This is a genomic window from Streptosporangium sp. NPDC000563, from assembly GCF_040299985.1.
Taxonomy (GTDB): Bacteria; Actinomycetota; Actinomycetes; order Streptosporangiales; family Streptosporangiaceae; genus Streptosporangium.
On sequence record NZ_JBEPDA010000008.1, the window covers coordinates 230686 to 288356 of the forward strand.

49 protein-coding genes (2 of these 49 only partly in view) are annotated in these 57671 nt (G+C 71.2%); 22 read left to right on the plus strand and 27 right to left on the minus strand.

The annotated features are described in order from the left end of the window. The 4 genes from pgfA to ABT352_RS21050 form a co-directional block, all read left to right on the plus strand. Positions 1–189, plus strand: the end of a protein-coding gene (pgfA, locus tag ABT352_RS21035; RefSeq protein WP_350946546.1) for a cell envelope lipid trafficking protein PgfA. 726 nt of this gene lie to the left of the window's left edge; 189 of the gene's 915 nt are visible here — the last part of the coding sequence; the start codon falls outside the window, past its left edge; the stop codon is at positions 187–189. 243 nt (positions 190–432) lie between these two features. Then, complete coding sequence (locus ABT352_RS21040; protein ID WP_350946547.1) at positions 433–1548, plus strand: NAD(P)H-dependent flavin oxidoreductase; 1116 nt, start codon at positions 433–435, stop codon at positions 1546–1548. Between the two features lie 60 nt (positions 1549–1608). After that, on the plus strand, positions 1609–3429 hold the full coding sequence (locus tag ABT352_RS21045) for a hypothetical protein (RefSeq protein WP_350946548.1): 1821 nt from the start codon (positions 1609–1611) through the stop codon (positions 3427–3429). A gap of 360 nt (positions 3430–3789) precedes the next feature. After that, entirely contained in the window at positions 3790–7056 is a 3267-nt protein-coding gene (locus ABT352_RS21050) for a 3-keto-alpha-glucoside-1,2-lyase-like domain-containing protein (protein ID WP_350946549.1), read from the plus strand. 148 nt (positions 7057–7204) lie between these two features. On the opposite strand, the gene ABT352_RS21055 is transcribed toward ABT352_RS21050, so the two are convergent. After that, complete coding sequence (locus ABT352_RS21055) at positions 7205–8431, minus strand: cysteine desulfurase-like protein (RefSeq protein WP_350946550.1); 1227 nt, start codon at positions 8429–8431, stop codon at positions 7205–7207. Positions 8432–8608: 177 nt separating this feature from the next. Next, positions 8609–9424, minus strand: a complete 816-nt coding sequence (locus tag ABT352_RS21060) for a crotonase/enoyl-CoA hydratase family protein (protein ID WP_350946551.1) — start codon at positions 9422–9424, stop codon at positions 8609–8611. 372 nt (positions 9425–9796) lie between these two features. On the opposite strand from ABT352_RS21060, the gene ABT352_RS21065 reads away from it, so the two are divergent. From ABT352_RS21065 to ABT352_RS21085, 5 genes are read left to right on the plus strand one after another with little or no spacing between them, the layout of a single operon-like run. Continuing rightward, a complete protein-coding gene (locus ABT352_RS21065) occupies positions 9797–11347 on the plus strand; it encodes an acyl-CoA synthetase (RefSeq protein ID WP_350946552.1) in 1551 nt (516 codons plus the stop codon). Then, positions 11337–12248 (plus strand): Zn-ribbon domain-containing OB-fold protein, encoded by a 912-nt coding sequence (locus ABT352_RS21070; RefSeq protein WP_350946553.1) that lies wholly within the window; start codon positions 11337–11339, stop codon positions 12246–12248. The genes ABT352_RS21065 and ABT352_RS21070 overlap by 11 nt, the downstream gene beginning before the upstream one ends. Next, positions 12249–13268: a thiolase family protein gene (locus tag ABT352_RS21075; protein WP_350946554.1), complete on the plus strand. Its 1020-nt coding sequence runs from the start codon at positions 12249–12251 to the stop codon at positions 13266–13268. 48 nt (positions 13269–13316) lie between these two features. Next, positions 13317–14468, plus strand: a complete 1152-nt coding sequence (locus ABT352_RS21080; protein WP_350946555.1) for a thiolase family protein — start codon at positions 13317–13319, stop codon at positions 14466–14468. 19 nt (positions 14469–14487) lie between these two features. After that, positions 14488–16074, plus strand: coding sequence for an acyl-CoA synthetase (locus ABT352_RS21085; protein ID WP_350946556.1), 1587 nt, complete (start codon positions 14488–14490; stop codon positions 16072–16074). A gap of 29 nt (positions 16075–16103) precedes the next feature. Here ABT352_RS21085 and ABT352_RS21090 read toward each other — a convergent pair whose 3' ends face one another. Continuing rightward, positions 16104–17219: a helix-turn-helix transcriptional regulator gene (locus ABT352_RS21090; protein WP_350946557.1), complete on the minus strand. Its 1116-nt coding sequence runs from the start codon at positions 17217–17219 to the stop codon at positions 16104–16106. Positions 17220–17400: 181 nt separating this feature from the next. Here ABT352_RS21090 and ABT352_RS21095 point away from each other — a divergent pair, with 181 nt between their 5' ends. From ABT352_RS21095 to ABT352_RS21105, 3 genes are all read left to right on the plus strand, one after another. Then, the gene (locus ABT352_RS21095; protein ID WP_350946558.1) at positions 17401–18345 is read left to right on the plus strand and encodes an alpha/beta fold hydrolase; all 945 of its coding nucleotides are present in this window, start codon (positions 17401–17403) and stop codon (positions 18343–18345) included. 201 nt (positions 18346–18546) lie between these two features. Further along, positions 18547–19269 carry a hypothetical protein gene (locus ABT352_RS21100; protein ID WP_350946559.1) on the plus strand — a complete coding sequence of 241 codons (723 nt, stop codon included), beginning with the start codon at positions 18547–18549 and terminating at the stop codon, positions 19267–19269. A gap of 67 nt (positions 19270–19336) precedes the next feature. Further along, positions 19337–20806, plus strand: a complete 1470-nt coding sequence (locus ABT352_RS21105) for an aldehyde dehydrogenase family protein (RefSeq protein WP_350946560.1) — start codon at positions 19337–19339, stop codon at positions 20804–20806. 177 nt (positions 20807–20983) lie between these two features. On the opposite strand, the gene ABT352_RS21110 is transcribed toward ABT352_RS21105, so the two are convergent. Both ABT352_RS21110 and ABT352_RS21115 read right to left on the minus strand, forming a co-directional pair. Beyond that, positions 20984–22321, minus strand: coding sequence for a pectate lyase family protein (locus ABT352_RS21110; protein WP_350946561.1), 1338 nt, complete (start codon positions 22319–22321; stop codon positions 20984–20986). Positions 22322–22423: 102 nt separating this feature from the next. Further along, positions 22424–23515, minus strand: a complete 1092-nt coding sequence (locus ABT352_RS21115) for a Gfo/Idh/MocA family protein (RefSeq protein WP_350946562.1) — start codon at positions 23513–23515, stop codon at positions 22424–22426. Between the two features lie 263 nt (positions 23516–23778). Between ABT352_RS21115 and ABT352_RS21120 the strand changes: the two genes are divergently transcribed. Continuing rightward, on the plus strand, positions 23779–24750 hold the full coding sequence (locus ABT352_RS21120; RefSeq protein WP_350946563.1) for a LacI family DNA-binding transcriptional regulator: 972 nt from the start codon (positions 23779–23781) through the stop codon (positions 24748–24750). Beyond that, positions 24747–25700, plus strand: a complete 954-nt coding sequence (locus ABT352_RS21125; protein WP_350946564.1) for an aldose epimerase family protein — start codon at positions 24747–24749, stop codon at positions 25698–25700. Before ABT352_RS21120 ends, ABT352_RS21125 begins: the two co-directional genes overlap by 4 nt. Positions 25701–25829: 129 nt before the next feature. Here the strand turns inward: ABT352_RS21125 and ABT352_RS21130 are convergent, their stop codons facing one another. From ABT352_RS21130 to ABT352_RS21150, 5 genes are all read right to left on the minus strand, one after another. Next, positions 25830–26474, minus strand: coding sequence for a LysE family translocator (locus ABT352_RS21130; protein WP_350946565.1), 645 nt, complete (start codon positions 26472–26474; stop codon positions 25830–25832). A 43-nt stretch (positions 26475–26517) separates the two neighbouring features. Next, on the minus strand, positions 26518–28104 hold the full coding sequence (locus ABT352_RS21135; protein ID WP_350946566.1) for a DUF6297 family protein: 1587 nt from the start codon (positions 28102–28104) through the stop codon (positions 26518–26520). Further along, positions 28095–28283 carry a hypothetical protein gene (locus ABT352_RS21140; protein WP_350946567.1) on the minus strand — a complete coding sequence of 63 codons (189 nt, stop codon included), beginning with the start codon at positions 28281–28283 and terminating at the stop codon, positions 28095–28097. Before ABT352_RS21140 ends, ABT352_RS21135 begins: the two co-directional genes overlap by 10 nt. Further along, positions 28280–28921 carry a heme ABC exporter ATP-binding protein CcmA gene (ccmA, locus tag ABT352_RS21145; RefSeq protein WP_350946568.1) on the minus strand — a complete coding sequence of 214 codons (642 nt, stop codon included), beginning with the start codon at positions 28919–28921 and terminating at the stop codon, positions 28280–28282. Before ccmA ends, ABT352_RS21140 begins: the two co-directional genes overlap by 4 nt. An 85-nt stretch (positions 28922–29006) precedes the next feature. After that, on the minus strand, positions 29007–29909 hold the full coding sequence (locus tag ABT352_RS21150) for a LysR family transcriptional regulator (protein WP_350946569.1): 903 nt from the start codon (positions 29907–29909) through the stop codon (positions 29007–29009). A 74-nt stretch (positions 29910–29983) separates the two neighbouring features. Between ABT352_RS21150 and ABT352_RS21155 the strand changes: the two genes are divergently transcribed. Next, positions 29984–30508: a cysteine dioxygenase family protein gene (locus tag ABT352_RS21155; RefSeq protein ID WP_350946570.1), complete on the plus strand. Its 525-nt coding sequence runs from the start codon at positions 29984–29986 to the stop codon at positions 30506–30508. Between the two features lie 154 nt (positions 30509–30662). Here the strand turns inward: ABT352_RS21155 and ABT352_RS21160 are convergent, their stop codons facing one another. From ABT352_RS21160 to ABT352_RS21175, 4 genes are all read right to left on the minus strand, one after another. Continuing rightward, positions 30663–31409 (minus strand): PspA/IM30 family protein, encoded by a 747-nt coding sequence (locus ABT352_RS21160; protein ID WP_350946571.1) that lies wholly within the window; start codon positions 31407–31409, stop codon positions 30663–30665. A 10-nt stretch (positions 31410–31419) separates the two neighbouring features. Then, a complete protein-coding gene (locus ABT352_RS21165; RefSeq protein WP_350946572.1) occupies positions 31420–32151 on the minus strand; it encodes a hypothetical protein in 732 nt (243 codons plus the stop codon). Beyond that, positions 32151–34001, minus strand: coding sequence for a substrate-binding and VWA domain-containing protein (locus tag ABT352_RS21170; protein WP_350946573.1), 1851 nt, complete (start codon positions 33999–34001; stop codon positions 32151–32153). Before ABT352_RS21170 ends, ABT352_RS21165 begins: the two co-directional genes overlap by 1 nt. A gap of 261 nt (positions 34002–34262) precedes the next feature. Beyond that, positions 34263–35609 (minus strand): M20/M25/M40 family metallo-hydrolase, encoded by a 1347-nt coding sequence (locus tag ABT352_RS21175; RefSeq protein ID WP_350946574.1) that lies wholly within the window; start codon positions 35607–35609, stop codon positions 34263–34265. Between the two features lie 281 nt (positions 35610–35890). On the opposite strand from ABT352_RS21175, the gene ABT352_RS21180 reads away from it, so the two are divergent. Both ABT352_RS21180 and ald read left to right on the plus strand, forming a co-directional pair. Then, positions 35891–37285, plus strand: coding sequence for an aspartate aminotransferase family protein (locus ABT352_RS21180; protein WP_350946575.1), 1395 nt, complete (start codon positions 35891–35893; stop codon positions 37283–37285). A 103-nt stretch (positions 37286–37388) separates the two neighbouring features. Further along, on the plus strand, positions 37389–38504 hold the full coding sequence (gene ald / locus ABT352_RS21185) for an alanine dehydrogenase (RefSeq protein WP_350946576.1): 1116 nt from the start codon (positions 37389–37391) through the stop codon (positions 38502–38504). A gap of 217 nt (positions 38505–38721) precedes the next feature. Here the strand turns inward: ald and ABT352_RS21190 are convergent, their stop codons facing one another. The 7 genes from ABT352_RS21190 to ABT352_RS21220 form a co-directional block, all read right to left on the minus strand. Next, positions 38722–40131 (minus strand): tetratricopeptide repeat protein, encoded by a 1410-nt coding sequence (locus ABT352_RS21190; protein ID WP_350946577.1) that lies wholly within the window; start codon positions 40129–40131, stop codon positions 38722–38724. A 295-nt stretch (positions 40132–40426) separates the two neighbouring features. Further along, positions 40427–41755: a sulfite exporter TauE/SafE family protein gene (locus tag ABT352_RS21195; RefSeq protein WP_350946578.1), complete on the minus strand. Its 1329-nt coding sequence runs from the start codon at positions 41753–41755 to the stop codon at positions 40427–40429. Between the two features lie 178 nt (positions 41756–41933). Next, positions 41934–43139 carry a hypothetical protein gene (locus ABT352_RS21200; RefSeq protein ID WP_350946579.1) on the minus strand — a complete coding sequence of 402 codons (1206 nt, stop codon included), beginning with the start codon at positions 43137–43139 and terminating at the stop codon, positions 41934–41936. Beyond that, positions 43136–43654, minus strand: a complete 519-nt coding sequence (locus ABT352_RS21205; RefSeq protein ID WP_350946580.1) for an RNA polymerase sigma factor — start codon at positions 43652–43654, stop codon at positions 43136–43138. The genes ABT352_RS21200 and ABT352_RS21205 overlap by 4 nt, the downstream gene beginning before the upstream one ends. A gap of 120 nt (positions 43655–43774) precedes the next feature. After that, positions 43775–44407: a Uma2 family endonuclease gene (locus ABT352_RS21210; RefSeq protein WP_350946581.1), complete on the minus strand. Its 633-nt coding sequence runs from the start codon at positions 44405–44407 to the stop codon at positions 43775–43777. An 80-nt stretch (positions 44408–44487) separates the two neighbouring features. After that, positions 44488–45135: a response regulator gene (locus ABT352_RS21215; RefSeq protein ID WP_350946582.1), complete on the minus strand. Its 648-nt coding sequence runs from the start codon at positions 45133–45135 to the stop codon at positions 44488–44490. Next, positions 45132–46259, minus strand: coding sequence for a sensor histidine kinase (locus ABT352_RS21220; RefSeq protein ID WP_350946583.1), 1128 nt, complete (start codon positions 46257–46259; stop codon positions 45132–45134). The genes ABT352_RS21215 and ABT352_RS21220 overlap by 4 nt, the downstream gene beginning before the upstream one ends. A 131-nt stretch (positions 46260–46390) precedes the next feature. Between ABT352_RS21220 and ABT352_RS21225 the strand changes: the two genes are divergently transcribed. Continuing rightward, complete coding sequence (locus tag ABT352_RS21225) at positions 46391–48157, plus strand: gamma-glutamyltransferase family protein (RefSeq protein ID WP_350946584.1); 1767 nt, start codon at positions 46391–46393, stop codon at positions 48155–48157. Positions 48158–48344: 187 nt separating this feature from the next. On the opposite strand, the gene ABT352_RS21230 is transcribed toward ABT352_RS21225, so the two are convergent. Beyond that, positions 48345–48521 (minus strand): hypothetical protein, encoded by a 177-nt coding sequence (locus ABT352_RS21230; RefSeq protein WP_350946585.1) that lies wholly within the window; start codon positions 48519–48521, stop codon positions 48345–48347. A gap of 130 nt (positions 48522–48651) precedes the next feature. Here ABT352_RS21230 and ABT352_RS21235 point away from each other — a divergent pair, with 130 nt between their 5' ends. Together ABT352_RS21235 and ABT352_RS21240 are read left to right on the plus strand one after the other, a co-directional pair. Next, on the plus strand, positions 48652–49569 hold the full coding sequence (locus ABT352_RS21235) for an SURF1 family protein (protein WP_350946586.1): 918 nt from the start codon (positions 48652–48654) through the stop codon (positions 49567–49569). A gap of 29 nt (positions 49570–49598) precedes the next feature. After that, positions 49599–49916: a DUF3817 domain-containing protein gene (locus tag ABT352_RS21240; RefSeq protein WP_350946587.1), complete on the plus strand. Its 318-nt coding sequence runs from the start codon at positions 49599–49601 to the stop codon at positions 49914–49916. Positions 49917–50207: 291 nt separating this feature from the next. On the opposite strand, the gene ABT352_RS21245 is transcribed toward ABT352_RS21240, so the two are convergent. Continuing rightward, positions 50208–50399, minus strand: coding sequence for a tail-anchor membrane protein (locus ABT352_RS21245; RefSeq protein ID WP_350946588.1), 192 nt, complete (start codon positions 50397–50399; stop codon positions 50208–50210). A gap of 239 nt (positions 50400–50638) precedes the next feature. Between ABT352_RS21245 and ABT352_RS21250 the strand changes: the two genes are divergently transcribed. Beyond that, positions 50639–50773 (plus strand): hypothetical protein, encoded by a 135-nt coding sequence (locus tag ABT352_RS21250; RefSeq protein WP_350946589.1) that lies wholly within the window; start codon positions 50639–50641, stop codon positions 50771–50773. Continuing rightward, positions 50760–51716 carry a winged helix-turn-helix transcriptional regulator gene (locus ABT352_RS21255; RefSeq protein WP_350946590.1) on the plus strand — a complete coding sequence of 319 codons (957 nt, stop codon included), beginning with the start codon at positions 50760–50762 and terminating at the stop codon, positions 51714–51716. The genes ABT352_RS21250 and ABT352_RS21255 overlap by 14 nt, the downstream gene beginning before the upstream one ends. 46 nt (positions 51717–51762) lie before the next feature. Here the strand turns inward: ABT352_RS21255 and ABT352_RS21260 are convergent, their stop codons facing one another. The 4 genes from ABT352_RS21260 to ABT352_RS21275 form a co-directional block, all read right to left on the minus strand. Further along, positions 51763–53100 carry a protein kinase family protein gene (locus ABT352_RS21260; protein WP_350946591.1) on the minus strand — a complete coding sequence of 446 codons (1338 nt, stop codon included), beginning with the start codon at positions 53098–53100 and terminating at the stop codon, positions 51763–51765. A 78-nt stretch (positions 53101–53178) separates the two neighbouring features. Beyond that, entirely contained in the window at positions 53179–54726 is a 1548-nt protein-coding gene (locus ABT352_RS21265) for a serine/threonine-protein kinase (protein ID WP_350946592.1), read from the minus strand. Next, on the minus strand, positions 54719–56593 hold the full coding sequence (locus ABT352_RS21270; RefSeq protein ID WP_350946593.1) for a protein kinase family protein: 1875 nt from the start codon (positions 56591–56593) through the stop codon (positions 54719–54721). The genes ABT352_RS21265 and ABT352_RS21270 overlap by 8 nt, the downstream gene beginning before the upstream one ends. Further along, positions 56590–57671, minus strand: partial view of a serine/threonine-protein kinase gene (locus ABT352_RS21275; protein WP_350946594.1) — the 3' portion only. The gene runs 490 nt beyond the window's last position; the window shows 1082 of its 1572 coding nt (coding positions 491–1572); its start codon lies beyond the right edge, outside the window — the gene reads right to left on this strand; the stop codon is at positions 56590–56592. Before ABT352_RS21275 ends, ABT352_RS21270 begins: the two co-directional genes overlap by 4 nt.

The window sequence follows — 57671 nt, forward strand, 5'->3', positions numbered from 1 at the left end:
CGCTCGCTCGCCTTCGCCGCCGACGTGAAGATGACCCAGAACACCGTGGACGACCTGGTCAAGAACGCGCTCGACAGCAGGAACAGCATCACGCTGCTCAAGACCATGATCCCGCTGGTGCTCCTGCTGATCGGCCTCGCCCTGGTCGTCACCGGCGCCCTGCTCGTGAGGCGCCGCAGGGACATGTGAGAGACCGGGGGCGCCGGGCCCCGGGCGGGGAAGGTGTGGAGGGAGGCCGTGGGCACGCGCCCGCGGCCTCCCTTTCCGTTCGCCGCGAACCTTGTGGACCGTCGTTCCCCGTACGTGTCACTGGAACATGTTCCATCGTTTTTCCTGCTTCATTACTCACGAGTAGCTTAGGTTTTCTGTCGAAAGAAAGGTTCTCTATTAGAACGCGTTGCAGTTAGTTTGACGCGGTCGTACAGTCGCAGCATGCGGACACGTGTTACCGACATGCTCGGGATCGAATTTCCGATCTTCGCGTTCAGCCACTGCCGTGACGTCGTCGCCGAGGTCAGTCGCGCGGGGGGGATGGGCGTGCTCGGCGCCCTCTACTTCACCCCCGAGGAGCTCGAGACGGAGCTCAAGTGGATCGACGACCACGTCGACGGCAAACCGTACGGCGTCGACGTGGTCATGCCCGCCTCGTACGCGGGCTCCGACCTCGGCGTCGACTCGCCAGAGGACCTCGTGGGACGGCTCCAGGGGATGATCCCCCAGGGCCACCGGGACTTCGTCGACGGCCTGCTCGCCTCCCACGGCGTGCCACCGCTCTCGGCCGACGCGGACGCGGGCAAGGTGCTGCTCGGCTGGACCGACGCCACCGCGCGCCCGCAGGTCGAGGTGGCCCTGCGGCACCCGATCGCACTGCTCGCCAACGCGCTGGGCCCGCCCCCCGCCGACGTGGTCGACCAGGCGCACGCCAAGGGGGTGAAGGTCGCCGCGCTCGCCTCCACCCCGAGGCACGCGATCAAGCAGGTCGAGGTCGGGGTGGACATCGTCGTCGCCCAGGGCACCGAGGCGGGCGGGCACACCGGGGAGATCTCCACGATGGTCCTCATCCCGCAGGTCGTGGACGCCGTCGACGTCCCCGTACTGGCCGCGGGCGGCATCGGCGACGGCCGCCAGATGGCGGCCGGGCTCGCGCTCGGCGCCGAGGGCGTGTGGACGGGATCGATCTGGCTCGCCGTGGAGGAGGCCGACACCTCCGAGGTGGTCAAGCGCCGCATCCTGGGGGCGACCTCGCGCGACACCGTGCGCTCGCGGTCGTGGACCGGCAAGCCCGCCCGGCTGCTCAGGAACGAGTGGACCGACGCCTGGGAGTCCCAGGAGTCGCCCGGCACGCTCCCCATGCCGCTGCAGTTCATGCTGATCTCCGACGCGCTCCGCAGGATCGGCCGTTCCGACGCGACCGAGCTGGCGACCTTCCCGGCCGGGCAGATCATCGGCGCGATGAACCAGGTCAGGTCCACCAGGGACGTCGTCTTCGGCATGATCGAGCAGTACGTCGAGGCAATGGAACGATTGGGTCGCATTACCGGTGAGTAGGTAGCTCATGTCCGAAGGAATGGGCTAAGAACTCATCAGAGCCGATGAGTTTGGAGAGTGATGACGTCCCCGCAGGTCACCGATGATGTCGCTGACGATGTCACCGATCCCCCGGCAGGGCCTTCGCGGTCCTTTCCCGGGGGTCGGCGGGTGCTCGGCGCCGCGCTCGTCCTCATCGTGGTCCAGCTCGCCTGGCGGGCCGTGATCCTGTACAGGGGCGGCTTCTTCGGCGACGACCTCAACATGGTGGGCAGGGCCGCGGCCGAACCCTTCGGGCTCGACTACCTCTTCGGCGTCTACTCCGCGCACGTGATGCCGGTCGGGATGATCGCCAACACGGTCGTCACCTCGCTCGGCGCGTACGACTGGACGGTGACCGCGGCGGCGCTGCTGCTCTTCCAGCTCGCCGCCTCGCTCGCCGTGTACCGCATGCTGCGCGTGCTGTTCGGTGCCCGCTGGATGATCCTGGTGCCGCTGTCCCTCTACCTGTTCACACCGCTCGCCCTGCCCGCCTTCTACTGGTGGGCGGCGGCGGTCCAGGCCCTGCCGCTGCAGATCGCGATCGCGATGGCGGTCGCCTCGCACGTGACGTTCCTGCGCTCCGGGCGCGGCGTGGACGCGGTCGTGACCGGGCTGTGGTTCCTGTTCGGGCTCGGCTCCTTCCACCTCAAGGCCGTCTTCGCCATCCCCCTGCTGCTCGTCCTGGTCACCGTCCTGTACTTCCCCGTCCGTGAGCGCCTGCGCTCCCTGGCGACGGTGTTCGGCGCGTACGCGGTCATGGCGGGCGCCTACTCGATCCTGTTCCTCCTGCAGCTCGACCGCCTGCACGGCCAGGAGATCGGGGCGCCCTCCTCCGAGGTGGCCGGCCGGGCCGTGGCGCGGATGCTGGGCGTCACCCTTCCGGTGCTCGCGGCCGGGGGACCCGGGCCCTGGTGGTACAAGTTCTACGCGGTGCCGCCGCAGGCGATGGTCGGCGCGGCCTGGGCGCTCATCGGGGTGGTCGTCGCCGTCACCCTGCTCCTCAGGCGGGGAGCGTGGAAGGCCTGGCTGATCCTCTGCCTCTATCCGCCCCTCCTCATGGTGCCGATCCTGGCCGGACGATCCCTGGACCGGGCCCTGGGCGAGGAGGCCCGCTACCTCGCGGACGTGACCCCGGTGATCGCCCTCTGTCTGGGGCTGGCGATGCTCCCGCTGCTGGGCGAGGCGCGCCCGTACCGCTGGCGGATCCCGGCCCGCGTCGCCGGGACCGGCTGCGCGTTGCTGGCGATGGCGGTCGCCGCCTTCTCCGTCTACTCCGCGCACAGATACGTGATGGGGACGGAGCCGGGGCGGGCCGAGATCCGCTCCTACCTCGCCTCGGTGCGGGCCACGCTCGCCTCCGCCCCGCCGGGCAGTGACATCTATCCCCAGCAGACGCCCTACGACCAGTTCGGCTTCGGGTACGGGGACGAAGGGCTCAGCCACCTCACCCTCAGCCCGCTCGCCCCGCCCGAACTCGCCGCCCTCATGCGCAACCCCCGGCCCGCCGTCGCCCCGCTCGTGCTCGACCCCACCGGGCGCCGCCTCGTCCCGGTCCGCCTCACCGGCCCCTACGTCGCCGCCCCCGGCGGCTGCTTCCCCCAGCTGGGCGGCACGATCTCGATCCCCCTCGCGCACAAGGGCGGCATGGTCGTCCTCGGCCTCGACTACCGCTCCACCGCCAGGACGGCGGCCTACGTGCAGGTGGGGGAGCAGGAGGTCGAGATCGTCCTCGAACAGGGAACCGGCAGGATCCACATCCCCTTCACCGCCCCCGGCGCCTCGGTGCGGATGGAGGTCCTGTCCGCCGACACCCGGGTCTGCGTCATCGGCGGCCTCTTCGGCGGCCCGGTCCCTGGCTAGAGGGGCGGCTCCGAAGCGCGGTCGGTGATCGGGTGATCGGTGGCGCGGTCGCGCCGGAGCGCGGCGTCCTCTTCTTTTGCCGTGAGAGGTATGACTTTTGCTGGTTTTCGGCATAAACGTATGGGCAAGTGGAAAATCTTGCTTTAGATTACGGCCAGAGCGGCATTAACTCCTCCCCGTCACAGCGAATCAGGTCCGGCGTCCGCCATCCGATCGGTCACACCGGCGGTGCCGCATCCCCCCACGCCGCGCCGAAAGCGGCCTCCTCACCGAGATGGAACGGTCATGCGGAAATCCCCCCTTTTATCCGTCTTACTGCTCACCGCGCTCTCATGGCTCGCCGTACCCGCTCAAGCACACGTGGCAGTGCCGCCACAGGTGCCGGGCGTCACCCTGCGCACCTACGACGTCCAGGTCGAACTGTCCAAGCTCTGCACGCTCAAGCCCGGTCAGACACCCAACGTGGACAAGCTGATGCCCACGATCGACTGGAGCTCCGACGCCGACTTCGGCCTGACCGACATGTTCGTCACCGAGGCGATCGGCAACATCTCCATCGCCACCGCGGGCACCTACGAGTTCCGGCTCACCAGCGACGACGGCTCTCGGCTGCGCATCGACGACACCGTCGTGATCACCAACGACGGGCGGCACGGGCCGATCGCCGTGGACGGCACGATCACCCTGACCACCGGCTACCACGCGTTGCGCGTCGACCACTTCGAGCACCTGTACGGCCAGCAGCTCAAGCTGGAGTGGAAACCACCCGGATCCTCGGGGTTCGCCCTCGTGCCGAACTCGGTGCTGAGCACGGACGCGGACGTGGTGCGGGTCACCGCCCCCGGGCGCAAGGAGTGCGAGAGCGGCGCCGACTCTCCGGGCGACGGGCTGCCGCTGGAGTCGGTACACCCCGACTTCACGCTCACCGACCTGCGACCGGAGGGTTTCCGGCCGCAGGTGACCGCGATGGACTGGCTGCCCGACGGCCGGTTGGCGGTCGCCACGTGGGGCGGCTCGGAAACCAAGCTCGGCGAGGTCTACCTGCTCGGCAACGTCACGGGCAAGACCTCACCCGCGCAGGTGACCACCAAGAAGATCGCCGGTGGGCTCCAGGAGCCCATGGGCATCAAGTACGTGGACGGCAAGCTCTACGTCTCGGAGAAGTCCCGGCTGGTGGAGCTGAACGACACCGACGGCGACGAGGTCGCCGACAACCTCAGGACCGTGGCGACCTGGCCGTTCGGCGGCAACTTCCACGAGTTCGCGTTCGGGCTGCTCTACCGTGACGGCCACTTCTACATCAACCTCTCCGTCGCCATCAACTACGGCGGCGCCACCACCGACCCGCAACCGGCGCCGGACAGGGGCACGACCATCAAGGTCGACAAGGCCACCGGCAAGGTCGAGTACGTCGCCGGCGGCCTGCGCACGCCCAACGGGCTCGGCTGGGGCCCGAACGACGACCTGTTCGTCATGGACAACCAGGGCGGCTGGCTGCCCGCCTCGAAACTGGTGCACGTCAAGAAGGACCGGTTCTTCAACCACTACACCAACCCCGACGGCCGGTTCGACGACAACGTGGTGAGCGCGCCCGTGCTCTGGCTGCCGCACAACGAGATCGCCAATTCCCCCAGCACGCCACTGCTCATGAAGCAGGGCAGGTACGCGGGTCAGATGCTGTTCGGCGACGTCACCTACGGCGGGATCCAGCGCGGCTACCTGGAGAAGGTCAACGGCGAGTACCAGGGCGCGGTCTTCCGCTTCACCCAGGGCCTTGAGGCGGGGGTCAACCGGATCAGCCTGGGACCCGACGGCGCCGTCTACGCCGGAGGTCTCGGCGCCGGCGGAAACTGGGGCCAGCCGGGCAAGCTCACCTACGGACTGCAGAAGCTGACCCCCGGCGACGACAAGGCCTTCGACATCCTGAAGATGCGCGCGATCGAGGGCGGCTTCGAGCTGCAGTACACCCAGCCGCTGTCGGCCGAGACCGCCGCGTCGCTGGCGGCGAGGTACCAGGCCACCCAGTGGCGGTACGCCGCGGCCTCCACCTACGGTGGCCCCAAGGTGGACGAGGAGCCGCTGACCGTCACCTCCGCGACCCTGAACCCCAGCGGGAAGAAGGTCACGCTGAAGATCGCCGGTCTCAAGCCGGGGCGCGTGGTGCACCTGCGGTCGCCGCGCCCGTTCGGTTCGGCGTCGGGGCAGCCGCTGTGGAGCACCGAGGCCTGGTACACGCTCAACTCGATGGTCGACGGTCCGGAGACGGACACCGTGTACGAGGCGGAGAGCGCCTCGCACAGCGGCGGCGCGAAGCTGAACACCGATCATCTGAGCTACTCGGGAAGCGGCTTCGTCGACGGTTACCAGGCCGTGGGAGCGGCCACGCAGTTCGCCGTGCACGCGGCCAGGGAGGGCACGTACCACGTCGGCCTGCGCTACTCCAACGGCCCGCACCCCGCGCCCGGCACCAAGTCCCTGAGCGTGTACGTCAACGGGACCAAGGTCAGGCAGGTGCCGCTGCCCACCACGGAGACCTGGGACCTGTGGGCCACCCGGGTCGAACCGCTCACGTTGAGGAAGGGCGCCAACCTCATCACCTACAGGTTCGACAGCGGTGACGTGGGCCACGTCAACCTGGACTCCATCACCGTGGCCGCGCAGCGGGTGTTCGAGGCCGAGAACGCCTCGCTGAGCGGTGGCGCGAAGGCGAACCAGAACCACCAGGGCTACACCTACAAGGGCTTCGTCGACGGCTACTGGAACCAGGGCGCGAGCACGTCGTTCTCCGTGTGGTCGGACTCGACCGGCACGCACAACGTGGGGCTCCGCTACGCGGCCGACGTCGGCAGGTCGTTGAGCGTGTACGTCAACGGAGAGAAGGTCAGGCAGGTGCGGCTGGCCGCCACCGGCGGCTGGGACGCCTGGGCCGTCCAGACGGAGCCGCTCAACCTGAACCGGGGCACGAACACGATCGCCTACAGGTACGACTCCGGCGACACGGGCAACGTCAACCTCGACCACATCACCGTGTCGAAGGCGCAGCGGATCACGCTGTTCGACGGGTCAAGTCTGGCGGCGTGGGAGAAACGGGCCGGCGGAGCGGCGACCTGGCCGATCGCGAACGGCTCCGTGGAGTCCTACGGCGGCGACATCCGTACCCGGCAGACGTTCGGCGACTTCAAGCTCCACGCCGAGTGGTACGAGCCGGACTACCCGCCGGACGTGACCGGACAGCAGCGGGGCAACAGCGGCGTCTTCCTCCAGGAACGCTACGAGATCCAGGTCCTGGAGTCGTACGGTGACACCACGCCGGCCGCCAACGAGGCGGGGGCGATCTACAACAAGCGCGCGCCCGACCGCAACATGGCCACCGCCTCGGGAACGTGGCAGACCTACGACATCACCTTCCGCGCGGCCCGGTACACCGGCGCGGGAGTGAAGGTCGACGACGCGCGGGTCACGGTCGTCTGGAACGGCGTGGTGGTGCACGACGACGTGGCCGTCGACGGCGGCACGGGCGACCACATCCCGGAGAGCGCGGCGTCGGGCGGGATCCGCCTTCAGGACCACGGCGACGCCGGCGAGAACCCCCGCTTCCGCAACATATGGATCGAACCCGTCTCCTGACCTCATCCGCTCAGCAGGCCGTCCCGCTCTCCGCGCGGGGCGGCCTGCCCTGTGCGCGAGGCCACCCGCCGGGCCGTGAGCGCACCGCGACGCCCCCGTCCTCCCAGCCGTTCGTCCGGGACCCGGGCCCCGCCCGTGGCGGTGCCGTTCACGCCGGTTCGGGCCGTGCCGCCTTCCCGGCCAGCTCCTGGACGCCCTTGAGGAGCCTGTCCACGTCGGACTCGTCGGTGTACGGCGCGATTCCGGCCCGGATGGCGCCGGTGTCGCCGAGGCCCAGGCGGCGGGAGCACTCCAGCGCGTAGAAGCTGCCCGCGGGGGCGTTGACGCCGCGTTCGGCCAGGAAGCGGTAGGCGTCGGCGGACCTGACGTGGTCGACGGAGAACAGGGTCGTGGGGGTGCGGGCGCGCGACGCCGCGCCGTAGAAGGTCACTCCGGCGATCTCGGCCAGCCCCGCGTCGAGCCGTTCGAGCAGGATCCTCTCGTGCTCCTCCAGCTCGGCCATCGAGCCTTCCAGGCGTTCGCGCCTGGTCCCCTCACCCGGTACGAGCCCGGCGAGGAAGTCGACCGCCGCCGTCGTGCCGGCGAGCAGCTCGTAGGGCAGCGTGCCCAGCTCGAAGCGTTCGGGCACCGCGTCGGTGGCGGGGAGCAGCTTGTCGGGGTGGACGCTCTCCAGCAGGCCGGGGTCGGCGGCGAGCACGCCCAGGTGCGGGCCGAGAAACTTGTACGGCGAGCAGGCGTAGAAGTCGGCGCCCAGCCGTCCGACGTCGACCAGGCTGTGCGGCGTCAGGTGCACGCCGTCGACGTAGAGCAGCGCCCCGGCCGCGTGCACCCGTTCGGCGATCGCCGGGATGTCCGGACGGCTGCCCAGCAGGTTCGACGCGGCCGTGACGGCCACCAGCCGGGTGCGCCCGCCGAGCAGGTGGGCGATCGTGTCGACGCTCAGCTCGCCGCTTTCCGGGTCGAAGTCGGCCCGGCGTACCGTGACCCCGCGCGCCTCGGCGGCATGCACCCAGGGCCGGATGTTCGCGTCGTGGTCCAGGGTGGTGACCACGACCTCGTCACCGGGGCTCCACTCCTTGGCGAGCGCGCGGGCCATGTCGTAGGTGAGCTGGGTCATGCTCCGGCCGAACACGACGCCGCCCGGGGTGGCGCCGAGCAGGTCGGCCATCGCCTGGCGCGCCTCGGTCACGATCCCGTCGGCGCGCCGCTCGGCGGCGGTCTCGGCCCCCCGGTTGGAGACGGCGGCCCGCAGCGCACCGGCCACGGCCTCCGCGACCGGCTCGGGCACCTGCGACCCCCCGGGCCCGTCGAAGTGCGCCGCTCCCTCGTCCAACGCGGGAAAGTGCGCCCGTACAGCCGCCACGTCGTATGCCACAAAACCTCCAGGACCGCTGCCGGCCATCGGTGTTCTTGTCAGGCGTCCCCATTGGAGCGGAACGTGGCCAGAGTACTTCGTCAGGTTGATTTGGGTAGGTGGTGTGCCGGCTGGGGCGGGCAGGGGGCGCGCTGGTCCACGCGTGGACGAGGGCTTGGAGCGTGGACGGCACCCGGGTCATTCGCCCCGGTAGGAGGGTGGGCGCTTCTCGCGGAAGGCGCGGGAGCCCTCCTTGGCGTCCGCCGAGCCGATGACCGGCCAGCCGACGGCGTCGGAGACCTTCAGCGCCTCGGCCTCGGGCAGGCCCAGGGTCTCGCGGTAGGTGCGGAGGATGGCCTGGACGGCGAGGGGGCCGCACTCGGCGATCCGGGCGGCGATCTCCAGGGCGGTCGTGAGTGCCTCCCCGTCGGGGACGACCCGGTTGACCAGGCCCATGGTCAGCGCCTCCCGCGCGGTGACGGCGCGGCCGGTGAGCAGGATGTCCATCGCGAAGGCGTACGGGATCTGGCGGGGCAGGCGGATCGCGGAGCCGCCCATGGGGAAGAGGGCGCGGCGGGCCTCGAACAGGCCGAGGGTGGCGGACTCGGCGACCACCCTCATGTCGGTGCCGACGAGCAGTTCGGTGCCCCCGGCGACGGCGTACCCCTCGACCGCGCAGACGATCGGCTTCGTCGGCAGCGCGCCGGAGTCGCGGAGCAGGCCCTTCCAGTGGAAGTCGGGGATGGCCGCGGCGCGCTCCCTGACCCGGGCGTCCTGCGAAGGGGTGCCCATCGCCTTCAGGTCGGCGCCCGCGCAGAACGTCCCGTGCGCGCCGGTGAGGACGGCGACGCGGACCTCGGGCTCCTCGGAGACGTACGCCCAGGCGTCGGCCAGGCCGACCAGCATGTCGGTGGAGAGCGCGTTCCTCGCCTCCGGCCGGTCCATGGTGACGACCACGACGTGACCGTCACGCTCGATCCGGCAGTGCGGTGTGCTGATCGGCAGGAGTTCCACGGGACGACCTCCGTTGGTTCAACCAGGTGCCTGGTGGGGGAAATTCTGGACGCGTGCCGGCTCCCGCGCGGTGTGGCCGCCCGGGGCCGTTCGCTCCCGCGCGGTGAGGGGGCGTTCGCTCCCGTGCGGGGTGTGGGAGCGGGGTCTCGGCGACGCCGGGAGGGACGTCTCCGAGGAGGGCCGATCCCACGCGGAAAGAGTGGGGCCTGTGCTGGGTCAAGCGCTTGCTAGGCGCACCTCCCGAGGTTAGTCTGCCCATGCGCACAAGAACAGATTCTTGTTCTATATACCCCGTTCCGCCAGGGCTTGTCGCGATAAAGAGAACGTGATGCACTTCGGTGTACCGGGGCCTTTCCAGCGAAAGGATGTCCGATGGGTACGCTCGGTTTCTGGAGACTGGCGCAGGCGGACCCCGACTGGGTGGCCGCCGTCGACCCGGACGGCGCGGAACATCGCGCCGGTGACCTCCTCGCCCGTGCCAACCGTCTCGTCCACGGCCTGAGAGAGCTCGGCCTCCAGGCGGGCGACGGCATCTGCGGCCTGGTGCCCAACGGCTCCGACGGGCTCGTCCTCTATCTCGCCGCCCTGCAGGCCGGCTGGTACTACACGCCGATCAACTGGCACCTCACCGGCCCCGAGATCGGCTACATCGTCGCCGACAGCGAGGCGCGGGCCTTCTTCGTCGACGAGCGGTACGCCGAGGAGGGCCTGCGCGGTGCCGCCGAGTCGGGCATCGCCCCCGAGCGGGTCTTCGCGTTCGGGCACCTGGAGGGCGCGCGGCCCGTCTCCGAGCTGACCGAGGGGCGCCCCGACACCGCACCCGCCGACCGTACGGCGGGCGCCACCATGCACTACACCTCCGGCACCACCGGCAGGCCCAAGGGGGTGCGGCGCCCGCTCAGCGGCATGGACCCGGACGACGCCGCCGAGCTGATGACGTTCCTGCTCACCCTGTTCGGCATCACCCCCGGCAAGGAGAACGTCCACCTCGTCACCTCGCCGAACTACCACACCGCCGTCACCCAGTTCGGGGGGACGGCCCTGCACATGGGGCACACGCTCGTCTACATGGACAAATGGGACGCCGAGGAGACCCTCCGGCTCTGCGCGAGGTACCGCGTCACCAACTCGCACCTGGTCCCGACCCACTTCAAGCGCCTGCTCGCCCTCCCCGCCGACGTGAGGTCGAAGTACGACCTCTCCTCCCTGCGGTGGATGATCCACGCCGCGGCCCCGTGCCCGGTCCCCGTCAAGTGGGCGATGCTGGAGTGGTGGGGTGACTGCGTCTACGAGTACTACGCGGCCACCGAGGGCGGCGGCACCATCGCCACCCCGCAGGACTGGAGGAGCCGTCCCGGCACCGTCGGCACCGCCTGGCCGATCAGCGAGCTGCTCATCGTGGACGAGAACCTGGAGCCCGTGCCGGCGGGGACCCCCGGAACCGTCTACATGAAGATGCGGGGCCTCAGCTTCGAGTACAAGGGCGACCCGGCGAAGACCGAGGCCAACCGGTTGCGCGACCACTTCACCGTCGGCGACATCGGCTACCTGGACGAGGACGGCTTCCTCTTCCTCTGCGACCGCAAGGCCGACATGATCATCTCCGGCGGGGCGAACATCTACCCCGCCGAGATCGAGAACGAGCTGATGGTCCACCCCAAGGTCGCGGACGTGGCCGTGTTCGGCATCCCCGACGAGGAGTGGGGCGAGCAGATCAAGGCCGTGGTCGAGCCCGCGCCCGGCGTCGCACCCTCGCCCGAGCTCGCCGCCGAGCTCGTCGAGTCGCTGAGGGGCCGCCTGTCGACGATGAAGTGGCCGAGATCCGTCGACTTCGTCACGGAGATGCCCCGCGAGCCCAACGGCAAGCTCCTCAAACGCAAGCTGCGTGACCCGTACTGGAAGGGACGCGAACGTGCCATCTAGCGAAGACCCCCCGGCGCCGCTGCGGGCACGGCACGTACTGGAGTTCCCCGGCGGATACACGCGCACGACGGGACCGGTGATCGGGCGCTTCCTCACCGAACTGCGCGACGGGCGGCTCTTCGGGGTCCGCACGGCGGCGGGACGCACGCTGGTGCCGCCGCTGGAGTACGACCCCGAGACCGGCGACGCGGTGACCGAGGAGTTCGTCGAGGTCGGCCCCGCGGGCACCGTGGAGAGCTGGGCCTGGGTGACCGTCCCCAGGAAGGGCCACCCGCTGGACCGGCCGTTCGCCTGGGCCCTCATCCGGCTGGACGGCGCCGACACCTCGCTGGTGCACGCGGTGGACGCCGGAGACGTCAGGGCGATGCGCCCGGGGCTGCGGGTGCGCCCCCGCTGGCGGGCCGAGCGCACCGGCCACATCACCGACATCGAGAGCTTCGTCCCCGAGGTCACCAGGATCGTCTCCGAGGTCCGCGCCGAGTACACGGTCACGCCGGGGCTCGCGCTGCGCCGCTTCCTGGAGGGGGTCGCAGAGGGCGTCCTCATCGGCTGCCGGTGCGGCACCTGCCACAAGGTCTACGTGCCCTACCGGCTCTCCTGCCCCGAGTGCGGGGTCTCGATCACCGAGGAGGTGGTCGTCCCGGACACCGGCACCATCACCACCTTCGCCATCAACAACCTGCCCGACCCACGGGCCCCCGAGGTGCCGTTCGTCTCGGCGTACATCCAGCTCGACGGCACCGACATCCCGATGATCGCCCTGGTCGGCGGGATCGCGGCCCACGAGGTGCGCCAGGGCATGCGGGTGCGGGCCGTCTGGGTGCCGCAGGAGGAGCGGACGATGTCCATGTCGAACATCAAGTGGTTCGCCCCCACCGGCGAGCCGGACGTGGAGCTGTAGATGCGGGAGATAGCGGTCGTCGCGTTCGCGCAGACCCGGCACAGCGCCGTCGACGAGGGACAGAGCGAGGCCGAGCTCATCCTGCCCCCGCTGGAGGAGGTGAGGGCCGCGACCGGGCTGCGCAGGTTCGGCTTCACCTGCTCGGGGTCGTGCGACTACCTGGCGGGCGCGCCGTTCTCGTTCGTCTCCGCGCTCGACGCGCTCGGCGCCTGGCCGCCGATCTCGGAGAGCCACGTCGAGATGGACGCCGCCTGGGCGCTGTACGAGGCGTGGGTCAGGCTCCAGCACGGCGACGTCGACTCGGCCCTGGTCTACGGCTTCGGCAAGTCCTCCCAGGGGGACCTTCGGGAGATCATGACGCTCCAGCTGGACCCGTACTACCTGGCTCCCCTCGGGCTGGACCAGGTCTCCTTCGCCGCGCTGCAGGCGTCGGCCACCGGGGCGGACCGGGCCGAACTCGACGAGATCGTGCGGCGCAGCCGGGCCGACGGCCACGCGAACCCCTACGCCCTCGACCTGCCGGACCCCTCGGGCGAGGACGCGGAGGTCGCGCCGCTGCGGCCGTACGACGTCGCCCCGATCACCGACGGCGCCGCCGCGGTGGTGCTGGCGGCCGGGGACCTGGCCAGGGAGCTGTGCGAGCGGCCCGCGTGGATAACGGGGATCGCCCACCGCATCGAGCCGCACTACCTGGGCATGAGGGATCTCGCCCGGTCGGCCTCCGCCGCCGACGCCGCACGCGCGGCGGGGGCGGGCAAGGGTGACGTCGACGTGGCCGAGCTGCACGTCCAGTTCAGCCACGAGGAGCTCATCCTGCGCGAGGCGCTGGAACTCGGTGAGGGCACGCGCGTCAACCCGAGCGGCGGCCCCCTCGCCGCGAACCCGGTCATGGCCACCGGCCTCATCAGGATCGGCGAGGCGGCCGCCCGGATCATGGACGGCACCGCGAGCCGCGTCCTCGGGCACGCCGCGAGCGGACCCTGTCTCCAGCACAACCTCGTCACCGTGATGGAGGCATGAAAGAGATGGGCACCCCCCCGCACGGCGAACGAGGAACGGTGAGCGACCATGGGTAACCCCTGCGCGGTCATCGGTGTCGGCCAGACCCACTACACGACCAAGCGACGCGACGTCTCCCTCGCCGGGCTGGTCCGCGAGGCGGCCCTGCGCGCGCTCCAGGACGCGGGCCTGACCTGGAAGGACATCGACGCGGTCGTCATCGGCAAGGCCCCCGACCTGTTCGAGGGCGTGATGATGCCCGAGGCGTACCTCGCCGACGCGCTGGGCGCCGCGGGCAAGCCGATGATGCGGGTCCACACGGCGGGCTCGGTCGGCGGGTCCACCGCGCTCGTCGGCGCCTCGCTCATCCAGGGCGGCGTGCACGACCGGGTGCTGGTGGTGGCGTTCGAGAAGCAGTCGGAGTCCAACGCGACCTGGGCCCTGTCCACCCACCTGCCGTTCAGCGCCTCGCTCGTCGTCGGTGCGGGAGGCTACTTCGCCCCGCACATCCGCGAGTACATCCGCCGCTCCGGCGCCCCCGAGCACATCGGCCACCTGGTGGCCGTCAAGGACCGGCGCAACGCGCTGAAGAACCCGTACGCCCACCTGAGGATCCCCGGCATCGACCGGAAGATGGTCGAGTCGACCCCGATGCTCTGGGAGCCGATCCGCTACCTCGACACCTGCCCGTCCTCCGACGGCGCCTGCGCGATGGTGCTGGCCGCGCAGGACAAGCTCACCGACAGCACCCCAGCCTGGGTGCTCGGCGCGGCGACCCGCTCCGAGCCGATCTTCCGCGCCGGTCGCGACACCGTGAACCCGCAGGGCGGCAAGGACTGCGCGGCCGACGTCTACCGGCAGGCCGGGATCACGGACCCGCGCAGGGAGATCGACGTGGCGGAGGTGTACGTGCCCTTCTCCTGGTACGAGCCGATGTGGCTGGAGAACCTCGGCTTCGCCGCCGAGGGGGAGGGCTGGAAGCTCACCGAGTCCGGAGCGACCGCCCTGGACGGCGACATCCCGTGGAACGCCTCGGGCGGTGTGCTGTCGAGCAACCCGATCGGCGCCTCGGGGCTGATCCGGTTCGCCGAGGCGGCGCTCCAGGTGCGAGGGATGGCGGGGGAGCACCAGGTGGACGGCGCCCGGCGGGCGCTCGGGCACGCCTACGGGGGCGGCGCGCAGTTCTTCGCGATGTGGATGGTCGGCAGCGACAAACCCTGATCCCCCAGGAGGGGTGCGAATGGAGTTCAACCACGCGGATCTGTTCGAAGGACTCGCCGACGCGATCGGGGACCGCACGGCCGTCGTCTGCGGCGACCGCCGCGTGACCTACGCCGAGCTGGACGCGCACGCCAACCGGCTCGCCCACTTCCTGGAGAGCAGGGGAGTGCGCGCCGGGCAGCACGTCGGAATACACCTCTACAACGGCATCGAGTACGTGGCGGGACTGCTCGCCACCCTCAAGATCCGCGCCGTGCCGGTCAACGTGAACTACCGCTACGTCGAGGCGGAGCTGCTCTATCTCTACCGGGACTCCGACATCGTCGCCCTGCTGTTCGACGTGGAGTTCGACGCCCGGGTGGCGGCCACGGCCCCCGACGCCCCCGCCCTGCGACATCTGATCGCCGTGGGAGGGCCGTCCCAGGTCGAGGGCGCGGTGCCGTACGAGGAGGCGCTGGCCGGGCAGCCGGAGACGCGCGGATTCCCCGAACGCTCAGGCGACGACCTCTACATCATCTACACCGGCGGCACGACCGGCATGCCCAAGGGCGTGATGTGGCGTACCGAGGATCTGTTCTTCGCCTTCGGCGGCGGCAACCCCTACGGCGAGCCGCGCGCCACCCCCGGCGAGGTGATCGAAGCGGCCTCGGCCGCGGGCGAGATGACCATGATGGCCGCGGCGCCGCTGATGCACGGCGCCGCCCAGATGGGCACCTTCATCACCTGGTGCATGGGCGGCACGATCGCCTACGTCCGCAGGTTCGACGCGGCCGAGGTGCTGCGGACGATCGAGCGGGAGAGGGTCCTCACGCTCAACATCACCGGGGACGCGATGGCCCGCCCGCTCGCCGACGAGATCGCCGGCGGCGGCTACGACCTGTCCTCGCTGTTCGCACTGAGCTCCACCGGCGCGATCCTCAGCGGTTCGGTACGCGAACGGCTGGAGGAGCTGCTGCCCGGCAAGATGATCATCGACAGCTTCGGCTCCACCGAGTCCGGCTACACCGCCTCGGCGGTTCCCGGATCCTCCCCCGAGTCCGGGCTGCGCTACCAGGCGAACCCGCACGCCGGCCTCGCCGTGCTCAACGAGTCGCTGGAACCGGTCAAGCCCGGCTCTGACGAGCTGGGCACCGTGGCCAGGAGCGGCCGGATCGCCTCCGGCTACTACAAGGACGAGGCCAAGACGGCCCGCACCTTCGTGACGGACAAGGACGGGGTCCGCTGGCTGCTCACCGGAGACATGGCCAAGGTCGAGGAGGACGGCACCATCGCGGTCTTCGGCAGGGGCTCCGCGTGCATCAACACCGGCGGGGAGAAGGTCTTCCCCGAGGAGGTCGAGGCGGTGCTCAAGGGCCACCCGGCGGTCTTCGACGCGGTCGTGACCGGCATCCCGGACGAGCGGTGGGGCACCCGCGTCGCGGCGGTGATCGAGCCGCGTCCCGGCACGGCGCCGACGGCCGAGGAACTCGACGCCCACTGCCGGGAGAAGATCTCCGGCTACAAGGTGCCCAGGACCTTCGCCTTCGTCGACGAGATGGTCCGCTCCCCGGCGGGCAAGGCCGACTACCGCTGGGCCAGGACGACCGCCGAGGCCGCCCGTTCCTGACGGTTTCACCGGGTCACCCCTCCCGCACGTCACCGGCTCTCCTGGCCGGAGGCCGTCAGGACGTCGCCCTGTTCGTCGCCGGGGGCCGCTGGACGGGCTGGGCTGTCGTACTGCCGGAGGCGAGGCGTGGACCGGCCGGACACGAGGTCACTGCGCGGCCGCGGTGAAAGATTCAGCAGGGGGGCGCTGGGGCTGTCTCGGCCGTATCGCTCGACGAGCGCGTTGCCGATCAAGGTGAGGTGGTCTCGCACGCCAGGCGGGCCGGTCACTTCGAGCCATTCGACCAGTCCGGCGAGCTCGCCCGCGAGCGCGTACTCGTTGTAGCCGCGGATCACGACCTCGATGCGGCCGTCGACCGTGGAACCTCCAACCTCAAGCCGGTCCCCGAGCGTCATCCGGAGCTTGCCGATCCCTTCGGGAGTGCACACGGCCTGGATTTCGAGAGGTGTTCGCCTTCGGTCGACTTCGTCGGCGATCTCCCTCCAGCTCTCGGCAAGGTCGAACCCCTCGGGTCGGCGCACGGGATCGTCGGTCGGCTCGACGGATGACACGCGATCGATCCGGAACGTCCGCCGACCGGCGTCGGTGTCGGTGACGAGGTACCACGTCGGCCCTTTGGCGACGATGCCCAGCGGGTGGACGGTTCTCTCGGTTTCGCTGCCTTCGCGGTCGACGTAGCCGAGCCGCACCTGGACGCCGCGGATCACCGCGTCCTGGAGTTCGTCGAGGAAGCGAGGTGGCCGGCGCTCGACCCGGCTCGACCCCCATCGTTGCGGGTCCATGACCAACGACGACGCCGCCGCCTCGGCCTGCCCCCGGAAGGGCTCCGGCAGGGCGTGGACGAGCTTGCGCAGAGCCGCTTTCACGGCCGGCGTCGCAGCCGAGACCGGGCTGGCGACCAGGAACAGGGCGCGGGCCTCACTCGCGGTCAACCCGGACAGGTCGGTGCGGGCGCCGCCCACGAGGCGCCAGCCGCCGCTTCGGCCCTGCATGGAGTACACCGGCACCCCGGCCATGGCCAGGGCGTCGAGGTCGCGGCGGGCGGTGCGCTCGGAGACCTCCAGCTCTCGGGCGACCTCTGCCGCCGTCACCTGCTCGCGCCGTTGCAGCAAGAGGAGGATGGCCACCAGCCGGTCGGTTCGCACGCCGACAACACTTTCACGTAAAACCGGTCATGGGGTGACCGGTTTCGGTTGGCAGGATGGCGACATCACCTCACCGACGAGGTCGACCACAGGCGAACACCCCCGGCCCGTCAGGGGTGCGCCGACGTCGTCTCCGGGAACCTTCGTCGCCCGATCACCCCGAAAAGACAGAGGAAACGCGATGCCCGATCCAACCGATTTTCCCAAGCCCACCCTTGTTCCGGTCAACGGTGTGGAACTCGAAGTCTTCGAGGCGGGCCGAGAAAATGCGGGAAAACCCATCGTGCTCTGCCACGGCTGGCCGGAGCACGCCTTCTCCTGGCGGCACCAGATGCCCGTCCTCGCCGCCGCCGGCTACCACGTCATCGCACCGAACCAGCGGGGTTACGGCAACTCGTCCCGCCCGGCCGAAGTGACGGACTACGACATCGAACACCTGTCGGGTGACCTCGTCGCACTCCTCGACCACTATGGATACGAAGACGCCGTCTTCGTCGGCCATGACTGGGGTGCGTTCGTCGTCTGGGGACTGACCCTGTTGCACCCCGACCGTGTGAACAAGGTGATCAACCTGAGCCTGCCCTACCCCGAGCGCGGAGAGAGGCCCTGGATCGAGTCCATGGAGGACATGCTCGGCGGCGACTTCTACTTCGTTCACTTCAATCGACAGCCGGGCGTCGCGGACGCCGTGTTCGAAGACAACACATTCCAGTTCCTCCGCAACATCTACCGGAAGAACGAGCCCCCCAGAGAGCCTCAGCAGGGCATGGCGCTGATCGATCTCGCCAGAGCGGAAACACCGCTCGGTGAGCCCATCATGAGCGACGGCGAACTGGCCGTCCTCGTCTCCGCCTTCGAATCATCGGGATTCACGGGCGGCATCAACTGGTACAGGAACCTCGACCGCAACTGGCACCTGCTGGCGGATGTGGACCCGATCATCCGACAGCCCGCACTCATGATCTATGGCGACAGGGATCTGGTCGCACGGGGTGAGAACCTGGCGGAGTTCGTGCCCAACGTGGAGGTGGTCAGCCTTGACTGCGGTCACTGGATCCAGCAGGAGAAGCCGGAAGAAACGAACCAGGCGATTGTGAAGTGGCTGGAACAGCAGGACGCCACCTGACCGCGATATGACAGGCCGACATCCGGGAGGTGGCCGGTCCGCTCGACACCGAAGACGTACGTGACCTCTGCGACCCCGGTAATCGGTCGTTGTCCGCGACAGCTATCGTGATCGTCTCCGTCGCCGATTTCCGCACCCGGACTCCTCGCGGGCCCGGTGGGGCGTGAACCGCTCCGGCCCGCGATCCGTTTCCTGAAGGTGATGCGTTTTCTGCGGACCGTCGTCCCGCTCCTCCTCGTGGTCGGCTGCTCGGGGACCACCGGCGTCGCCGTCGAGACCACCGCGCCGGCCGGGGAACGGCCGGGTGCCGTCGTCGTCCGGTACGTCAGCTGCGGTGGGATGACGTGCGAGGGCGGCGACAGCATGAGCGTCACCGCCGACGGGCGGGCCGGCTCGCTGCGTGACGGAGAGCTGGTCGTCGTCCCCCTCCCGGCGGCCGAGCTGCGCGACCTGCGGGCCGGGCTGGTCGAGTCCCTGGCCGGGAGGGAGGGCACGCTCGACCGTACCGGAGGGGCGACCGACCAGCCCTTCGCCGTCGTCACCGTGGTGGACTCCGGCGGCAGGACCCACGAGACCCGGCTGGAGGGGACGCCGACGGCGGAGGACGCCCCGGTCGTCGGCGCGACCGAGCGCCTCTCGAAACTGACCGCGCGGATCCGCGCCACCGGCACGCCCGATCCCACCGCGCCGGTCACGGTGACGATGTACGAGGACCCGAGCACCAGGCCGATCCGGCAGGCGACCTGGCCCGAGGGCATCACCACCCCGATCGAGGCCGCGTCCGGCGGCAACTTCGGCACCGAGACCTACCGGGGAGACGAGGCGAAAGCGCTACGCACCGCCCTGGGCAAGGCGGGGGACAACGTGACGGTGACCACCGGAGGCAAGACCCTGATCGCCCGCTGGGAGGCCGTGCTCCCTTGATCCGAGGGAAAGCGCTTACCGTTGGCGGGTAGCCTGGCGTGGCAGGCTCCGCTGAGGAAAGGCTTTCGTGGTGATCCACTCAATCGACCCCAGGACCGGTGAGTCCTTCGGAGATCCCTTCCCCCTCACCTCGGACGACGAGGTGGACGCGAGCGTTGCGGCGGCTCTCGCGGCCGGGCCCGCCTGGCGTTCCGCGGACCGGGCGGCGACGCTGGAGGCGGTGGCGGCGGCGCTGGAGGGAGGCGTCGAGGAGCTCTGGCGGGCCGCCGACGCGGAGACCGCGCTCGGGGAGACCAGGCTGCGCGGGGAGGTGGCGCGGGCCGCCGGTCAGTTCCGGCTCTTCGCCCAGGTGCTGCGGGACGGCGGGCACGTGGAGGCGGTGATCGACCACGCGACGGCCCAGCCGCCGGTCCCCGACCTGCGGCGGATGAACCACCCGCTGCCCGGCGTGGCCGGGGTCTTCGCGGCGAGCAACTTCCCCTTCGCCTTCTCGGTCGCGGGCGGCGACACGGCCTCCGCGCTGGCCGCCGGATGCCCGGTGGTGGTCAAGGCCCACGACGGGCACCCCGGCACGTCGGAGCTGTCCTGGCGGATCATCCGAGGCGCCCTGCCCGACCCGGCGCTGCTCGGTCTGGTCCGCGGGCTCGACGCGGGGAAGCGGCTCGCCCGGCACCCGTCCGTCGCGGCCGTCGGGTTCACCGGCTCCATCCCCGGTGGCAAGGCGATCCAGGCGCTCATCGCCGAGCGGCCCGACCCCATCCCGTTCTACGGCGAGCTGGGCAGCGTCAACCCCGTCGTCGTGCTGCCCTCGGCCGCCCGCGACGGCCTCGCCCAGGGGTTCGCCGCCTCGCTCACCCTCGGCACCGGGCAGTTCTGCACCAACCCCGGGCTGGTGTTCGTCCCCGACGACGCCGACCTCCTGGCGTCCATCTCCAAGGCGGTCTCCGAGACCGTGGGCGGGCCGATGCTCACCGAGCGGATGCAGGGGGGTTTCCAGCACGGGCTGGCCAGGCTCGGCAGGCTCACCCCGCTCGCCGAGGGGAAGCCGGGTGAGGGGGCGTTCGCGGTGACCCCGCAGGTGTTCGTCACCGACCTGGCGACGTTCGCCGCCGACCTGCCCGATCTCGTGGAGGAGTGCTTCGGTCCGGCCGCCGTCGTGGTCGTCTACGCCGATGTCGCCGACCTGCCACCCGTACTGGAGCGGCTGGACGGCTCGCTCACCGCGACGGTCCACGCGACCGACCCCGCCGAGGCGCGCGAGAGCGCCGAGGTGCTGCTCGGGAAGGCGGGACGGCTGATCTGGAACGGCTGGCCGACCGGGGTGGCGGTCCGCTGGGCGATGCACCACGGCGGTCCCTGGCCCGCGAGCACGGCCGCCGCCCACACCTCGGTCGGCGCCGCCGCGATCCGCAGGTGGCTGGTGCCCACCGCCTACCAGGACTGGCCCGCCGAGCTCCTGCCGCCGGAGCTGCGCGACGACAACCCCCTCGGCATCCCCCGCCGGGTCGACGGAGTCCTCGTGGAGGGGCACGCCTGACGCCTCCCGCCGGTCCCTGGACCCGCCGGAGAGGCGCCCTGTTGCGGCGTGCCCCGCCACCGGCCTCGCCGATGCCTCTTCGGCGGGCCGGCTCTACCGGCCCGGGGGAGAACCCGAGGACCGGACGGCTCGTGAACGACGGGCCGTCCGGGGCCGCGGTGCCGGGCCGACGTGTTCTCAGCCGATCTCGCCGACCCCCGCGTGCCGGGAGACCGAACGCTGCACCGACGAGGCCGGGTCGATCCCGGTGTGCAGGGCCGGGGTCCAGCCCGCGTCCGCGCCGAGGTCGGGGTCGTGGGCGGCGTTGTAGACGGAGACGAGGTCGACCGGGGAGACCTTGCCCCCGACGCGGAGCAGGTTCCCCCGCGCGGTGAGGGCGGTGCCGCCCCAGTCGTAGAGGAGACTCGACGGGGCGACCGCCCGGCTCAGCCGGAAGAGGTTGTTCTCGGCGAAGATCTGCGACTGCACGCCCACGCCGAGGGCGTACTCGAAGGTCGAGGCGTCGGGGATCTCGTAGTAGTTGTTGTAGACGTGCACCTGGCCGAAGCGCACGCGCGGGAGCCGCTGGAGCACGTTCTCGAAGTGGTTGTGGTGCAGGGTGACGTTCAGCTTGCCCGTGTCGTTCGCCGGGTTGTTGGTGGAGCCGATCAGCATCGTCTTGTCGTGGCCGGAGAAGCGGTTCCAGGAGGCCGTGACGAAGTCGGAGGCGTGGGTGATGTCGAGCTGCCCGTCGTGCACCTGGTAGGGCCTGCCGAAACGCAACGGCTGCTTCGAGTCCGGGTTGTCGCCGTCGGTGAAGGTGTTGTGGTCCACCCACACGTGCGTCGAGCCGGTCACCGAGATGTTGTCGTACAGGGAGTTCCAGTTGCCCTCGGCGCCGTCGGTCGGGGTCCACTTGGGGAAGCAGTCGGCGGTGTCATCGAAGAGGATGTTGCGGATGATGACGTTGTCGACCTTGTCGACGTGCAGGTTCACGCCGCGGATCCGCGCGTTCTTGCCGAGGCCGACGATGGTGGTGTTGGAGCCGACCTTGAGCCTGATGTTCGCGCTCTGCCTCGCGGCCGAGGCGACCCGCGCGTCCTCCAGCGGGCCCGAGGGGTCGCTCTCCCTGCCCCACACCGCCGGGTCGTACGCGGCGAGATAGCCCTCCAGGGTGTAGCCGCCGGTCGCGTAGTCGGCGCAGGTCCTGTCGGTGTCGATCGTCCCCTTCACATAGATGATCTTTGGTGAGGGGGCGGCGAGCGCGGTGGCCAGTTCGGTGCGGGTGGAGACGGTGTGCACGTTCGACGCGGGCGCCGCGGCTCCACCGGTGGTGCCGGAGCCCTCGGCGGCCCAGCCGTCGTTCGCGGGCAGGGTCTGGCGGCCCAGGTCCGGCCTGCGCCCGGCGGCCTTCGACTCCGACTCCGACGGGGTGGTGGTCTCGGGGGCGCCGGTACTCAAGGAGGTGGCGGACGCGGCAGGGGCGGAGAGGACCGCCAGGGACAGCAGGGCGGTGAGCGCGACGGCTCGTTTCATGGTCTTCCTTCACGAGGTCAGGTGGGAGGGACGCTGCGGGGCAGGGCGGAAGGCGCGTACGGCCCCGGGGTTTTTCCGGATACTGGAGCGGGCGCGCCCAGGTCAGGGGTGGGCACGTCCGCTCCAGGGCACCCGCAGTTCCGAGTAGAGCGCGAGCCGTTCCGCGCTCGCCGCCGTCACCTCGGCGATCCTGGGCAGCACCCGGCGCTCGTCGCCGACCTCCTGGAACACGTCCGGTATGGCGAGTGGCTCCGGCGCGAGCCGTACCGCCTCCAGGACGCGCATGAAACCCGCGGTCCTCTCCAGCGGTACGAGCAGCTCGGCGCCGTCGCGGAGGTGGGCGACGAGGTTCTCCAGCAGGTCGGTCCTGGGGTGGACGACCGAGGTCCCCGCGAACTCGACCCGGTCCTCGGTGTAGGTCAGCCGGATCCGCCCCCTCTCGCCGTGCACGATGAGGTACGGCTCGTGCCGCCGGTCCGCGCACAGCGAGGCCGCGACCGTCACCGTCGTCCCGTCGTCCATCCGCATCCGCGCGCACGAGGTGTCGTCCGCCTCGATCGCGTTGGCCCGGTAGAGCTCGACCTCGACGTTCTCCACCGCCGCGCCGGAGACGGCGAGCGCGGTCGCGGTGGCGTGCGCGAGCGGGTTGGTGAGAACGCCGTCGCCCGTGGGAGCGCCGCCGGCCTCGCGCCTGCCCGCCCACGGCACCCGGTCGTAGTAGGAGTAGGGGCGCTCCCACGCGCCCGCCGCGCCGATCCCGGTGACCCTGCCGATCGTTCCCTCGGCGACCATCCGCCGGATCGCGGGGATCGCCTCGGAGCCCAGGCTCTGGAATCCCACCTGGCAGGCGAGCCCTGTCTCCCCGGCCACCGCGACGATCCGCAGGTAGTCGGCGTACGTGGCGGCGGGCGGCTTCTCCAGCAGCACGTGCGACCCGGCGCGCAGCGCCTTCTCCGCCAGCTCGGCGTGGGTGTGAATGGGGGTGCACAGGATCGTCACCTCGGCGCCGGTACGTCCGACCAGCTCCACCAGGTCGTCGGAGAACTCCGCGCTCTCGGGCAGGTCGTCGACCGGCCGCACGTCGCACACCCCGGCGAGCCTCACCAGCCCGGCCTCGGCCAGCCGCCGCACGTTCGACAGATGCCACCAGCCGTGCCCGTGCGCTCCGGCGAGCACCACGCGAACCGGTTCCATTACGCCATCTCCCATCGCGGTCCCGGGCCCCGGCATCCTGCAACCGGTTGCAAGAAACATTGATGACATCCGCGATTAACGTCAAGGGCCCAATTTAGTAAGACGCTTCCCATCTGCGGGTTTTTCGAGATTTCCTATCGCCAGGGCGACGCGAGCCCTCACATATCGTTTGGCAGACCGCTCGATCCCGGCGTTGACAGTCGCGCAACCGCTTGCACTAATGTGCTTCAAGGCCCCATGGTGGGCCAGGGCGAAGGAGCACGGTGGCAGCGACGATCAGGGATGTGGCACGGGCGTCGGGAGTGCACGTCTCGACGGTGTCCCGCACCTTCTCCGCACCGCACCTGGTGAACGCCGAGACCCGCAACCGCGTGCTCGCCGTCGCCGAGGAGCTCGGCTACCGGCCCAACCGTGCCGCGCGGGCGCTCACCACCGGCAGGACCCACAACATCGGCCTCATCGTCGCCGACATCTCCAACCCGTTCTTCCCGCCACTGATCAAGTCCGCCCAGGCGCAGGCGAGGGCCCGCGACTACCACGTGTTCGTGGCCGACACCGACGAGGACCCGCTGGTCGAGGAGGAGCTGATCCAGACGCTCGCCAAGCAGGTCGACGGGGTCCTGCTCTGCAGTCCCAGGTTGTCCAACCGGGTCATAGAGCGCCTCCGCGCCGACGTGCCGTTCGTGGTCGTGAACCGCAGGGTGAGAGGCATGCCGACGATCCTGATGGACGTCGGCCAGGGCGCCCGCCTCGCGATCGAGCACCTGATGCGGCTCGGCCACCGCAGGATCGCCCTGCTCCTGGGGCCGGCCGGCTCGTGGACCAGCGGTGAGATGCGCGCCGCCGCGACCGCGACGGACGGCGTCGAGCTGGTGATCCTCGGCCCGAACGCGCCCACCGAGCAGGGCGGCCTCGCCGTCGCCGCCGAGGTGATCTCCGCCGGGGTGACGGGCGTGCTCGCCTACAACGACCTGGTGGCCATCGGCCTCATCGAGGGCCTGTACGAACGCGGCGTACGCGTCCCGGACGAGGTCAGCGTGGTCGGCGTCGACGACATCGTTCCCGGGCGGCTGAACCGCCCCAAACTGACCACCGTGGCCATGCCCACGGCCGCCGCCGGGCGGATGGCCGTGGACCTGCTGCTGCAGTCGTTCGACGCCGGCGCCACCCCCACCCTGGCCACCCTGGACACCAGCCTGGTCGTCCGTGAATCCACCGGAGAGGCACGCAAATGAGCTTCGGAACCACCCCGTCGGGCGAGCGAGTCGAACGGCACGTGCTGTCGAACGGGCCGATGCGCGCCGCGATCCTCAGCTACGGGGCGATCCTGCAGTCGCTGGAGGTCTCCGGCGTCGACGTGGTCCTCGGCTACGACGACCTCGGCGACTACCTGACGCGCAGCCGCTACTTCGGCGCGGTGGTCGGCCGGTACGGCAACCGCATCGCGGGCGGACGCTTCACCCTCGACGGCCGCGACCACGAGCTGCCGATCAACAACGGCCCCAACAGCCTGCACGGCGGGCCGCACGGCTTCGACACCCGGGTCTGGCGGATCACCCACGCCTCGGACACCGCCGTGACCCTGGAGTACGTGAGCCCGGACGGTGAGGAGGGCTACCCCGGCACGCTCACCGTCGCGGTCACCTACACGCTGACCGCCGACGCGATCCGGATGGACTATCGCGCGGCCACCGACGCGCCGACCGTGCTGAACCTCACCAACCACTCCTACTTCAACCTCGCCGGGGGCGGCGACGTTCTCAAGCACGTGGTCCGTATCGACGCCGACCACTACCTGCCGGTCGACGCCACGCAGATCCCGACCGGGGAGATCGCCCCGGTCGCCGGGACCCCGTTCGACTTCACCTCGCCGCGCGAGATCGGCGAGCGGATCGCCGACCCGCTGCTCGGGGACGGCTACGACCACTGCTACGTCCTGCGCGGTGGCATGGAGGTCCGCGAACCCGCGGGCGGGCTCACGATGGAGGTCACCACCACCGAGCCGGGCGTGCAGTTCTACACGGGCAACTTCCTGGACGGCGTCGCCACCGCGTACGCGAAGCACGCGGGCCTGTGCCTGGAGACCCAGCACTTCCCCGACTCGCCCAACCAGCCCGGCTTCCCCTCGACGGTCCTGCGTCCCGGCGAGCGGTTCGAGTCCACCACCACCTACCGCTTCACCTGACGGACACCGGGACCCTCGGAAGGTCCGGGCGGGGAAGTCCTTCCGAGGGTTCGGGACTCATGTCCCGCCAGAGGATCCTCGGCGGGCCGGAGAGCGAGGGCGGAGGAGGCCGAGGCGGGGTCGCCCCGCTCAGGCCTTGGCCGCGGCGCTCTCGCCGCCGAAGGCCGCGACGGCTCCCAGACCGAGATAGACGAAGCCGCTGGTGACGTCCAGGCGGCGGCGGGCACGGGCCGAGCGGCGCAGGCGGCCCGCCACGGCCGAGGAGAGCAGGGCGAAGGCGCCGTCGCTCGCGATGCCGAGCGCCGTCCAGATCAGGCCGAGCAGCACGATCTGCGGGGCGATCGGTCCGGCCTGCGGGTCGACGAACTGCGGCAGGAAGGCGAGGAAGAAGATCGCGGTCTTCGGGTTGAGCACGTTGACCACGAAGCCCTCCCAGAACATCCGGGACCTCGTCGCCGTCTTCGGTTCGAAGGAGTCCTCCCCGTTCGAGCGGGTCATGAGCTTGCGCACGCCCAGCCAGACGAGGTAGGCGGCACCGAGATACTTGACGATCATGAATCCGGTCGACGAGGCCGCGAGCAGGGCACTGACGCCCAGGGCGGCGGCGGCCACGTGGACCAGCGAGCCGAGGTGGATGCCGAGCACCGATATCAGTCCGGCGGACCGGCCCTGGGCGACACTGCGGGTCACGATGTAGAGGACCGCGGGTCCCGGCACGAGCAGCAGGGCGAGGGTCGCGGCGGCGAAGAGCGCGAGTGTGGACAAATCCGGCATAGCCGGATCGTAGAGGCATCGACTTCCCCGGCGCCTCGCATTTTCACCGTCGGTCCGCTCCGCGCGGACCCCGCCCGGAGCAGACCGTTGTTCGGTTCCGCGCGGACCCCGCCCGGAGCAGATAGCCCAGCAGGACGGCCGTACCGGCCAGAGCCTGGGCGGCGAGGAAACCGGCGAGGGAGGAGGGGTGGAGACCCAGGGCGAGCGTCAGCGGCAGGCACCCGAGCACCGCGAGATCCACGCCGGTCAAACCCCAGACGAGCGGGCCTGTCGGTATCGCCCCTCCTCCCGTCTCGATGACCGGCATGGAGTGGTCGATCGGGTTCCGGCGGGCCATCCGCAACCCTCCGGCGGCCAGCGCGGGGGCCGCGAGCGGTCCGAAGAGCCACCACGGGCCCGTCCCGAGCGCGCCCGTCAGGGACATGAAGGCGAGGGCGACGGTCAGCCAGCCGCCGCCCAGCAGCGCCGGCAACAGCGACCTGGCGGCCAGAGCCGCGCGGGCGCCGACCCCGAGGAGCCGGGCCAGAGCCGGATTGTCGCCGTCGCGGCGCGCGCCCGAGATGCCCGCCGTCGCGGCGGTCAGCGCCCCGGCGAACACGACTCCCGTCACCACCGCGCCGACCTCACCGGCCGCGAGCGCTGCCAGCGCGGGTAGCGCCGTCCCCCCGAGCAGGGTGGCCAGGCGGCCAGGGCGCCGTCCAAGGCGACGCCAGTCCTGCCAGGCCAGGGCGAGCGGTGCGGGCAGCGACGGCCAGGGACGCGAGCGCAGGGTGCGCCCCCGCCAGTGGTTGTCCTCGGCGATCCAGGTCAGGGCCGACGGGTCCATGCCGACGGCGGCGGTGCCCACGTGGCCCGCCCGGGTGGAGGCGGAGAGCACGGCCCTGGCCGGGATCCCGGCCAGGGCCGACCACGCACGCCACCCGAGCAGGGCGGCCGACACGGCGGCGAGGGCGGCCACCGCCGCGCCGTGCGACGCGGGCACGTTCGCGATCTCGGCCACGAAACGCCGCGTCGGGCCGCTCGCCGCGGACAGCGCCGCCACCGCGGCCAGCAGAGCGGTCACCACGACGACCGCGTTCGACCACGGCTGCCAGCTCTGCGACGACTGGGCGAGTACGGTCAGCGCCACGCCGCCCACACTCGCCGAGACCCCCAGGATCACCGCGATGGCCAGCCGCAGCGCGAGCAGGTCCGGCGCGCCGAGGACGGCGAGCGCACCCACCCCGAGCGCGACCCCGGCCAGGACGGACCCCACCAGGAGAATCGTCGCCGTCCGGCCCAGCACGCCACGGCGGTGCAGCGGGGACAACAGCAGCCAGGCGGCGTCGGCGGCCGGCAGCGCGACGGGACCGATCGCGCGGGCGGCGAGGAGAAGGCCGGCGTAGGCGAGCATGACCAGGGCGAGGCCGGCTCCCGCTCGCCACGGGTCCGCCTGCCGGGAGAGCGAGGCGAGCGCGGAGGAGAACGGCTGGGCCAGCACCACGAGCAGCATCGCGAGGCCGAACAGCCGCACGTAGCGGTCCAGCCAGCTCACGGGGGCGCCGCGGCGCGTTCCGACGAAGGCGCGGACGCTCCGGACCGTGGCCGTGCCCTGGTCCACGTCCACACCCGGCGCCGTGTTCACGACCATGCCCGCTCCTGGTCCGTGTCGGCACCCGGCGCCGCGTTCACACCGGTGCGTACTCCCTGGTCGGTGTCGGCACCCGGCGCCGTGTTCACAGCCGCGCTCACAGCTGTGTTCGCAACCGTGTCCGCGTCCCGTTCCGCGTTCGCGCCCGGCACCGTGGTCATGTCGCGTTCCGCGTTCACGATCGGCTCGTCGCCTGTCCGGCCTGCAGCACGACCTGGCGGGCCCGGGTGTTCTCGGCGAGCCGGTGGTCGTGGGTCGCCATGACCACCGTGCCGCCGGCGCCCGCGTAGTCCGTGAGGATCGTGGCCAGGCGCTCGCGGAACGCCTCGTCGAGCCCGCGCTCCGGCTCGTCCAGGAGTAGCAGCCTGCTCGGCCTGAGCAGGGCGGCCGCGAGTGAGAGCCGCTGCCGCTGGCCGGTGGAGAGGGCCTGCGGCGACGCGTCGGCCCGCTCCCGAAGGTCGAACGACTCCAGCGCCGCCTCGACCTCCAGCCGGGCCGGAGCGTGGACGGCGTACGTCAGCTCCAGGTGCTCGCGTACCGTCAGCCCCGGATACCAGGCCGGTTCGTCCCCGACCAGGGCGACGTCACGCCAGAAGCCGGCGTCGTCCCTCGGCGGGCCGCCCAGGACGCGCAACGCGCCGGAGGGCGTGGGGTGCAGCCCCGCCAGGCAGCGCAGCAGCGTCGATTTTCCCGCGCCGTTCGCGCCGATCACGGCGATGACCTCGCCGGGGGCCGCCGTCAGGCCGATGTCGCGGAGCACGGGGTTGCCGCCGAGTTCCACGCTGAGACCGCTCACCGTGATGATCGCTGTGGACACCGTTCGAGCCTAGCCACTGCCGACTCCGCGCGGGCAGGCCGTCGTGACCCGTGGCGGCCTGCCCGCGCGTTCGGCCGGGGATCGATCACGGGTGGCTACGGGGACCCACCGCCGCCCCCGCCGCCACCGAGGTCACCGAGGTGAGGGCGCTGAGCAGGGCGGTGGTGGCCGGGGGGTCGGGGGGCTCGCCGTAGGTGGCGGCGTAGACGTGGCGGGTCGAGCCGGGAAGCTCGACCGTGGTGATCTTCGGATGCCGGTGGGCGTGCAGGGCGAGTCCCGGCAGGGCGCTCACCCCCACCCCGGCGGCGACGAGGGCCTGGACAGCGACGACGTCGTCGGTGGTGAAGGCGATCTCCGGCTCGAAGCCCGCCCTGGCGCACAGCTCCAGCAGGTGACTGCGGCACCGGTCGCAGCCGCCGATCCACCGGGAGTCGCGGTACGAGATCAGCTCGCCGACCGGACCGGAGGTGATGAGGTAGCTGGGATCGTCCAGCAGGGGGAGCAGCCGGATCCCGTCGGCCTCGGGGGCGGTGTCGTCGTAGCGGAAGATGACCGCCACGTCCACGTATCCGGCCTTGAGCATGCGCAGCGCGTCGGGAGGCTCGGTCTCGGTCAGCCGCAGCTCCAGGCCGGGGTGTGTCCCGGCGAGGGCGGCGGCGGCCTCGGGCACGAAGGTTCCCAGGGCGGAGGGGAAGGCCGCCAGCCTGACCCGTCCGGCGCGCAGGCCAACGTGCGCCGACAGCTCGGCGGACGCGGAGTCGAGACGACCGATGATCTCGATGGCCCGTTCGGCGAGCAGACGGCCCGCCTCGGTCAGCCGGATGCCCCGGCCGGCCCGCTGGATCAGCTTGGCCCCGGTCTCGGCCTCGAGCTTCGCGAGATGGTGGCTCACCGACGGCTGGGAGTAGTGCAACTCCCTCGCCGCCGCGGTCACCGAGCCGTGCCGGGACACCGCAGCGAGGACGCGAAGTCGCACGATATCGAGCATGTATCAACTTTATCTATGAATAACGGGAAAGATGGGCATTAGACGTTATGGATCCCCCGGAGCATCCTTGAGGCATGACAACCTTGACGCTCACCCGCCCGGGCCTGGCCGAGTTGGTCGCGGGGGTCCGGGAACTCGCCGACCCGTCCGCCGACCCTCGGGCGACGGCCTTCGCCGTGGCGGCGCTGCTGCGTGAACGGCTGCCGTCCCCCGAGATCCTCACCGAGGAGGAGCGCCTCGGCGACCCCGACCACTACGTCGGCCACACCCTGCACACCGAGGACGCCTTCTCGGTCGTGGCCGTGGTCTGGCGGCCGGGCCAGAAGACCGTGATCCACGACCACATCGCGTGGTGCGTGTTCGGTGTGCTGCAGGGCGTGGAGTACGAGACCCTCTACCGCGACCACGGCGACCACCTCACCGAGATCGGCAGGACCGCCAACCGGACCGGCGAGGTGAGCGGTTTCGCCCCGCCCGGTGACATCCACCGCGTCCACAACACGGGCGACGAGACGGCCATTTCGCTTCACGTCTACGGTGCCGACCTCGGCGACGCCCCCACCAGCGTCCGCCGCGTCTACGATCTGCCCGTCCGCTGAACGAATCCCGCGTTCCTCTTCTTCCGGGGAACGGGGTGATGGATCCGGGGGAATCCCGGTGGCCCTCCTCGCTGAGCGGGTGACGGGCGCGCGTGAATCCCGCCTCCCCTGCCGGTGAACGGGGTGACGGACCCGGCGCAGGGACCGCTGTCGCCTACTTCTCGACTTCGGGCTTCCCGTCCGGGTGCAGGCTCTTCCTGATCGCGTCCAGACGGGCGGCGCCCTCGGCGTCGATGGCGGCGCGCTCGACCTCGATCATGCGGGCCTCGACGGACCCCGAGGTCAGCTCGGCCTCACCCAGGGCACGGGCGTAGCGCTTCTCGATCTTGTCGCGGACCTCGTCCATGGTGGGAGTGTCGCCGGCCGGGGTGAGGCCCGACAGATCGGCCATCGCCCTGTTGAGCTCCTCCTGCACCTTGGCCTGGTCGAGCTGGGAGAGCAGGCGCATCCGCTCGGCGATCTTCTTCTGCAGGGCCATCGCGTTGGTCTCGACCGCGGCACGTGCCTGGGCCGAGGCTCCCGCTGCCCGTTCGTGCGCCAGCCGCGACTCCTGCTGCGCGCCCTCGGCCGCCACCAGGCGCGAGGCGAAGGCGCGGGCCGAGTCCTCGTACGACAGGGCCTTGCTCTCGTCGCCCGCGGCCCGGCTCTGCTCGGCGAGCAGGAGGGCCTGGCGGGCGTTGGCCTGGAGCCGCTCGGTCTCCTCCACCGAACGGGCGAGCCTCATCTCCAGCTCACGCTCGTTTCCGATCACCGCCGCGGCCTGCTGGCTCAGCCGCCGGTGCTGCTCCTTGGCCTCCGCGATGGCCTGCTCGATCTGGACCCGAGGGTCGGACAGCTCGTCCAGCCGCCCGGAGAGGGCGAAGACCAGGTAGCGCCAGGCCCTACGGATGACCTTGAACATGGGGGACTCCTTATCGATCCAGCGCGTCGCGCGTGATCTGTTCGGTTTCGTGGAGGCCCTGGCGGACTCCTTCGAGGGTGTCGGCGAGCTCGTCCAGCACCCGCAGTGGCTCCAGCGGCCCGTTCGCCGACACCGCGGACAACTCCACCAGCCGGGCGAGGAGCCCTTCGATGCCGATCGCGCTCGACTCCATCCTGGCGAGCACCCGCTGCCGGGTCGCGGAGAGCCGCTCGACGACGGCCCGCTGGGAGTCCAGCGAGGCGAGGGCACGGTCGAGGTCCTCGGCCAGGCCGGGCCCCGCCTCCTGCCGGGCCCGCGCCAGCCTGGCCCGCTCGTGCCCGAGCATCTCCAGGTCGAACCTGGCCAGCGCGGTACCGGTGAGCGAGGCCTGCTCGGCCAGCCGCTCCAGCGTGGCCGTCGAGTCGTCCACCTGGGGACGCATCAGCGCGACCCTTTCGGCGAGCGGGCCGCGCTCCATCGAGGCGCTCAGCTCGCCGAACCCGTGCGCGGCGGATCCGGCCCGGGTGAGCCAGTACTCCTCCTGGCTGCCGGGGGTGACGGCGGGCCGGTCGCGGTCCCCGCGCTCCGACAACGCCGAGATCCCGGCCTTGGTCAGCCAGACGACGACACCGACGAACCCAGCGGCGATCGGGTGCACGCTGACGGCCCACGCGGCGCCGCCGGCGGTCGCGCCCAGCAGCAGCCCCCACGGGTCCTTGAGTTCGTCGACGAAGCGCGCCATCAGAAGTTGGATACCACCGCGGTGAACACCTGGTCGATACTTCCCGGCTCGCGAGAGTCGTACGCGGCGGCGGCGGTCGCCTCGGAGATCTGCTTCAGCACGTCGAGGTCGGCGTCCTGGCCGTAGGCGATGGTGAACATCCGCACCGTCTCCTGACCGGTCTCGGTACGCAGGTCGGGGAGCAGGTTCTCCAAAGAGAGGCTCTCGGGGTCCTCGTTCTTGCCGTCGGTCAGGAAGACCACCGCGTTGATCGCGTCACCGCCGCGCAGCCTGCGCACCCGCTCGTGGGCGGCGAGGGCGGTGTCGTACAGGCCGGTGCCGCCGTCGGGGGTGAGGCCCTCCAGCCTGGCGCGCAGCTTCTCGCGCTGGGCCTTGTCGACGGCGGAGAGCGGGGCCAGCTCCAGGTGGTCCTTGTCGCCGTCACGCTTGGTGGAGAACATCCACAGCCCGACCTTGTCGTGCGCGGAGAACTGGGGCAGCGAGTTGATCGCGGCCTGCTTGGCGAGGTCGAGCTTGCTCTTGCCGGTTCCGGGCACGGTGGCGCCCATCGAGCCGGAGACGTCGATGACGATGAGGACGTTCGCGGGCTTGCGCAGGTCGGCCCAGCCGGTGAGCACCTTGTCGAGCACGTTCGGCGCGGGCGGGCTGAGGGTCGTCCTCGGCTCGGCGGGCAGCAGCCCGTTCGCCTGGGTGATCAGCTTGCCCGGCTTGCCCTCGTGGGAGCGGAAGGCGAACTCGGCGAACCGGTCCTGCTGCTCGGGGGCCTGCAGGTGGGCGAGGAAGTCGGCCGCCACCGCCCGCTTGGCGTCGTCGACCCACGGGGCGCTCAGCACCGCGTACGGGTTGTCGGAGTAGAGCGTGCCCTCCTTGGGATAGATCGCCGCGAGCGGCACCTTGGGCTTGGCGTGCTTGCCCAGCGTCGCGGGGTCACCGGTCGGGTTGCCCTGGTTGTAGTCCCAGACCGACTTCTCCTCCACCGCGACCGCGGAGATGTAGCTCAGTCCCGCACCCGCGTCGTCGGCCCGCTGCAGGTTGGACAGGAACGTCAGCGTCGTGTCGCCGTAGTGCACGATCGAACGTTCCACGTCCCGGACGAAGTCCCTGGTCCTGGCGTCGGCCACGTTCTTCTCCGACAGGTCGCCCGACAGGCCGGTCGCCGCGAAGTAGGCGCCGATCGTGGCGTTCAGGCCGCTGGTGGAGAAGTTGGGGTTGGTCTTGCCGAGCTTGAAACTCCCCCACTCGGGGTGGTCGTACTTCGCCCACGATCCGGCCGACACGGCGAGCACGTCGGACCAGCCGAGCTTCTTGTCCGGCCAGCCCAGCGCCTGGGCCATCGGCATGGGCATCGCGACGACCAGCGGCGTCTTGGCGATCGACGGGTTGTCGGCGGCGACGAGGGAGGCGGAGTCGTTTCCGGTGGCGCGCTGCTGGAGCAGGGTGATCCAGCCGCTGCTGGCGGGCGACCACACGTCGGGGCGGGGGCCGTCCTGGCGTTCGTCCCAGCCCCTGGCCAGCGCCTGCATCGCGCCGCCGCTCGCCTTGGTCTCGATGACGACGTCGGCGCAGCGCCCTTGCACGGTCTTGCCGTTGTAGTCGGAGGCGATCGTCCGAAGCAGCTCGGCCTTCTCCGACGAGGCGGCGACGGTGAGGGTGACGCCGTCGTCGCACGTCTTGGACTGCTCGCCGGTCTTCGGCGCCCCCGACGTCCCTGACGACCCTGACGCCCCCGACCTTCCGGGTTCGTTTCCGCCGACGAAGATCCGCAGGGCGACGATCAGAGCTCCGGCGAGAATGATCGCGACGATGAACGGCGCGAAGTTCCTACGCCGGCGCTGCGGTTGCTGGTACAACCCTGCCTCCTGGGGGGATGTCTGTACTTATCCGACGAACGAACCGCCCCGAGAGTTCTCCGCGACCGGAGTTCGTCGCGGGCGCGGCAGCGGGCAGGGGGAGGGAACGCTCCGCGACCGGAGACGCGAGCCCCGGAGAAACAGGGGTGCCCGTACGCCAAGGGCACTCCCGGTAAGCACCGGAAGTGCCCGATGGATGTCGGCCGCCGGACCGCCGCGGAGGCGTACAGCCTGTCAGATCGCGATGGAGGCGTACAGCCTTCAGACCGCCGCGGAGGCGTACTCCTGGAGGAAAAGCGCCTCGGCGGTGGCGGTGCGGCGCAGCTCCTCGATGTTCACCCGCTCGTTGGGGGCGTGGATCGCCGCGTCGTCGTCCTCGGCGCCGAAGAGCAGGATCGTGGCGGCGGGGAACTGCCTGACGAAGGTGGAGACGAGCGGGATCGAGCCACCGGCGCCGACGTCGCGCGGGGGGCGGCCGAAGGCGCGCTCCATGGCCCGGTTCAGCGCGGAGCGGGCCGCGCCACCGGTGTCGGCGAGGTAGCCGGAGCCCATGGTGTAGTCGCCGACCTCCACCTGGACACCCCAGGGGGCGACCTGCCGCAGGAAGTCGACGACGGCCTCGACGGTCGTCTTCGGGTCGCCGGCCGGGGGAACCCGTACGGTCACCCGGGCCCTCGCGACGGCCTGCACCGCGTTGATCGCACCGGAGACCGTCGGCACGTCCAGGCCGGTGACCGTGATCGCGTACGAGGCCCACAGGCGGTCGGCGAGCGAGCCGGAACCGACCGTGGAGACGCCGTCGAGCACGCCCGCGGTGACGCGGAACTCCTCCTCCGACGGGCCCGAGCCGAGGAAGCTGCCACGAGGCAGGCCGGGCACGCGGATGTCGCCGTGGTCGTCGTGCAGGGCGGCGAGCATCCGGATCAGCGCGGCGAGGGCGTCGGGGGCGGCGCCGCCGAACGAGCCGCTGTGCAGCGACTCCTTGAGGGTGCGCACCTCGACGGTGAAGGCGCCGGTGCCGCGCAGCGAGGTCGTCACCGCGGGGTCGCCGACGCGGGGGTTGCCGGTGTCGGCGACCACGATCGCGTCGGCGCGGAACAGCTCGGGGTTCTGCTCGACGAAGGCCTCCAGGCGCTCGCCCGCGTACTCCTCCTGGCCCTCGACGATGACCTTGACGCCGACCGGGAAGCGCCCCTGGAAGGCGCGGAGCGCCGCGACGTGGGAGATGACGCCCGACTTGTCGTCGGCCGCGCCACGGCCGTAGATCGCGCCGTCGATCTCCGTCGGCTCGAAGGGCGGGGTGCGCCAGAGTGCGAGGTCGCCGGTGGGCTGCACGTCGTAGTGCGCGTACAGGAGCACGGTCGGCGCACCTGGCGGGGCGGGGGCCTCGGCGTAGACGGCGGGGTAACTGCCCTCGACGGGGATCTGCCGGACGTGCGGCAGGCCGGTGCTGCGCAGCAGTTCCTCGGTCACGGCGGCGGCCGCGTGCACGGGCTCCTCGGGGTGGCCGGGAAAGGCCACCGAGGGGATGGAGACGAGCCGCTTGAGGTCGGCCACCGCCTGGGGCAGGCCGGTGGCGACGGCGTTCTCGATCTCGTCAGGAGTCACGACTTTCCCCCGCATCTCAATATCTGGTGCGTCCTATTGGATCACAGCCGTGAGTACGGCCGCTCTCGCGCACGATTCCAGCACATCAGGGTTCCGCCAAGTGGAACCGGGGTTTGGGTAATGATCGGCCCGCCATCTCATCTGATCGCGGATTTCGTCGTTGTTACATGACGGTTTTGCGGATTCCGAGGTTCTCGCACTTTAATGCCACGTTTTCACTTGGCAAGCGCTGTTCTGGCAGGCAGACTGTTGGAAGCCCAGCTCAACGAGGGAAGATCGCGATGACGCACCCTGAAAACACCGACGTGACCTCGCTCATGAAGGCCGCCCAGGACAACCTGTGGATGCACTTCACCCGGCACAGCTCGTACGAGGGTGCCGAGGTGCCGATGATCGTGCGGGGCGAGGGCTCCTACATCTACGACGTGCACGGCAAGCGCTACCTCGACGGACTCGCGGGGCTCTTCGTGGTCCAGGCGGGGCACGGCCGCAGCGAGCTGGCCGAGGCCGCCGCCAAGCAGGCCCAGGAGCTGGCGTTCTTCCCGTTGTGGTCGTACGCGCACCCCAAGGCCGTCGAGCTGGCCCAGCGGCTCGCCGCGGAGACCCCCGGCGACCTCAACCGGGTCTTCTTCACCACCGGCGGCGGCGAGGCCGTCGAGACCGCGTGGAAACTCGCCAAGCAGTACTTCAAGATCACCGGCAGGCCGCTCAAGCACAAGGTCATCAGCCGCCAGATCGCCTACCACGGCACCCCGCAGGGCGCCCTGTCGATCACCGGCATCCCGGCCTTCAAGCAGATGTTCGAGCCGCTGGTCCCGGGTTCCGTCAGGGTGCCCAACACCAACCACTACCGCGCCGACGAGATCACCGGCATGCCCGGCATGACGCCCGAGCAGTACGGCTACTGGGCCGCCGAGCGCGTCGCCCGCGCCATCGAGATGGAGGGCCCCGACACCGTGGCCGCCGTCTTCGTCGAGCCGGTGCAGAACGCGGGCGGCTGCTTCCCGCCGCCCCCCGGATACTTCCAGCGCCTGCGCGAGATCTGCGACGAGTACGACGTCCTGCTCGTCTCGGACGAGGTCATCTGCGCCTTCGGCCGCCTCGGCACCATGTTCGGCGGGCAGAAGTTCGACTACGTGCCCGACATCATCACCTGCGCCAAGGGCATGACCAGCGGTTACTCGCCGATCGGCGCCATGATCGCCTCCGACCGCCTCTTCGAGCCGTTCAAGAACGGCACCGAGATGTTCGCCCACGGCTACACCTTCGGTGGACACCCGGTGTCCTCGGCCGTCGCGCTGGCCAACCTCGACCTGTTCGAGCGGGAGGACCTGCTCGGCCACGTCACCCGCAACGAGCCGGTCTTCCGCTCCACCCTGGAGCGTCTGCGCGACCTGCCGATCGTCGGCGACGTGCGCGGCTCCGGCTACTTCTGGGGCATCGAGCTCGTCAAGGACAAGGCGACCAAGGAGACCTTCAACACCGAGGAGTCCGAGCGCCTCATCAGGGGCTTCCTCTCCGGCGCCCTCTACGAGGCGGGCCTGTACTGCCGCGCCGACGACCGGGGCGACCCCGTCATCCAGCTCGCCCCGCCGCTCATCTGCGGGCCGAAGGAGTTCGACGAGATCGAGTCCATCCTCCGCTCGGTGCTGACGGAGGCGTGGAGCCGCCTCTGAGCGCGCACGTCCGCGCCTTCCGGGCGCCGGATCCGCCGGAGTGACCCGCGCCGCACCCGCACAGACCTCGGTGCCACTCCGTTGAACAAGGAAAGGAAATCCCATGAAGATCGGCGTGCCTGCCGAGGTCAAGAACCACGAGTACCGCGTCGCCGCGACCCCGGCGGGCGTGCACGAGCTTGTCCGCCACGGCCACGACGTCTACATCCAGCGCGACGCGGGCCTCGGCTCGCACCTCACCGACGAGGAGTACCTCTTCGCCGGCGCCAAGATCCTCGACACCGCGGACGAGGTGTGGGACCAGGCCGAGATGATCCTCAAGGTGAAGGAGCCCATCGCGGAGGAGTACCACCGCATGCGCCCCGGCCAGGTGCTCTTCACCTACCTGCACCTCGCGGCGGGCCGCGAGTGCACCGAGGCCCTCCTTGAGCGCGAGGTCACCGGCATCGCGTACGAGACCGTCCAGGTCGGCAACACCCTGCCGCTGCTCGCCCCGATGTCCGAGGTCGCGGGCCGGCTCGCCCCGCAGGTCGGCGCCTACAACCTCATGCGCTTCAACGGCGGGCGCGGCGTGCTGCCCGGCGGCGTGCCCGGTGTGGCGCCCGCCAAGGTCGTCGTCATCGGCGCGGGCGTCTCCGGGCTCAACGCCGCGCAGATCGCGGTCGGCATGGGCGCCGACGTCACCGTCCTCGACCTCAACGTCGACCGCCTGCGTTTCATCGACGCCATCTACCAGGGCCGTCTCAAGACCCTCGTCTCGACCTCGTACGCGATCGAGAAGGAGGTTCTGGAGGCCGACCTCGTCATCGGCGCGGTGCTGATCCCCGGAGCCAAGGCCCCGACCCTCGTCTCCAACGAACTGGTCTCCCGGATGAAGCCGGGCTCCGTGCTCGTCGACATCGCGATCGACCAGGGCGGCTGCTTCGAGGACTCCCGCCCGACCACGCACGCCGAGCCGACCTACCAGGTCCACAACTCGATCTTCTACTGCGTGGCCAACATGCCGGGGTCCGTCGCCAACACCTCCACCTACGCGCTGACCAACGCCACGCTGCCCTACGCGGTCAAGCTGGCCGGCCTGGGCTGGAAGGAAGCGCTCCAGCAGGACGCCTCCCTCGCGCCGGGTCTCAACACCCACGCGGGACGGCTCACCAACGAGCAGGTCGCCATCGCCCTCGAACTGCCGTACGTGCCGGTCTCCGAGGTCATCGCCGCCTGAGCCGGATCCCGCACGTCCCGCGCGGTCAGGGTGCGGGACGTGCGGGATCCACAGGTCCGGCCGGACCGGTTCGTGAGAGGCGGCCGACGCCGCTCACGGTGATCGGTACCGACCGCAGGGCAGGATCGGTGCCGGTCGCGATGATCGGCCGGAGCGCAGGGCAGGGCCGGTGCCGATCACGGTGAGCAGCCGGAGCACGGGACACGATCGGTGCCGATCACGGTGACAGAGCCGAGCGCAGGGCGCGGGCGGTGATCAGGACGTGCTCGATCTCCGCCGGGGTCGGCCAGGGGACGCCACCGGGACGCAACAGCGCGGCCCGTACGGCGGCCAGGTGCTCGACCGCGCCCAACGGCAGCCCGCTCCGCTCGGCCAGCCACGCCGTGACGTCGGTGTGGTCGCGCAACGGCCGGGTGACGAGATCCCAGGTGCCGAGGATCTCGGTCAGGTCGGCGATCCTCAGGGTGGCGCCACCCCGCCGGGCGACGGCGGCCGCGGCCAGCTCGGCGCGGGCGACGAGCTCCGGCTCGGCGGTCCGGCCCCACGGGGGAGAGGGCGGGTCGGACAGCCACCGCTCCGCCTCGCGGGAGAACCCCGCGGCCGACAGCAGCGCGGCCAGCTCGACCGCGGCCCGGTGGTGCCCGGCCTGTGCCGCCTGGCGGAACCAGTGCTGACCGCCCTGCAGGTCGCTGTGCTCGGCGATGAGCAGCAGGCCGAAATTGAAGGCGGCCTCCGGGTCGCCGCTCGCCGCGGCCCGGCTGAACCAGTGGCCGGCCCCCTGCGCGTCGCTCATCTCCACGCACACGAACCCGGCCGTTCGCTGGTCGTCGATCCTGCCGGTGCAGGCCGCCCGCTCGAACCAGGCACGCGCGGTACGCAGGTCACCGAGGGAGAGCGCGATCCCGCCCAGTTGGGACGCGGCACCGGGGTGCTCGTGCCTGGCGGCCAGCCGGAAGAACGCCTCCGCCCCCTCGGGATCGAGATTGGCCTGCAGGAACAGCCCGAGATGGTAGGCCGCGTCGGCATGACCGTTCCTGGCGGCCGACTCCCACCAGCGCAGCGCCTCGTCCTCCTCCCCGGCGGCGTAGGCGAGGAAGCCGAGATCGTGGGCCGAGGCGAGGTCGCCGTCCATCGCGGCCCTGCGATGCCACTCCACGGCGGCCTTCACCTCGCCGCCGTCCTCGCAGAGCAGCGCGAGCCGCCTGGCCGCCGCCCGGGAGCCCGCCCCGGCCGCCGTCTCGAACCACCGCCGGGCGGCGGGGACGTCGCCGTGCTGGTCCAGCAGGAGGGTCGCCAGGTTCACCGCCGCCTCGACGTCTCCGGCGTTCGCCGCCAGCTCGTACCACCTCGCGGCCTCCGCGGGGGTGCCGTGTTTCTCGTGCCAGATGCCCAGGTTGTAGGCGCTGTCGAGGTTTCCCGCGGCCGCCGCGCGCTCCCACCAGTGCCGCGCCGCCGAACGGTCACCGCACTGGGCGAAGTGGCGGCCGAGCAGGTGGGCGGCCTGCACGTCGCCGCCGTGCGCGGCGAGCAGCAACTCCGTCTCGCCGTCCATGTCGTTCTCGTGCTCGGTGCCGCGGGGGGTGGGTATCAGCCCCGCGGTCGTCTCCGGGTCGTCAGGCCACCCCATGATCACACTCCTCGCCGACGGCGCCCAACCGACAGATCACAGGGTGACACGTAAGCACTCCGTGACGGAGGGTAATCGCGGACTTTCGCTCGACACCCCGCCTCCCGGTCCGCTCCGGTGCTCGGACGAGGCGTACGAATCCCGCCCGCACGCCTGTCGGGTCATCGGGGTGCCACGTCCGGTGAGTGTGGACGAACGCCTCCCGGCCGAGGTCGGCAGATCCTGTTGAAGACACCACGGTCGGTCAGGCGACGAGCCGGACCTCACCGGGAGGCGTTCACCTCCATCCTCACGGTCAGACGAAGCGGATGAACCCCACGTACATCCCCATCGAGCAGACGTAACGCAGCGAGCCCGCGTCCCGAGCGCCCAGCCGTACGGTGGCGGGCAGTGTCACGTCGCGACCGTCGATCGTGAGCGTCCGGGTGCAGCCGGGGGCGCCCACCAGGTGGAAGACGAGCTCCGTGGGGAATCCCGCGCGGGCGGTCACCACACCCGGCCGGTAGCCCCGGTCGGTGGCCCAGATGTCGATCCGCTGGACGCCGCCGGAGCGTACGGCCGCCCGTGCGTGATCGCCCGTCGTCCCCGCCGGGCCGTCGGGGATGCCGCCCGCCGGGCCGTCCGCCGCTCCCGCCTCGTCCGTCGCCCCCGCCATCGGGTTCCGCGCGGTCCCCGCCGGGGCGCCCGCCGCCATCGCCGGGCCGCCCGATCCGGGGAGCCACCCTCCGAGGCTCAGCCCCGAGGAGATCGTCCACAGGCCCGTCGCGAGTGCGGCGACCCCGGCCAGCGCCGCCAGCCTGGTGGTCGCGGCCCGCCGCAGGACCAGCCCGAGAAGCGCGAACGCGGGCGTCGTCCCTGCCACGAACCCCGCCATCACCGCGCCCCCGCCCAGCACCGACCCGCTGGAGACCGCCACCGTCTCGATGCCGAGCGTCACCCCGCACGGCAGCAGGATCGTCGCGGCACCGAGCGCGAGCGCCCTGGGAGCGGGGACGGTGATTCCCGCGAGTCCCGCGAGTCCCGCGAGTCCCGCGAGTCCCGTGATCCCGGACACGCCGCCGCGACGGGACGTACGCCCGCCCGCTGCGACGCCCGGGTGGCATCCGGTTCGCGGCCCGCGCCCGAACATGCGGATTCCGAAGCCCGCGACCGCGATCCCGGCCGCGACGAGCAACGCGGCCCTGACCTGAGGGCCGAGCAGCACGGCGGACCCGGCCAGTCCGAGCAGCGCCCCGGCCACCACGTGGGAACCGAGGCGCCCGGCGAGGAAGAGCGCGACGACCACGGGACCCGAAGGCCCCGCTTCGGCACCGCCGCCCTTACCGTCTCCGCCGTTCCCGCAGTGCTCGTCGGTTCCGTCGGTTTCGTCGGTCCCGCGGTGCTCGTTGGCTCCGCCGGGTTCGTCGGTCCCGTCGCATTCGCGGGTCTCGCGGTGTCGGCGGGAGCGGGCAGGAAGGTCGCGCGAGGTGAGACCTGCGAGCAGGCCACCCTGTACGGCCGTGCACGAGGCCGTACCCGCGACCAGTCCCGCGGCGAGCCCGGCGGCGAACAGCGCGGCCGGCCCCGCGCTCAGCGGGCATCCCCGGTAGCCATCCCGATCTCCACTGACCCAAGGTAATCTCACCAGAGGATGACTGATAGTGATATTTCCTTACCGAGCGCTCACGCTGTCCTTACCGGACGTCCACGTTTCGCGGCGTTTTTCCGATGTTCCTCGACGCCAACGGCCCGAAGACCTCCCGGGCCGTTCTCGCTGTGCGATGGACATCACGGCGCGCGACGAATCCCGCCGACGGCGAAACTCAGCGGGCGGCGGCGTTCAGGTCGACGAGAACCTGCGTGCCCGACCCCGACCGGAACCGGAACATGTCCTCGTGCATGTACAGGGTGGGAGCGGCCTTGTCCCCCCGGCGCGTCGGAACCGGGAACAGCCGGCCGGTGCGTCCCGTGGCGAGGTCGTGCACAGAACTCGCCCCCCTGCCGTCGCGGTCCTCCTGGTGGAGCAGGACGAAGCGGCCCGAGTGGAGATACCCGCGAGCCGTCCCCGGCAGCGCGTGCCGCCCGGTTCCGTCGCGCCGCCACGCCTCGATGTTGTTGAAGCACCACGTCACCCCGCAGTCGTTCCACGACGTCCGCCCGGCGGGAGGAACCACGTCCCTGGCCTCGCCGGTGAGCACGTTCTGCAGGTGCTCCACGGGGCGGGAAGCGGATCTCTCCTCCGCGCCTCGCCGAGGCCGTTCGGCCCACGGCCAGTCGGCGAGGTGGAAGCCTTTGGTGCCGTCGACCAGGGACGCCTTCCCGCCCTTCAGCGGAGCCCGGTAGACACCGCCGCCGTCGACCGGCGACCAGACGGCCGTGCCGTCGGCGACGGCCAGGTCGATCCCGCTGTAGCTGTCGTCGATGATCACGGCCTTGACCGAGGCGATCCGCCGCGGGACGCCGCCCGTGACCGGCACCGCCCATATCTCCGTCCTGCGGTCGTTGAGCGTGGACCATGCGAGGTACCCGTCGCCGAAGACCAGCTTGCTCGACGCGTTCGAACTCTTGAGCGCCGCGATCCGGGTGAACCTCCGTCTGTCGACGTCGTAGGACCAGATCCCGTCGGGCCGGTTCCCGGTGAGTCCCGCCCCCACCACGACCCGGTCGGTGACGAACAGGTCCGGGGTGAACACCCGGCCACCCGGTGCCTTCGTCGGGATCTCGTGCACCGCGCCCGGCCAGACCTGCTTGACCGGCGGCGCGAGAGGACCGACGTAGGGCGTCGGCTGTGCCACCGGAGCCGTTGGAACCGCCGGAACCGTCGGAGTAGGTGACGCGACCGTACGCGTTCCCACGACGGTGGCCGTCGTCACGACCGCGATGGAGGCCGCCACCGCCACCGGTGCCCACGGCCTGAATCTCGGCGACGCCCCGCGTGACGCGGGTGGCGTCCCGAACCGCCCGTCGTCCCGTACGGCCTCCGCCCTGGCGGTCATCGCGTCCCTGAGCCGATCCTCGATGTCGGTCATGCCCTGTCTCCCAGTTCGCGTTCAAGCCGTTCCAGAGCCCTGAAAACGGTGGACCGTACGGTGCTCTCTCTGACGCGCATCGCCTCGGCGATGTCGGCGTGGGACAGATCGAGGTAGTAACGCAGGACGAGGACCTCGCGCTGCCGCCTGGGCAGCCGGTTGAGCGCGGCCAGCATCTCCTGTCGTGACTCGCCGAGCAGCGCGGCCGTCTCCGCCGAGTCCACCAGCTCCTCCCGCCGCCCCACCATCACCCTGGCGGCGATACCGCGCCGGCGCAGGACGGACCGCGAGGCGTTCAGCACGCAGACGCGGACGTATGTCAGGGTGAGCGGCTCGGGGGGCCTGTCGTGCAGCCTGGAGAAGACGTCCTGTACGACGTCCTCGGCGGCCTCCCTGTCGCCGACGAGCAGTACGGCGAAGCGCACCAGGGCGAGGCGGTGCTCGCGATACAGGCCGACCAGTATCGTCTCGGCACCTGGTGGTCCGGGCGCGCGAGCGGCTATCTCACCGTTCATGACCTAAAGAACGCGTAGCGGTCCCGATCCGCTGCTTCGACGGGCACGGCGATCGCGGCCCCGCCCGGCCGGCCGATCGGGGCCGCGGAGCCTACCTTCCGTGGCGTACGGCCCCGCTCGTCACGGGGTGGTCTGAGTGTTCGCGAAGATCGAGGTGTCGAGGGTGAAGTCGACCGGCTCGGGCAGGTGCAGGCGCGAACCGATCTCGACCCGGGTGGAGGTCCGATATTCGCCCTCCTTGGGGTCGCTGAGGACCGTCACGGTGGCGGGGGAGACCACGGGGTCGATCAGAAGCATCACGGGGACACCGCCCGAGGCGTAGATGGCGGGCTTGCGGTCGCGGTCGTCGAAGATGCTGCCCGGGGACACGATCTCGGCGACCATGAGGAGGCCGGAGGAGCGCAGTTCGCGGTCACCCCAGCGCGGGCAGTCTTCGGGCGCCAGCACGAAGTCGGGGACGACCAGGTCGTGGGACCCGTCGACACGGACCGCGACGTTGCCCGTGTACGCGTTCAGGTCGCCGTCCTTGATCGGCCGATGGAGTTCCGCGAAGAGGCGCATCGCCACCTGGGCGTACTCGGGGCCGCTCAGCGGGCTCACCACCAGTTTTCCTTCGATCACCTCGGCCCGCAGTCCGGGAAGAGGTGGGAGCGCGTCGTAGAGTTCGTGCGGTGTGTGCGGCAGACGCAGGGATGCGGTCTCCGGAGAGGGAGCCAGATCCGCGTGGTGACGCGGTGTCGTTTCGGTAGTCATATGCCCCTCCGTATCCTGGTGAACACGATGAGTATTCCAGGGGGGCGGGTGAAGCATGGGTTTCTCGTGGAAAGGGAGGATCAGATCCAGCCGGGGCGGACGAGGCCGGATTCGTAGGCGACGACGACCAGTTGGGCACGGTCGCGGGCGTGGAGTTTCATCATGGTCCTGCTGATGTGGGTCTTGGCGGTGGCGGGGCTCATGAAGAGCTTGCCCGCGATCTCGTCGTTGGTCATGCCGGTGCCGACCAGGGCGAGGACCTCGCGCTCGCGGTCGGTGAGCAGGCCGAGGTCGCGGGCGTGGCGCGGCTCCTTGGCCCGGCTCGCGTACTCGGCGATCAGGCGACGGGTCACGCCGGGGGAGAGCAGGGCGTCGCCCGCGGCCACCACCCGGACGGCCTGGATGAGCTCGGCCGGTTCGGTGTCCTTGACGAGGAAGCCGCTGGCGCCGCCTCGGAGGGCCTCGAAGACGTACTCGTCCAGCTCGAAGGTCGTGAGGATGATGATCTTCGGTCCGGCGGGCATCTCCCGGGTGGCGGTCAGCCCGTCCATGCCGGGCATGCGGATGTCCATCAGGACCACGTCCGGCTCGTGCTCGGCGGCGAGCCGCAGGGCCTGGGCCCCGTCGGAGGCCTCGGCCACCACGGTCATCCCCGGCTGCGCGTCCAGCAGGGCACGGAACCCCGCCCTGACGAGGGCCTGGTCGTCGGCGAGAACAATCTTGATCATCGGGATTCCTCCGGGATCGGCAGCAGGGCCTCGACGCGGAAGCCCCGGCCGTGGTGCGTGGCGGTGAGCGTTCCCCCGAGCGCCGATGCCCGCTCCCGCATGCCGGGAACGCCGTTCCCGCTGCCCAGGCTCTCCCCGGGGGCGTCGCCGCCCGAGTCGGTGACCTGGACGGTGAGCGCGTGGGGAGCGTAGTCGAGCACGATCGTGACCGACGCGCCGGGGGCGTGCCGGGTGACGTTGGTGAGGGCCTCCTGCACGATGCGGTACCCGGCCCGGTCGACGCCGGGAGGCAGCGGCCCGGCCTCGCCGACGATCTCCTTGGTGACCGGCAGCCCGCTGCGCTCGATGAGCTCGTCGAGCCGGTCCAGCCCGGCGGTGGGGGAACGGGGGGCGCCGTCGCGCAGGACGTTGAGCACCGACCGCATCTCGGTCAGCACGTCCTTGGACGCCTGCTTGATCGTGGTGAGCGCGGTCCGCGCCTGCTCGGGGTGGTCGTCGATGAGGTGCAACGCGGTGGACGCCTGCACGTGGATGAGGGAGATGTTGTGCGCGAGGACGTCGTGCAGCTCCTGGGCCATGGTGAGCCGCTCCTCGCTGGCCCGCCGCCGTAGCTCCTCCTGCTCCACCCGCGCGTGCTCGGCCTGCCGCTCCCTCCTGGCCCGGGAGACCTCGGCGGCCACCACCGCGAGGCCCATCAGCGCGGCCACCGCGAGATCGTGGAACCAGCCGGTCGTACGAACGGGGGCGAACCAGGACGTGTAAACCACGAAGAACACGTAGGCCAGGCCCCATATCGACCAGGCCGCCCGCCGGTGCCCGGTGACCACGGCGGTGTGGAACGCGATGATCGGACTGAGGAAGACCGGCCCGTAGGAGTAGTCGAGGCCGATGAAGATCACTGTGGAGCCCGCCGCGACGGCCAGGCTGAGCACCGGACGGCGCCGGCGTACGATCAGGACCAGCGGCCCGGCCAGCAGGAGCACCCAGCCCAGCGGGTCGAGCGGGATCCTGAGTATGCCGGGGTCGTGGACCTGCCACCACTGCACACCGCGGGTGACCACGCCCTGGAAGACCCCCACGAGTAGCGGGAGCGGCAACTCGGCCCAGCGGGGTTTGACGTGCACGCTCAGCACTGTACGTGCGCCCACAGGCAGGGCGCGTCCATCCCGTGAGGCATGAGGCGATACATCCCCTGCGGTAGGGAAGGGGCTGACAAGGCTTACGGGCTGAGTCAAGCTGTCTGCGGGAGGTCATCATGATCAATCGTCGAGTCGCCGCCCCCCTGGCGGGGGTCCTGGTGGGAAGTTCCTTACTGCTCGTCCAACCCGCCGCCGCCTCTCCACAGGCGTCACCGGTACGGCCGGGTGCGGAGAAGAAACCCGTCGCGGAGGGGTACGGGGGCGCGGTCTCGACCGTCGACCTCGACGCCGGCAAGGTCGCGCTGGGCGTGCTGCGCCAGGGCGGCAACGCCATGGACGCGGCGGTCGCCGCCGCGGCCGCCCTGGGGGTGACCGAGCCCTACTCGGCCGGGCTGGCCGGGGGCGGGTTCATCGTCTACTACGACGCGCGCCACAAGAAGGTCCACACGATCGACGGCAGGGAGACCGCCCCGAAGGCGATGGGGCCGACCTCTCTGGAGGGCATTCCGTTCGAGGAGGCCGTGACCAGCGGGCTGTCCGCGGGGGTGCCCGGCAGCGTGGCCCAGTGGGAGCTGGCGCTGCGCAAATTCGGCACGCTCTCGCTGAAGCAGGCGCTGAAACCCGCGACCGAGCTCGCCTCCAAGGGATTCAAGGTCGACCAGACCTTCTACGACCAGACAGCCGCGAACGCCGCCCGTTTCAAGGACTTCACCTCCACCGCCAAGCTCTACCTGCCGAACGGCGCCCCGCCGCCGGTCGGTTCCACCTTCCGCAACCCCGAGCTGGCCGAGACCTACCGCAAACTCGGTAAGCAGGGCGGCGGGTGGCTGTACGGCGGCTCCCTGGGCGCCGAGGTCGTGGCCACCGTGAAGAAGCCGCCGGTCACCCCGGGCTCCACCCGTAACGTGCGGCCGGGACTGATGGAGCTGGCCGACCTCAAGGCCTACCGGGCGCTCGAACGGCCGCCCACGAAGGTGACGTACAAGGGCATGGACGTGTACGGCATGGCGCCGCCGTCCTCGGGAGGCTCGACGGTCGGCGAGGCGCTCAACATCCTCCAGGTCCTGCCGAAGGTCGGTGAGCACGAGTATCTGGAGGCCTCCAGGCTCTCCTTCGCCGACCGGGGCAAGTACGTCGGCGACATCCCGGGCGTCCCGCTCCAGGAGCTGCTCTCCGACGGGTTCGCCAAGGAACGCGCCTGCCTGATCGGCGAACGGGCGCTGACGAGCCCGGTCGCGCCCGGTAACCCCGACGGGACGTACGGGCCGTGCGCGCCCGCTCCCTCGGCGGAGGCCACCCCGTCGGCCCCCGAAGGGCCGGAGACCACGCACCTGGTGGTCACCGACCGGTGGAACAACGTGGTCGCCTACAACATCACCATCGAGTCGACCGGCGGCAACGGCATCGTCGTCCCCGGCCGGGGTTTCCTGCTCAACAACGAGCTGACCGACTTCACCTTCGGCCCGGCCCCCGGCGACCCGAACCTGCCCGCCCCGGGCAAGCGGCCCCGTTCCTCGATGGCGCCGACGATCGTGCTGGACGACGGCAGGCCGCTGCTCGCGCTGGGTTCCCCCGGCGGTTCGACGATCATCACCACCGTGCTGCAGATCCTGGTCAACCGCTGGGACCTCGGCATGTCGCTCCCCGAGGCGCTCGCCGCGCCCCGGGCCACCCAGCGCAACACCCCCCAGACCCAGGCGGAGCAGGCATACATCGACCGCTACGGCGCCGAACTCACCGAACGGGGCCACAGCCTCGTACTGAACCCCGAGATCGGCGCGGCCACCGCGGTCGAGTTCCTGCGGAACGGGAGGCTCCAGGCGGTGGCGGAGCCGACCCGTCGCGGCGGAGGCAGCGCGCTGGTGGTGAACGAGCGCAGATAGGGGTCCCGTACTCGCGGCGGCACGTACGGTGACGGAGCGAACGGACACCGGATCCGGCGGCGTGGTCTCGGCCGCGCCGCCGGGGACGCCGAAGGGCGTCGGCGGGACGTCTAAGGACGTCCAGGGACGTTCGGGAACGCGAAAAGCGCCGAGGGCGATGCCTTCGGCGCTGCGGACTCCCCGGTCGTCAGAGCAGCAGGTACGCGGCCACGGCGACGACGACCAGCACCCCGACCACCACCGCCGCCGTGATCGGCAGGACGAGCGACCGCTTCTCGGGGGCGGCCTCGGGGTCCTTACGCTGGGCGAACGCGCGGAACGCCTGGGTGTTGCCCGCGGGGTCAATCTGCTGAGGATCAGACATGGAGATGACTGTAGCGATACGGGATACCTCCCAACACTGATTTGTCCACTTTCACGAGACGGATTCCGCTGCTTGGCCAGGGACGAGGGCTGAGGGCCGGACCGCCGACCGGGGCGGATAGCGTGGTGTCATGCTCCGGATCCTGTTCTCCGCCCGCGTGGTGGTGCTCCACCTGCTCGCGGTCGGGGCCCTCGTCGTGTGCGGGCTGCTGGGCAGGTGGCAGCTCGGCGTCTTCGAGGATTCCGGCATGCCCCAGTCGCTGCGGGATCCCGCCCCCGTGGCGGTCGCCACCCTCACCGCGCCGGGAAAGCACATGACGGCCGACGCGGTCAGCCGCCAGGTGACCGCCGAGGGGACCTTCGACGTCTCGAAGCAGCTCCTGGTGGCCGAGCGCGACGGGGGTCTGTGGCTGCTGGCCCCGCTGGACCTCGGCGACGGCACCTCCATCCCGGTCGTACGCGGCTGGGTGGCCACGGCGGGAGATCCCGCCGTCACGGCCCCTGCCGAGGGGCGGGTGACCCTCAGCGGGCGCCTGCGGCCCTCGGAGTCCACCGACAGCGTCCAGCGCCGGACCAGGCAGCTGCCGCCGGGGCAGGTGCTGACCGTGTCGTCGGCCGAACTGGTCAACCTCTGGCGGGGTACGAAGCTGCGCGACGGTTTCGTGATCGCCACCGCCCAGTCACCGGCTCCCGCGGTCGCGGCCAGGCCGGTGAGCGCCCCTCCGCCGACCGAGCCGGGCGGGCTCACCTGGCGCAACCTCGCCTACGCCGCCCAGTGGTGGATCTTCGGGCTTTTCGCGGTCTTCATGTGGTGGCATTTCGTTCGTGACGCGCTGCGCGGCGGCACGCGGAAGATCGACGCCACTCCCACCACCGCCACTGAGGCCGACACCGCCACTGTCACAGCCACTGTCACCGACACCGAATCCGGTGCCGGTCCCGACTCCGCCTCCGACGCCGGGATCGCCCCCGGCCCGGGGGCCGCCCACGAGGGCGGCGCCGGTGGAGAGCCGGAGACGCCCGCCCTGCCGGCCCGTACCGCCCCGTGAACCGAACCCCAAGACCGAGGTAACCGACCGTGGAATCCGCTCTCAAGCCCTTTCGCATCCTGGCCTACATCGTCGGCGTGATGCTGCTCATCCTGGTCACCTGCATCGTGCTCAGGTACGGCTTCGGTATCGAGGAGCCCTCGAAGATCGTCTCTCCGATCCACGGCTTCCTTTACATGCTCTATCTCGTGGCCACGATGAACCTGGGCATGAAGGCACGCTGGACGTGGCAGTACATCCTCGGGGTGATGCTCGCGGGCACCGTGCCGCTGCTCTCGTTCGTGTTCGAGCGCAGGGTGACCCGCCGGGTGGAGTCGGAGCTCGCGACCGCCGCCGCCACCGCCTGACCGATCCGGGCCGGGGCCGGAGGCGGGTCACGGTGCGTCCGACCGGGACCAGGTCAGGTCCGGAAGCGGACCACCCGGCCCGTGCCGGGTTCGAAGACGGGCTCGCGAGATGCGTCTGAACGGTCCGGCCTGGAGGCGGTGTGTGAGGTGCGTCTGAACGGTCCGGCCTGGAGGCGGTGTGTGAGGTGCGTCTGAACGGTCCGGCCTGGAGGCGGGTCTGTGAGGCGCGCCTGAACGGCCCGGCTCGGAAACGGGATCGCGAGGCCGGGCCGTGCGGGGGGCGTCGCCGCGTCAGCGGCCGAGCCCCCGGCGACGCGAACGCTTGAGACGCTCGCGCTGAGACGGGTCGAGCATCAGGTAGCCGACGACCGGGGCGGCGACGACGCCCAGGAGGATCAGCAGCGTCAGGAAACCTGGCAGGAACAGCCACGACAGGAACACCACTGCTCCGGCGCCGATCGCGTACTTCTGGACGGGCGACATCCTCAACATCCTCCGAACGCGGGGCGGACGCCCCGTCTGTAGTTCATTGTGCGTCGCCCGTCCAACGTGTGAACCCATCGCCGTGGTTCCAGCCGAGATATATCGCGATTTTCCCGGTGATGGCCGTCCCCTGCCGCTGGTGTGACAGGAGGGCGTACCGGGCTGTCCGGGCGGCGCCGGGTTGGTAGTTTGGCGGTTTCGCCGGGAACGAGAGTGAACATGTTCCACCGGAAACCGACATGATCATGCTCGTCGGTGCCGGGTTCGGCGACGGGCACCACCGCAGGAGGGACGACCGGACGGGCGCGACCACGCTCGCCGGCGGCGAGAACGATCACGCGACCATGTGGAGGACAGGCTGTGGACGGCACTGAGCGGGAGCCGGCGCGAGGCGAGCTCAGTGCGATCGGGCAGGCACTGGCGATCCTGGGAGACCGGTGGGTGCTGCTGATCCTGCAGCGGGCGTTCCTGCTGCGGATCCGGACCTTCGCCGGCTGGCACGACGCGCTGGGCATCTCCGAGTCGGTTCTCGCCGCCAGGCTCAGGGAACTGGTCGACCACGGCATCTTCGAGCTGTCGGCGTACCGCAGCGGTCGCACCCGCTACGAGTATCGGCTGACGGAGCGCGGGCTCCGGTTGTGGACCCTGCTGGTGGCGATCCACGCGTGGGAGCGAGACTGGGTCGAGCCGAAACGGCGCCCGCCGCTGCTGCACGAGCAGTGCGGCCAGGACGCCAGGCCGCACCTCGGGTGCGGTTCCTGCCTGCGGCCGATGAGTGCCCGCGACACCCGGACCGAGCCGGGCCCGCTCGCCACGTTCTCCCGGATCGGGACACCGCGGCGGCACCGCCGCACGGTCCGCGCCGACACCCCGATCGACCTGATCGGCTACTACACGACGTCGATGGAGATCCTCGGCGACCGGTGGGGCACCAGCGTCCTGGCCGGGGCGTTCCTCGGCATCCGCCGGTTCGTCGACTTCCAGTCCGGCCTCGGCATCGCGCCCTCGGTGCTCACCGACCGGCTGCGCCGCTTCGTCGAACTGCGCGTCTTCGACGCCCGGCCCGACGGCTCGTACCGGCTCACGGACAAAGGACTCGCCTTCTTCGAGGTCTTCGCCTTCCTCGTCGACTGGGCCCAGCGCGAGTTCCCCGCCCCCGAGGGCTCGGCCCTGTCGATCACCCACGCGTTCTGTGGCGCCGCGTTCCAGCCGGTCCTGCTGTGCAGGGCGTGCGAGCGACCGCTCCAGCGACGCGAGGTCCGCTTCATCCTCCCCGATGACCCGATGACGACGCTTGAGGGTTCGCCACCCGGGTGACGGCGCTCGAAGGTTCGCGACCGGAGGGACGGCGATCGGGGGTTCGCTACCCGGATGGCGCCTCCCGGACGCGGAGTGAGTCGACCGTCCAGCGGGCCGCCTGGAGGGCTCCGGCGCTGCCCCTGCCATCGGTGTCCGGAACGGTGAACCGGTGATACTGCAGCGCCGTCACGATGTTTCCCACACGGATGACGATCACCGAGTTGACGCTCGAATGACCGTTGCTGATCTGGTAGGCGTAGGCCTCGTCGCCGAGCCCCGGCACATCGGCGAGAGCGCTCACGGTCCGCGTGTCCTTCATGTCCTGTGCGTGGAGGCGAAGGTATTTCGCGTGCGCGAGCGTCGCCTTCGATTCGCGGACGACGGTGATCTTCAGAGTGTTCCTGAGACTGCCGGGCGCGGTCGTGTCAGCCGCCTGCCACTCGCACGTCGCCTTCTCTCTCGACGGGGAGGGCGCGAGGTAGAGGCGGCCCGCCTGTTCCTCCGAGATCAGGGAGCACGGGTCAGGGGCCTTCGCGAAGAAGGTGGGCAGCGGTGCCGGAGCCGCGTTCGTCGGCTGGGACGCGGGACGGGACCAGAGCCAGAACGCCGTACCGCCGCCGGCCAGGAGGACCAGCGCGGCGGCCACGACGATCAGGAGGGGGCGGCGTGATCCGGCGGGCCGGGGGGTGAGTCCCCGCAGGATCGTGCGGGCGGTGTCGGCGTCCGGGCGGTGGGCCGGGTCGGCCGTGAGCAGACTCTCCACCAGCGGGGCGAGCGGGCCGGAGGTCGCCGCGCCGGTGCCCCCCGAGGCGGGGCCGGATTCGACGAGGTCCCCCAGGGGAGAGGCCGGGGCGGTGCCGTCCGCCGGGCGCGGGCCGGTGTCCGGCACCTGTCCCTCGACGGCGGTGAACAGGACGGCGCCCAGGTCGCGCAGCTCGTCGGTGGCGTCGAACATGGCGAAGCCGGTGACCACGACCCTGCCGTCAGGGGTGAGAAGCACGCTCTCCGGGCCTGCCAGAAGGTGAACACCGCGCTCGTGGGCGGCGGTCTGCGCGTCCAGTACGCGCAGCCCGACCTCGGCCGTCCGCTCGGAGGTGAGCGGCCCCTCGGCCCGGACGGTCTGCAGCACCGAGCGGCCCTCGACCGACTCCAGGATCAGCCAGACCTGGTCGGGGAAGGAGACGACGTCGTGCAGGGTGATGACGTTCGGGTGCCTGAGGTCCGCCGCGGCGCGGATCCTGGCGAGAAGGCCGTCGCGCCGCGGGCCGGGTGGCGGGAGCGCCATCCCGGTGACCGTGACGTCGCGCTGGAGCAGTTCGTCGCGGGAACGCCAGGTGGTTCCTGTGCGGTCGCGGCGCTCCAGCAACCGATAGCGACCGGCCAGCAGGTTCGGGTCGCTCATACCGGTTCCTCGGGTGCGCTGGTGTCGAACCGTGCGGGTCGCCCGAGGGCCGCCGGGGGAAACGCGGGACGAGGGCGCTCAGTCAAGGTTGTTCAGCTTCTCGGCGACCTGGCGGGCGGCGCGAAGGGCCTGCCGGCGCATTTCGGCGTTCGGGCGCTCGCCCTTCTGTGACACGTCTACCTCGATCAGCAGGTTGCTGATCCGGAAACGAACCGTGGAGTGGACCCGGTCCAGCGCGGTCACGTCGAAGGCGAAGGCCTCCGCGCCCACCCGATCGGCCTTCCTGACGGCACCGGTCGAGCCGAAGGGGCCTTCTCCCCTGTCGGCGATGGTCCTGGTGCGTTCGGAGACGAAGAACTCGTGGGCCACCTCCGGGGCGGCCTTCGCGTTCACGGGGGCCTTGCGGGTGAGTGAGACCCGCAACCAGTGCGCTTCCGACGGCCCGCCCCAGCCGCAGGAGGACCCCTCTTCCGCCCGCGTGGTCGTCGCGGGCTTGGGGGTCGCGCTGGGCGCCACGGCCCGGCTCTGGGAGTCCGCCAGCAGCGAGCAGGCGTCGGGCGCGGTGGCGAACCGTCCGGCGCCGGTCGTGGGCGACGGGGTCGCGGGCGCCTCTGAGTCGTTCGACGTCATCAGGACCACCGCCCCGGTCGCGGCGAGCGCCACCGTGGCGAGCGCGGCCCCGGTGATCAGGGCGGTACGGCGGGGCTTGGCCGCCCGCCTTCCCGGCACGGTCTCCTGCGTGGAGAGGGGCGGGGCGGCCGGGCCGGGGGAGACCGGGGAGAGCGGCTGCGGGGGCAGTCCCTGGGAGATCTGCCGCAGGGCCGTGCGCAGTCCCGCCTCCCCTGGGCGCAGCCGGGGATCCTTGGTCAGGGCCGCCATGAGCACCGGAGTCAGATCCCCCGCCCTGCGGGGCGGTGGCACCTCCTGGGTGAGGATCGCGCCGATGGTCGCGGCCGGGGTGTCGCGACGGAAGGGACTCCGGCCCTCGACGGCCGTGTACAGGGTCGCCGCGAGGGACCACAGGTCGGTGGCCGGGCCGTCGTCGGTGCCGCGCAGCCGCTCGGGGGCCATGTAGCCGGGGGAGCCGATCAGCGCGTCCGGGGAGGTGAGCTGGACGTCCCCCTCCAGGACGGCGATGCCGAAGTCGGTCAGCAGCACCCCGCCGTCCACGGCGAGCATGATGTTCGCCGGTTTCACGTCGCGGTGCACGATGCCCCGGCTGTGCGCGAGGGCGAGCGCGTCCAGCACGGCCAGGCCGATCACGGCCGCTCGCCGGGGCGGGAGCGGCCCCTCGGCCTGGATCGCCTGTTCCAGCGAACGGCCCTTGACCAGGTCCATCACGATCCACGGGCGGCCGTCCTGCGCGACGACGTCGTGTACGGCCACGATGGACGGGTGCCCCAGCCGGGCGGCGGCACGCGCCTCGCGCAGGGTGCGTTCCCGCGCCTCGACGCGTTGCGCCTCGGGCAGGTGCGGGCCGAGCTTGACCTCCTTGATCGCGACCTCGCGGTGGAGCAGCTCGTCGCGGGCCCGCCACACGACACCCATCCCGCCCGCGCCGAGCTTCTCCACGGCCCGGTAGCGACCCGCCAGTATCGGCAGCGGGCCCGCCATCCGATCAGTCATCGGTTTTCAGGGAGTCGTTGAGCCAGCGAGCCACCCGCAGCGCGCCTTCGGCGATCTTGCCGTCGGGGTCCTCCTTGACGCCGCCCCGCTCGTACTCGACCTCGGCGATCAGGTTGCTGACCCGGAAGACCACGGTCGCCTTGTAGGAGCCGTTGTACAGGTTGATGGCGTTGTACGTGCCCGAGGTGAACGCCTCCTCGCCGACGCCCCGCAGGTCCTTGGGCGGGAGGGGCTTGGGGGTGACGAACTGGCCCTTGTCGACGAGATCCTTCTTCTTGCCCGCCAGATACTCCCTCGCCCTCATGACCTCGGAACCGTCCTGCTTCTGGGCGATCAACCGGACGCGCAGGTCGTACTTCTCGACGTTGGGCTTGCGCCAGTCGTGCTGGTTGAGCCAGTTGCAGACGGAGTGCTCGACCTCCGAGCTCTTGTATCCCGGTACGACCTGGCTCACCTGGTCGTCGTCGAGCAGGCCGCAGGCCCGGGGAGCCGTGGCGAAGCGGCCCTTTGCGCCCGACGGTTCGGCGGCGACGGTGTCGTCGGCGTTCGTGACGATCGAGGTGAGGAGGACGCCGATGGTGACCGCCATGCCGAAGAGCAGCGCGCCGGTGAGCGCGACGACGGGCCGGGGTACGAGCACCCCCGTCGTCCGCTCGGAAGGCTCCGCGGACGCGCCCGGTGGCGTGGGAACGGGAAGGGGGGCCGGCTCACGCGAGGTGGGGGCGTCCTGCGGGTTCTGGTGGGGCGGTGTGGGAGCGGAGGGGAAGGGCGCGCCTGGGTGGGGCTGTCCCTGCTGGGGTGTGCCCTGGTGGGGCTGTCCCTGCGGGGGGAGGCCGGGGGCGGTCCGCTGCTGCGGTGAGGGCTGGTTCTGCGAAGGCTGGTTCTGCCAGGCGATCGGCGTGCCCGGAGAGGAGGAGAGCGCGACCTGTGGGGGGACGGGGACGTCCTGCTGGGGAAGCTTCGCCGTGATGTCGGACATCTGCTCGGTGAGGGTCTTCCTGAAGGGCGCGGTCTCCTCTCCCGGGCGGGACGGGGCGGCCTCGTCCTCCTGCCTGCCCGCGACCCCGGGACCTCCGAGGGGCGCGGTCGCCTCGTACCTCTGCGGTCCTGTCGTGGTGGCCGCTCCCGGGGCCCCGGGAGTGCCGGGGCCCGGAGGGGGCGTCTGCCCGAAGGCCGCCGTCGCCGCGACAGCGGAGGGGGGGAAAGGGATGGAAGGGGAGGAAACGGAAGACGAAGGGGGGTCGGAGGCTCCCGGCTCCGAGGTTCCCCCGACGAAACCTCCCGAGGTCGAAGGGAGCGCGCCGGTGGGAGGCGGCGCGGCCGGAGGCCCCGGACGGTACTGGGAGACCTCGATCAGGGCGCCGCGCAGGGTGATCGGGTCGGGCCGCTGGGAGGGGTCGGCCGCGAGCAGGTGGAACAGGACGGGCGCGATCGGGCCCGCGTTGTCCAGGGAACCGCCGGGCGACGGCGGACGGCCCTCGACGGCGGTGTAGAGGGTCGCGCCGAGTGACCACAGGTCGGCGGCGGGGCTGGTCACCCCCTCGGGGGAGGTGAAGAGCGGGGACGGCAGGGACGGCGCGGATAGGATGATCTGCTCGTACGGGCCGAGCAGTACCGAACCCGGCCGTACGTCGCCGTGGAGCATGCCCTGCCGGTGCGACACCACGAGCTGGTCCAGCACGGCCACCCCGACCACCGCGGCCTGCTGCGGGGACATCGGCCCGAACCGGGCGATCACCTGTTCCAGTGAGCTCTGTTCAAGCATCGGCGCGCCCTCGGCTCCGGCGATCCCGGGCCCCGGCGCGGTGGGAGCGGCGTGCGCGCCCGCGTGCCTGCCCTGCGTTCGAGGGACCTCTGGATGGTTCATCCGCTCGCTTTCTGCTTGTTCAAGGCGTTCGCGACCCATGTCGCGGTGGTGTGAGCGCCCGCCTGGATCGCCGGGCCGTCCTTGCTGCCGTCGACCACGGTGTAACCGACGTCGAGGACGAGATTGTCCACGCGTACGACCACGTAGCTCTGCTCCAGCCTGCCTGTCTTGCGATTCTCGTAGACGTCGTAGCCGAACGCCTCGTCCCCGACGGGTTCCACCGCCATCGGCGCCGTGCTGCGCGAGGAGCGGATACCGGCCTGGATCTCCGGCCAGCTCCAGGCGTTCTCCCCGCTCGGTATGACCTCGTGGCGCCGGTTCACGAACAGCTCGTGGGCCTGCCGCGGGCTCTTGCCCCACTGGTCGGCGCCGGAGAGACGCACCTCCAGCCCCATGCCGCTGGTGGCCCACTGGCAGCCACCGTCGTTGGTCGGCTTGCCCTCGCCCGTCAGCGCGGGCAGCAGCTGCCTGGCCATGGAGCCGGGGACGAGCGCGCACACGTCCACCGGCGTGGCGAAGGCGCCGGGACTCTCGCTGAGCCTGACCCGCTTCTCGGCGGCCGTGGGGTTCGAGGTGAGCAGGAACGTCACCCCGAAGGTGACCGCGACGACCACCGCGATCCCGGCCGTCTCGACGGCGGCCCACCGCGCCGTACGGCTCAGGCGCGGCTTGGGCGGCAGTACGGGGACGACGGGGGCGGGGGACGGCGGGGGGACGGGCGGCGCGGCCGGTGTCCCGGTCGCCGTACGCCCTGCGGCCAGCTCTCCCAGCGAGCGGGCGACGGACTCGAAGGACGGCCGGGTCTCGGGAACCGGGTCGAGCATGCGCGTCAGTAGCTCGCCCAGCTCGCCCGCGCGCTCCGGCGGCCTAGGCGGTTCGGTGAGCACCCGGCCGATCGCCGCGATGGGGCTCTCCGCGGGGTGCGGCGGCACCCCCTCGACGGCGAAGTAGAGCGTGGCGCCGAGGGACCACAGGTCGGAGGCGGGGCCGCCGCGCTCGCCGCGCAGCCGTTCCGGCGCGATGTAGTTGGGCGAGCCGACCAGGTGGCCGGTCCGGCCCGAGGTGGCCTCGCCGTCGG

Excerpts from the sequence above, each read along its gene's own strand:
- ABT352_RS21135 (WP_350946566.1), bottom strand. The coding sequence starts at position 28,104 with ATGGTCGTGAACACGGCGCCGGGTGTGGACGTGGACCAGGGCACGGCC.
- ABT352_RS21225 (WP_350946584.1), top strand. The coding sequence starts at position 46,391 with ATGATCAATCGTCGAGTCGCCGCCCCCCTGGCGGGGGTCCTGGTGGGA.
- ABT352_RS21065 (WP_350946552.1), top strand. The coding sequence starts at position 9,797 with ATGGGTACGCTCGGTTTCTGGAGACTGGCGCAGGCGGACCCCGACTGG.
- ABT352_RS21045 (WP_350946548.1), top strand. The coding sequence starts at position 1,609 with ATGACGTCCCCGCAGGTCACCGATGATGTCGCTGACGATGTCACCGAT.
- ABT352_RS21200 (WP_350946579.1), bottom strand. The coding sequence starts at position 43,139 with ATGACCGACATCGAGGATCGGCTCAGGGACGCGATGACCGCCAGGGCG.
- ABT352_RS21110 (WP_350946561.1), bottom strand. The coding sequence starts at position 22,321 with ATGAAACGAGCCGTCGCGCTCACCGCCCTGCTGTCCCTGGCGGTCCTC.
- ABT352_RS21215 (WP_350946582.1), bottom strand. The coding sequence starts at position 45,135 with ATGATCAAGATTGTTCTCGCCGACGACCAGGCCCTCGTCAGGGCGGGG.
- ABT352_RS21260 (WP_350946591.1), bottom strand. The coding sequence starts at position 53,100 with ATGAGCGACCCGAACCTGCTGGCCGGTCGCTATCGGTTGCTGGAGCGC.
- ABT352_RS21190 (WP_350946577.1), bottom strand. The coding sequence starts at position 40,131 with ATGGGGTGGCCTGACGACCCGGAGACGACCGCGGGGCTGATACCCACC.
- ABT352_RS21245 (WP_350946588.1), bottom strand. The coding sequence starts at position 50,399 with ATGTCGCCCGTCCAGAAGTACGCGATCGGCGCCGGAGCAGTGGTGTTC.
- ABT352_RS21100 (WP_350946559.1), top strand. The coding sequence starts at position 18,547 with ATGCGTTTTCTGCGGACCGTCGTCCCGCTCCTCCTCGTGGTCGGCTGC.
- ABT352_RS21075 (WP_350946554.1), top strand. The coding sequence starts at position 12,249 with ATGCGGGAGATAGCGGTCGTCGCGTTCGCGCAGACCCGGCACAGCGCC.
- ABT352_RS21095 (WP_350946558.1), top strand. The coding sequence starts at position 17,401 with ATGCCCGATCCAACCGATTTTCCCAAGCCCACCCTTGTTCCGGTCAAC.
- ABT352_RS21085 (WP_350946556.1), top strand. The coding sequence starts at position 14,488 with ATGGAGTTCAACCACGCGGATCTGTTCGAAGGACTCGCCGACGCGATC.
- ABT352_RS21130 (WP_350946565.1), bottom strand. The coding sequence starts at position 26,474 with ATGCCGGATTTGTCCACACTCGCGCTCTTCGCCGCCGCGACCCTCGCC.
- ABT352_RS21205 (WP_350946580.1), bottom strand. The coding sequence starts at position 43,654 with ATGAACGGTGAGATAGCCGCTCGCGCGCCCGGACCACCAGGTGCCGAG.
- ABT352_RS21080 (WP_350946555.1), top strand. The coding sequence starts at position 13,317 with ATGGGTAACCCCTGCGCGGTCATCGGTGTCGGCCAGACCCACTACACG.
- ald (WP_350946576.1), top strand. The coding sequence starts at position 37,389 with ATGAAGATCGGCGTGCCTGCCGAGGTCAAGAACCACGAGTACCGCGTC.
- ABT352_RS21040 (WP_350946547.1), top strand. The coding sequence starts at position 433 with ATGCGGACACGTGTTACCGACATGCTCGGGATCGAATTTCCGATCTTC.
- ABT352_RS21155 (WP_350946570.1), top strand. The coding sequence starts at position 29,984 with ATGACAACCTTGACGCTCACCCGCCCGGGCCTGGCCGAGTTGGTCGCG.
- ABT352_RS21165 (WP_350946572.1), bottom strand. The coding sequence starts at position 32,151 with ATGGCGCGCTTCGTCGACGAACTCAAGGACCCGTGGGGGCTGCTGCTG.
- ABT352_RS21265 (WP_350946592.1), bottom strand. The coding sequence starts at position 54,726 with ATGACTGATCGGATGGCGGGCCCGCTGCCGATACTGGCGGGTCGCTAC.
- ABT352_RS21115 (WP_350946562.1), bottom strand. The coding sequence starts at position 23,515 with ATGGAACCGGTTCGCGTGGTGCTCGCCGGAGCGCACGGGCACGGCTGG.
- ABT352_RS21270 (WP_350946593.1), bottom strand. The coding sequence starts at position 56,593 with ATGAACCATCCAGAGGTCCCTCGAACGCAGGGCAGGCACGCGGGCGCG.
- ABT352_RS21235 (WP_350946586.1), top strand. The coding sequence starts at position 48,652 with ATGCTCCGGATCCTGTTCTCCGCCCGCGTGGTGGTGCTCCACCTGCTC.
- ABT352_RS21210 (WP_350946581.1), bottom strand. The coding sequence starts at position 44,407 with ATGACTACCGAAACGACACCGCGTCACCACGCGGATCTGGCTCCCTCT.
- ABT352_RS21180 (WP_350946575.1), top strand. The coding sequence starts at position 35,891 with ATGACGCACCCTGAAAACACCGACGTGACCTCGCTCATGAAGGCCGCC.
- ABT352_RS21230 (WP_350946585.1), bottom strand. The coding sequence starts at position 48,521 with ATGTCTGATCCTCAGCAGATTGACCCCGCGGGCAACACCCAGGCGTTC.
- ABT352_RS21150 (WP_350946569.1), bottom strand. The coding sequence starts at position 29,909 with ATGCTCGATATCGTGCGACTTCGCGTCCTCGCTGCGGTGTCCCGGCAC.
- ABT352_RS21160 (WP_350946571.1), bottom strand. The coding sequence starts at position 31,409 with ATGTTCAAGGTCATCCGTAGGGCCTGGCGCTACCTGGTCTTCGCCCTC.
- ABT352_RS21250 (WP_350946589.1), top strand. The coding sequence starts at position 50,639 with ATGATCATGCTCGTCGGTGCCGGGTTCGGCGACGGGCACCACCGCAGG.
- ABT352_RS21125 (WP_350946564.1), top strand. The coding sequence starts at position 24,747 with ATGAGCTTCGGAACCACCCCGTCGGGCGAGCGAGTCGAACGGCACGTG.